This window comes from Pseudomonas sp. PDM30, from assembly GCF_019218985.1.
GTDB classification, from domain to species: domain Bacteria; phylum Pseudomonadota; class Gammaproteobacteria; order Pseudomonadales; family Pseudomonadaceae; genus Aquipseudomonas; species Aquipseudomonas jessenii.
In genome coordinates this window covers 683,896-741,566 of record NZ_JAHUWM010000002.1, presented here as the reverse complement: position 1 = coordinate 741,566, position 57,671 = coordinate 683,896, and the positions used below count along the sequence as shown (strand labels likewise).

At 60.0% G+C, this 57,671-nt stretch carries 47 protein-coding genes and 1 tRNA gene (2 of these 48 only partly in view); 28 read left to right on the top strand and 20 right to left on the bottom strand.

All coding sequences use genetic code 11. The features are described from left to right. Positions 1–1,012, bottom strand: the 5' portion of a protein-coding gene (trpD, locus tag KW840_RS07340; protein WP_090451730.1) for an anthranilate phosphoribosyltransferase. 38 nt of this gene lie to the left of the window's left edge; the window shows 1,012 of its 1,050 coding nt (coding positions 1–1,012); it begins with the start codon at positions 1,010–1,012; its stop codon lies off the left edge, out of view. A 9-nt stretch (positions 1,013–1,021) separates the two neighbouring features. Beyond that, positions 1,022–1,615, bottom strand: a complete 594-nt coding sequence (locus tag KW840_RS07335) for an aminodeoxychorismate/anthranilate synthase component II (protein WP_007906885.1) — start codon at positions 1,613–1,615, stop codon at positions 1,022–1,024. 408 nt (positions 1,616–2,023) lie between these two features. Here KW840_RS07335 and estP point away from each other — a divergent pair, with 408 nt between their 5' ends. After that, positions 2,024–3,934: an esterase EstP gene (gene estP / locus KW840_RS07330; RefSeq protein ID WP_057713084.1), complete on the top strand. Its 1,911-nt coding sequence runs from the start codon at positions 2,024–2,026 to the stop codon at positions 3,932–3,934. Between the two features lie 169 nt (positions 3,935–4,103). Here estP and trpE read toward each other — a convergent pair whose 3' ends face one another. The 10 genes from trpE to KW840_RS07280 form a co-directional block, all read right to left on the bottom strand. Further along, on the bottom strand, positions 4,104–5,585 hold the full coding sequence (trpE, locus tag KW840_RS07325) for an anthranilate synthase component I (RefSeq protein ID WP_218494784.1): 1,482 nt from the start codon (positions 5,583–5,585) through the stop codon (positions 4,104–4,106). 69 nt (positions 5,586–5,654) lie between these two features. Next, positions 5,655–6,473 carry a phosphoglycolate phosphatase gene (locus KW840_RS07320; RefSeq protein WP_057713082.1) on the bottom strand — a complete coding sequence of 273 codons (819 nt, stop codon included), beginning with the start codon at positions 6,471–6,473 and terminating at the stop codon, positions 5,655–5,657. After that, positions 6,470–7,144, bottom strand: a complete 675-nt coding sequence (rpe, locus tag KW840_RS07315) for a ribulose-phosphate 3-epimerase (RefSeq protein ID WP_007980198.1) — start codon at positions 7,142–7,144, stop codon at positions 6,470–6,472. Before rpe ends, KW840_RS07320 begins: the two co-directional genes overlap by 4 nt. A 115-nt stretch (positions 7,145–7,259) precedes the next feature. Beyond that, on the bottom strand, positions 7,260–8,408 hold the full coding sequence (locus KW840_RS07310) for an iron-containing alcohol dehydrogenase (RefSeq protein ID WP_057713081.1): 1,149 nt from the start codon (positions 8,406–8,408) through the stop codon (positions 7,260–7,262). 238 nt (positions 8,409–8,646) lie between these two features. Beyond that, positions 8,647–9,471 (bottom strand): ABC transporter permease, encoded by an 825-nt coding sequence (locus KW840_RS07305; protein ID WP_007980200.1) that lies wholly within the window; start codon positions 9,469–9,471, stop codon positions 8,647–8,649. A 12-nt stretch (positions 9,472–9,483) separates the two neighbouring features. Next, positions 9,484–10,731 (bottom strand): ABC transporter permease, encoded by a 1,248-nt coding sequence (locus tag KW840_RS07300; RefSeq protein ID WP_007980201.1) that lies wholly within the window; start codon positions 10,729–10,731, stop codon positions 9,484–9,486. Positions 10,732–10,945: 214 nt separating this feature from the next. Next, positions 10,946–11,989: an ABC transporter substrate-binding protein gene (locus KW840_RS07295; protein ID WP_057713080.1), complete on the bottom strand. Its 1,044-nt coding sequence runs from the start codon at positions 11,987–11,989 to the stop codon at positions 10,946–10,948. A 48-nt stretch (positions 11,990–12,037) separates the two neighbouring features. After that, positions 12,038–13,162 (bottom strand): ABC transporter ATP-binding protein, encoded by a 1,125-nt coding sequence (locus KW840_RS07290; protein ID WP_046039490.1) that lies wholly within the window; start codon positions 13,160–13,162, stop codon positions 12,038–12,040. 358 nt (positions 13,163–13,520) lie between these two features. Continuing rightward, the gene (locus KW840_RS07285) at positions 13,521–14,174 is read right to left on the bottom strand and encodes a response regulator transcription factor (protein ID WP_191622237.1); all 654 of its coding nucleotides are present in this window, start codon (positions 14,172–14,174) and stop codon (positions 13,521–13,523) included. Between the two features lie 83 nt (positions 14,175–14,257). Further along, positions 14,258–16,654, bottom strand: a complete 2,397-nt coding sequence (locus tag KW840_RS07280) for a PAS domain S-box protein (protein ID WP_150813988.1) — start codon at positions 16,652–16,654, stop codon at positions 14,258–14,260. Between the two features lie 73 nt (positions 16,655–16,727). Here KW840_RS07280 and KW840_RS07275 point away from each other — a divergent pair, with 73 nt between their 5' ends. Further along, positions 16,728–17,717 (top strand): alpha/beta hydrolase family protein, encoded by a 990-nt coding sequence (locus tag KW840_RS07275; protein WP_218494780.1) that lies wholly within the window; start codon positions 16,728–16,730, stop codon positions 17,715–17,717. A gap of 137 nt (positions 17,718–17,854) precedes the next feature. On the opposite strand, the gene KW840_RS07270 is transcribed toward KW840_RS07275, so the two are convergent. From KW840_RS07270 to KW840_RS07260, 3 genes are read right to left on the bottom strand one after another with little or no spacing between them, the layout of a single operon-like run. Beyond that, positions 17,855–18,622, bottom strand: a complete 768-nt coding sequence (locus tag KW840_RS07270) for a TerB family tellurite resistance protein (protein ID WP_218494779.1) — start codon at positions 18,620–18,622, stop codon at positions 17,855–17,857. Position 18,623: 1 nt separating this feature from the next. After that, the gene (murU, locus tag KW840_RS07265) at positions 18,624–19,295 is read right to left on the bottom strand and encodes an N-acetylmuramate alpha-1-phosphate uridylyltransferase MurU (RefSeq protein ID WP_057713076.1); all 672 of its coding nucleotides are present in this window, start codon (positions 19,293–19,295) and stop codon (positions 18,624–18,626) included. Beyond that, the gene (locus tag KW840_RS07260; protein ID WP_090451739.1) at positions 19,292–20,311 is read right to left on the bottom strand and encodes an aminoglycoside phosphotransferase family protein; all 1,020 of its coding nucleotides are present in this window, start codon (positions 20,309–20,311) and stop codon (positions 19,292–19,294) included. Before KW840_RS07260 ends, murU begins: the two co-directional genes overlap by 4 nt. 130 nt (positions 20,312–20,441) lie before the next feature. Between KW840_RS07260 and KW840_RS07255 the strand changes: the two genes are divergently transcribed. The 11 genes from KW840_RS07255 to KW840_RS07205 all read left to right on the top strand — a co-directional run bounded on the left by KW840_RS07255 (position 20,442) and on the right by KW840_RS07205 (position 34,617). Continuing rightward, on the top strand, positions 20,442–23,240 hold the full coding sequence (locus tag KW840_RS07255) for an LPS-assembly protein LptD (protein ID WP_218494777.1): 2,799 nt from the start codon (positions 20,442–20,444) through the stop codon (positions 23,238–23,240). Further along, positions 23,221–24,537: a peptidylprolyl isomerase SurA gene (surA, locus tag KW840_RS07250; protein ID WP_139212578.1), complete on the top strand. Its 1,317-nt coding sequence runs from the start codon at positions 23,221–23,223 to the stop codon at positions 24,535–24,537. The genes KW840_RS07255 and surA overlap by 20 nt, the downstream gene beginning before the upstream one ends. Next, positions 24,534–25,523, top strand: a complete 990-nt coding sequence (gene pdxA / locus KW840_RS07245; RefSeq protein WP_218494776.1) for a 4-hydroxythreonine-4-phosphate dehydrogenase PdxA — start codon at positions 24,534–24,536, stop codon at positions 25,521–25,523. The genes surA and pdxA overlap by 4 nt, the downstream gene beginning before the upstream one ends. Beyond that, positions 25,520–26,329: a 16S rRNA (adenine(1518)-N(6)/adenine(1519)-N(6))-dimethyltransferase RsmA gene (gene rsmA, locus KW840_RS07240; RefSeq protein ID WP_218494774.1), complete on the top strand. Its 810-nt coding sequence runs from the start codon at positions 25,520–25,522 to the stop codon at positions 26,327–26,329. The genes pdxA and rsmA overlap by 4 nt, the downstream gene beginning before the upstream one ends. A gap of 115 nt (positions 26,330–26,444) precedes the next feature. Next, positions 26,445–26,825 carry a Co2+/Mg2+ efflux protein ApaG gene (apaG, locus tag KW840_RS07235; protein ID WP_095944860.1) on the top strand — a complete coding sequence of 127 codons (381 nt, stop codon included), beginning with the start codon at positions 26,445–26,447 and terminating at the stop codon, positions 26,823–26,825. After that, positions 26,825–27,706, top strand: coding sequence for a symmetrical bis(5'-nucleosyl)-tetraphosphatase (locus KW840_RS07230; RefSeq protein WP_218494773.1), 882 nt, complete (start codon positions 26,825–26,827; stop codon positions 27,704–27,706). The genes apaG and KW840_RS07230 overlap by 1 nt, the downstream gene beginning before the upstream one ends. Before the next feature lie 33 nt (positions 27,707–27,739). Then, entirely contained in the window at positions 27,740–28,069 is a 330-nt protein-coding gene (gene glpE, locus KW840_RS07225; RefSeq protein WP_008051614.1) for a thiosulfate sulfurtransferase GlpE, read from the top strand. 297 nt (positions 28,070–28,366) lie between these two features. After that, positions 28,367–30,289, top strand: coding sequence for a PrkA family serine protein kinase (locus KW840_RS07220; RefSeq protein WP_057713069.1), 1,923 nt, complete (start codon positions 28,367–28,369; stop codon positions 30,287–30,289). Positions 30,290–30,493: 204 nt separating this feature from the next. Then, positions 30,494–31,765 carry a YeaH/YhbH family protein gene (locus tag KW840_RS07215; RefSeq protein WP_057713068.1) on the top strand — a complete coding sequence of 424 codons (1,272 nt, stop codon included), beginning with the start codon at positions 30,494–30,496 and terminating at the stop codon, positions 31,763–31,765. Beyond that, entirely contained in the window at positions 31,762–33,324 is a 1,563-nt protein-coding gene (locus tag KW840_RS07210; protein ID WP_057713067.1) for a SpoVR family protein, read from the top strand. The genes KW840_RS07215 and KW840_RS07210 overlap by 4 nt, the downstream gene beginning before the upstream one ends. A 63-nt stretch (positions 33,325–33,387) precedes the next feature. Beyond that, the gene (locus KW840_RS07205) at positions 33,388–34,617 is read left to right on the top strand and encodes a multifunctional CCA addition/repair protein (RefSeq protein WP_218494771.1); all 1,230 of its coding nucleotides are present in this window, start codon (positions 33,388–33,390) and stop codon (positions 34,615–34,617) included. Positions 34,618–34,699: 82 nt separating this feature from the next. Here KW840_RS07205 and folK read toward each other — a convergent pair whose 3' ends face one another. Together folK and folB are read right to left on the bottom strand one after the other, a co-directional pair. Next, the gene (gene folK / locus KW840_RS07200; protein WP_102670870.1) at positions 34,700–35,218 is read right to left on the bottom strand and encodes a 2-amino-4-hydroxy-6-hydroxymethyldihydropteridine diphosphokinase; all 519 of its coding nucleotides are present in this window, start codon (positions 35,216–35,218) and stop codon (positions 34,700–34,702) included. After that, positions 35,209–35,565, bottom strand: coding sequence for a dihydroneopterin aldolase (gene folB / locus KW840_RS07195; protein WP_008051601.1), 357 nt, complete (start codon positions 35,563–35,565; stop codon positions 35,209–35,211). The genes folK and folB overlap by 10 nt, the downstream gene beginning before the upstream one ends. A 74-nt stretch (positions 35,566–35,639) precedes the next feature. On the opposite strand from folB, the gene plsY reads away from it, so the two are divergent. Next, positions 35,640–36,209 carry a glycerol-3-phosphate 1-O-acyltransferase PlsY gene (gene plsY, locus KW840_RS07190; RefSeq protein WP_218494770.1) on the top strand — a complete coding sequence of 190 codons (570 nt, stop codon included), beginning with the start codon at positions 35,640–35,642 and terminating at the stop codon, positions 36,207–36,209. A 23-nt stretch (positions 36,210–36,232) separates the two neighbouring features. Here plsY and tsaD read toward each other — a convergent pair whose 3' ends face one another. Continuing rightward, positions 36,233–37,258: a tRNA (adenosine(37)-N6)-threonylcarbamoyltransferase complex transferase subunit TsaD gene (tsaD, locus tag KW840_RS07185; RefSeq protein WP_057713063.1), complete on the bottom strand. Its 1,026-nt coding sequence runs from the start codon at positions 37,256–37,258 to the stop codon at positions 36,233–36,235. Between the two features lie 199 nt (positions 37,259–37,457). Between tsaD and rpsU the strand changes: the two genes are divergently transcribed. The 8 genes from rpsU to KW840_RS07145 all read left to right on the top strand — a co-directional run bounded on the left by rpsU (position 37,458) and on the right by KW840_RS07145 (position 47,804). Next, positions 37,458–37,673 (top strand): 30S ribosomal protein S21, encoded by a 216-nt coding sequence (gene rpsU, locus KW840_RS07180; RefSeq protein ID WP_002551877.1) that lies wholly within the window; start codon positions 37,458–37,460, stop codon positions 37,671–37,673. A gap of 481 nt (positions 37,674–38,154) precedes the next feature. Then, positions 38,155–40,122, top strand: a complete 1,968-nt coding sequence (gene dnaG / locus KW840_RS07175) for a DNA primase (RefSeq protein ID WP_008051597.1) — start codon at positions 38,155–38,157, stop codon at positions 40,120–40,122. Positions 40,123–40,189: 67 nt separating this feature from the next. Further along, positions 40,190–42,037 (top strand): RNA polymerase sigma factor RpoD, encoded by a 1,848-nt coding sequence (gene rpoD / locus KW840_RS07170; RefSeq protein ID WP_057713062.1) that lies wholly within the window; start codon positions 40,190–40,192, stop codon positions 42,035–42,037. A gap of 122 nt (positions 42,038–42,159) precedes the next feature. After that, entirely contained in the window at positions 42,160–45,906 is a 3,747-nt protein-coding gene (locus KW840_RS07165; protein WP_150814000.1) for a bifunctional diguanylate cyclase/phosphodiesterase, read from the top strand. Positions 45,907–45,921: 15 nt separating this feature from the next. Further along, positions 45,922–45,998 (top strand) — tRNA-Ile (locus tag KW840_RS07160). A gap of 396 nt (positions 45,999–46,394) precedes the next feature. After that, entirely contained in the window at positions 46,395–46,715 is a 321-nt protein-coding gene (locus KW840_RS07155; RefSeq protein ID WP_218494769.1) for a DUF3077 domain-containing protein, read from the top strand. Between the two features lie 68 nt (positions 46,716–46,783). Continuing rightward, on the top strand, positions 46,784–47,386 hold the full coding sequence (locus tag KW840_RS07150; RefSeq protein WP_218494768.1) for a nucleotidyltransferase domain-containing protein: 603 nt from the start codon (positions 46,784–46,786) through the stop codon (positions 47,384–47,386). Continuing rightward, complete coding sequence (locus KW840_RS07145; protein WP_057713048.1) at positions 47,376–47,804, top strand: hypothetical protein; 429 nt, start codon at positions 47,376–47,378, stop codon at positions 47,802–47,804. The genes KW840_RS07150 and KW840_RS07145 overlap by 11 nt, the downstream gene beginning before the upstream one ends. A 15-nt stretch (positions 47,805–47,819) precedes the next feature. On the opposite strand, the gene KW840_RS07140 is transcribed toward KW840_RS07145, so the two are convergent. After that, positions 47,820–48,500: a peptidase M41 gene (locus KW840_RS07140; protein WP_218494819.1), complete on the bottom strand. Its 681-nt coding sequence runs from the start codon at positions 48,498–48,500 to the stop codon at positions 47,820–47,822. 181 nt (positions 48,501–48,681) lie between these two features. After that, entirely contained in the window at positions 48,682–51,036 is a 2,355-nt protein-coding gene (locus KW840_RS07135) for a glucose/quinate/shikimate family membrane-bound PQQ-dependent dehydrogenase (protein WP_218494767.1), read from the bottom strand. A gap of 185 nt (positions 51,037–51,221) precedes the next feature. Between KW840_RS07135 and KW840_RS07130 the strand changes: the two genes are divergently transcribed. The 6 genes from KW840_RS07130 to pqqB all read left to right on the top strand — a co-directional run. Beyond that, positions 51,222–51,683, top strand: a complete 462-nt coding sequence (locus KW840_RS07130; protein WP_046039454.1) for an Lrp/AsnC family transcriptional regulator — start codon at positions 51,222–51,224, stop codon at positions 51,681–51,683. Positions 51,684–51,905: 222 nt separating this feature from the next. Next, on the top strand, positions 51,906–53,588 hold the full coding sequence (locus KW840_RS07125; protein ID WP_218494766.1) for an NAD(P)/FAD-dependent oxidoreductase: 1,683 nt from the start codon (positions 51,906–51,908) through the stop codon (positions 53,586–53,588). A gap of 12 nt (positions 53,589–53,600) precedes the next feature. Continuing rightward, entirely contained in the window at positions 53,601–54,395 is a 795-nt protein-coding gene (locus KW840_RS07120; RefSeq protein WP_218494765.1) for a carbon-nitrogen hydrolase family protein, read from the top strand. Positions 54,396–54,433: 38 nt separating this feature from the next. Further along, a complete protein-coding gene (pqqF, locus tag KW840_RS07115; RefSeq protein ID WP_218494762.1) occupies positions 54,434–56,863 on the top strand; it encodes a pyrroloquinoline quinone biosynthesis protein PqqF in 2,430 nt (809 codons plus the stop codon). 158 nt (positions 56,864–57,021) lie between these two features. Then, positions 57,022–57,096, top strand: a complete 75-nt coding sequence (gene pqqA / locus KW840_RS07110) for a pyrroloquinoline quinone precursor peptide PqqA (protein ID WP_003444522.1) — start codon at positions 57,022–57,024, stop codon at positions 57,094–57,096. A gap of 81 nt (positions 57,097–57,177) precedes the next feature. Then, on the top strand, positions 57,178–57,671 hold the 5' portion of the coding sequence (pqqB, locus tag KW840_RS07105) for a pyrroloquinoline quinone biosynthesis protein PqqB (RefSeq protein WP_090451766.1). 418 nt of this gene lie beyond the right edge of the window; the window shows 494 of its 912 coding nt (coding positions 1–494); the start codon lies at positions 57,178–57,180; its stop codon lies beyond the right edge, outside the window.

The following is a 57,671-nucleotide window of genomic DNA, read 5'->3' as shown; positions in this document are numbered from 1 at the left end:
CACCCAGTTCCTCAAGCTTTTCTCGAGCGAGGCCGGTGTGCAGCGCATCGTGCGCCAAGGCAACGCCTTCTTTCAGGCTGCTGGCAAGGTCGGCCGCGTACAGTGCGGCACCGGCATTGAGCACGATCATCTCGGCCGCTTTCTGACCGTTCTCGGTCTTGCGCTTGCCCAAGGCATCGCGAATCAGTTCCAGGGAAGCCGCCGGGCTTTCCACGGCCAGGCCATGCAGGCTCTGACTCTTCATGCCCAGATCTTCCGGCTCGACCCAATACTCGGTGACCTGGCCGTCCTTCAGTTCAGCGACAAAGGTCGGTGCTGCCAGGCTGAATTCATCCAGGCCATCCTTCGAATGCACCACCAGCACATGCTTGCTGCCCAGGCGCTGCAACACTTCCGCCAGCGGCCGGCACAAGGCCTGGGTAAATACGCCGACCACCTGATGCTTCACACCGGCCGGATTCGTAAGCGGGCCGAGCATGTTGAACAGCGTGCGCAGGCCAAGATCGCGGCGCGGACCGGCGGCGTACTTCATGGCCTTGTGGTGGGTCTGGGCAAACATGAAACCGATGCCAACGTTGTCGATGCAGCGCGCCACTTGCACCGGGGTCAGGTTCAGATAGATACCGGCGGCTTCCAGCAGATCGGCACTGCCGCTCTTGCCCGATACCGCACGGTTGCCGTGCTTGGCCACGGTGCAACCGGCCGCCGCGACGACAAAGGAAGAAGCCGTGGACACGTTGAAGATGTTCGCACCGTCACCGCCGGTGCCCACCACATCGACCACACCGTCGAGGGTCTTGAGTTCGACCTTGTCCGCCAGTTCGCGCATCACCGACACGGCACCGACGATTTCGTCGATGCTTTCGCTCTTCATGCGCATGGCCATCATGAACGCGCCAATCTGCGCATCCGAGCATTGCCCGGTCATGATCTCGCGCATGACATCGCGCATTTCATCGGTGCTGAGGTCGAGGTGATCGACGATACGGCTCAGGGCTGTCTTGATGTTCATGAAAAGTCCTTAGCGCGTGCCGCCGGTTTGTTTGAGGAAGTTGGCGAACAGTTCGTGGCCCTGTTCGGTGAGGATCGACTCAGGGTGGAACTGCACGCCTTCGATGTTCAGAGTTTTGTGACGCAGGCCCATGATCTCGTCGACCGAGCCGTCTTCGAGCTGGGTCCAGGCCGTGAGCTCCAGGCAATCGGGCAGGGTTTCGCGCTTGACGATCAACGAATGATAGCGGGTCACCGTCAGCGGACGATTCAGGCCTTCGAATACACCCTTGTCCTCATGAAATACCGGGCTAGTCTTACCATGCATCACTTGGCGGGCGCGCACCACATCACCGCCAAAAGCCTGGCCGATGGATTGGTGGCCGAGGCAGACGCCAAGAATCGGTAACTTGCCGGCGAAATGCTTGATCGCTTCAATCGAGATGCCGGCTTCGGTCGGGGTGCAAGGACCGGGGGACACAACGATGCGTTCAGGGTTGAGGGCTTCGATTTCAGCGATGGTCAGTTCATCGTTGCGCACGACTTTAACCTGGGAACCGAGCTCGCCCAGGTACTGCACAACGTTGTAGGTAAAGGAGTCGTAGTTATCGATCATCAGCAACATGGCGTTAAGAACCTCTTGAATTCACTGACTTTAAAGATGGCCTTCGAATGATTTACCCGCAGAGCGCTGCACTTTGTCAGGTGCCGGTGTAGCGCCAGCAAAGCGGCATTTCAAACAGGTAAAGAAGGCAAAGCGGTACAAGTCCGGCGAAGCCGGCAAAAGAATTCAGGCGCGCCAACGCCAGCGGGCGTGTGCCTTGATGACTTGATCCAGGAGTTTACTGATGATCAACACGGGGAAGGTCTCGTTCGTACGTCCCGGCACAGTAACTTAGCTGGGCAGAGCGCGCAATATCGCCGGGGGTGCTGCCCGCGAAACTATCAAAGGCTTCGCGACAGATGGCAAAAGGCCGGAAGTTTTTGGTACTGTCGTTTCGTTCACTAAAACAATAAATAAACGGACTTGCTCATGATCAAACAGACGTTGTTTGTACCGCTCGCAGGATGCTTGCTCGCGATCGCATGCGCCCAGGCGAACGCCGCACCTAATCCTTATACAAATTTCGTTGTCTTCGGGGACAGCCTCAACGATGCAGGGACCTTTGCCGACACGGGCGGGCCTGCCGGGGCGACGCAGCGCTTCACCAACCGGACCGGGCCGGTGTACCTGGATGGCAGCGGCGAAGTCCGCTCGCTCAACTCCACACAGATTCTGGGCGGAAAACTGGGGTTCTCGGCGGACCAGACCGCTTCATCATCTTCGGCGGTACGCGCCAACAACGGCCAGCCCGATGGTAACAACTGGGCTGTAGGCGGCTACCGTACCGACCAGATTCTTGATTCGATTACCAGCACCTCCGCCACCGGCGAACGCACCCGGGCCGGCTATCTTCCATCCAATAACTTCCGTGCCGACCCGAACGCACTGTATTACCTGTCAGGTGGCGGTAACGACTTCCTGCAAGGACGCGTCACCAGCCTGCCACAGGCCAGTGCCGCCGCCGACCGCCTGGCCGACAGCGTGCAGACGCTGCAAACCGCCGGCGCCAGATACGTCATGGTCTGGTTGCTACCCGATATCGGCTTTACCCCCGCATTCAACGGCACCCCGCTGCAAGCGTTCACGTCCCAGCTCAGCGCCCAGTTCAACACTGAACTGGTAAGCCGACTGCAAAACATCAATGCAGAAGTCATCCCGCTGAACATTCCGGTATTGCTCAAAGAGACGTTCGCCAACCCGGCACAGTTTGGCCTGGCCACCGACCAGAACCTCATCACCACCTGCTTCAGCGGCAGCGGTTGCACCGAGAACGCCCGCTACGGCATCAACAGCGCCACGCCGGACCCGACCAAGCTGATCTACAACGACTCGGTGCACCCCACCGAAGCCGGGCAGCGCCTGATCGCCGATTACGCGTACTCCCTGCTGGCGGCGCCGTGGGAGCTGACCCTGTTGCCGGAAATGGCCCAGGGCACCGTGCGCGCGCATCAGGATGAATTGCGCAACCAGTGGCTGGCCGATTGGGAAAACTGGCAAGGTGTCGGCCAATGGCGAGCCATTGTTTCCGGCGGCGGACAGCATCAGGACTTTGACGGTCAGGACAGCGTGGCAAGCGCCGACGGCAACGGCGCCAACCTGAACATCGGCGGCAGCTATCGTCTCGACGATGCCTGGCGTGTTGGTCTGGTCGCCGGTTTCTATAACCAGGAACTCGAAGCCGGCAACAACGACTCCGACTACAAGCTCAACACTTACCTGGGCACGGCATTCGCCCAGTACCAGCAAAACCGTGTGTGGGCTGACGCGGCGTTGACGGCCGGGCATCTGGATTACGACAGCCTCAAGCGTAAATTCCAGCTGGGCGTCAACGAACGCGGCGAAAAAGGCGATACCAGCGGCTACGTCGAAGCCTTCAGCGCACGCGTGGGTTACGACATTGCGCAACAAGCCAGCAGCCCCTGGCACCTGTCGCCGTTTGTCAGCGCCGACTTCTCCAAGGTACAAGTCGATGGTTACTCGGAGGACGGCAACAATTCCACGGCGCTGACCTTTGCCGATCAGGAGCGTATTTCCCGGCGCCTGGGCGCTGGCCTGCAGGGCAAATACCAGATCACCCCGCAAACCCAGGTGTTCGGCGAAGCGGCAATCGAGCGTGAGTACAACGACGACACCCAGGACGTGGACATCAACCTCAACAGCCTGCCGAACAACCAGTTCACGCTGGAAGGCTACACCCCGCAAAGTCACTTGCAGCGTGTGAACCTGGGGGTGAGCCACAACCTCACCAAGGACCTGGCACTGCGCGCCAGCTATAACATTCGCAAGGACGACGACTTCACCCAACAAGGCATCAACGTAGGTGTTGCGCTGGACTTCTGATGTGCAGGCAATAAAAAACGCGGCGCCCTCACAGGCGCCGCGTTTTTTATGGTGGTGAAGTCATTGTGGGAGCGAGCTTGCTCGCGATGAGGGCTTCACAGGCAACATTGATGTTGCCTGACCCACCGTTATCGCGAGCAAGCTCGCTCCCACAGGATTTGTAGTCAGTTCAGCTTTCCGGGGTTTGTTCGGCCAGGGCAACGGCACGGAACATCGCGCGGCGCTTGTTCAGGGTCTCTTCCCATTCCAGCGCCGGCACCGAGTCGGCGACGATGCCGCCACCGGCCTGTACATGCAGCTCGCCGTTCTTGATCACCGCCGTGCGGATCGCAATGGCGGTGTCCATGTTGCCGTTCCAGGCAAAGTAACCGACCGCACCGCCGTAGACGCCACGCTTGACCGGCTCCAGTTCGTCGATGATTTCCATCGCGCGAATCTTCGGCGCACCGGACAAGGTGCCTGCCGGCAGAATCGCCCGCAGTGCATCCATCGCCGTCAGCCCGGACTTCAATTGCCCGGTGACGTTGGACACAATGTGCATCACGTTGGAATAACGTTCGATGACCATTTTCTCGGTGAGTTTCACCGAGCCGATTTCCGATACGCGACCGGTGTCGTTACGACCGAGGTCGATCAGCATCAAGTGTTCGGCGATTTCCTTGTCGTCCGACAGCAGGTCTTCTTCCAGCGCCAAGTCTGCCTCTTCATTGGCTCCCCGCGGACGGGTGCCGGCAATCGGGCGCACGGTGATCAGGTTGTCTTCGACCCGCACCAATACTTCCGGTGAACTGCCGACGACGTGGAAGTCGCCGAAGTTGAAGAAGTACATGTAAGGCGTCGGGTTGAAGCAGCGTAGTGCGCGATACAGATCGATTGGCGCCGCCTTGAAATCGATCGACATGCGCTGGGACGGAACGACCTGCATGCAGTCACCGGCCAGGATGTATTCCTTGATAGTGTCGACGGCTTTTTCGTAATCGTCCTGGGTGAAACTGGAGCGGAACACCGGGTCAGCCGATTGTTGCTTGCTGAAGTCCAGGCCACGGCGTGGGGTGATTGGTTGACGGAGTCTTTCCAGCAACTCTTCCAGGCGTGCCTGACCTTGCTCGAAGGCGTCTTCCTGCGCCGGGTCGGCCAGGACGATGGCGTGCATCTTGCCGGCCAGGTTATCGAACACCACCACGGCGTCGGACACCATCAACAGAATGTCCGGTACGCCCAGCGGGTCCGGGTTCGGGCATTTGCCCAAGCGCTTTTCCACATAACGCACGCAGTCATAGCCGAAGTAACCCACCAGGCCGCCGTTGAAGCGCGGCAGGCCGGCAATGGTCGGCACGTTGTAGCGAGCCTTGAAGGTTTCGACGAAGGCCAGCGGGTCTTCCACATCGTGGCTTTCGGTCTCGACGCCATCGACGGTCACGCTGACGTGATGATCGTGAACCCGCAGCACGGTACGGCACGGCAGGCCGATGATCGAGTAACGGCCCCACTTCTCGCCGCCCTGTACGGACTCCAGCAAGTAGGAATTGGGCTCGTCGGCCAGCTTCAGGTAGATCGACAGCGGCGTGTCGAAGTCGGCCAGGGTTTCGCAGGCAAGCGGGATGCGGTTGTAGCCGGCAGCGGCCAAACGCAGGAATTCTTCGCGGATCATGAGGTGCCTCGTGGCTTGAGGATCGAACAGTCAGGTATGCAAACGCGCCGGAAACCGGCCAGGATCAAGTCAGGCGCGCCAACGCCAGCGGGCCAGGGCCTTGATGACTTTCATCCAGAGTTTGCGAGTGACCACCACGATGGCGTTTCCAGAAGGGGGTTTGACAGCGTCGGCCAACGTTATCTCAGCGGCCGGATCCAGGCAACCGGGAATTAGTTTGCGCAGGTCGTCGATCACCAGCGCCGGCGATTCTTCCGCGATCGGTCGGCCGTGGTTATAGCCGTAGCTCAGGGCTACGCACTTGACTCCCGCCGCTTTCGCCGCCAGCACATCGCTGCGCGAATCGCCAACGAACAACGACTGAGAAGCCGGAATATTGGCCATTTTCATCACGAAGAACAGCGCGGCCGGATCGGGTTTCTTCTGTGGCAGGGTGTCACCGCCGATGATCCAGCGGAAATAACGACCGATTTTCATCTGATCCAGCAGCGGCGCGACGAAACGCTCCGGCTTGTTGGTGATCAGCGCCATCTCGACGCCCTGCTTCTGCAGCCATTTGAGGGTGTCGCGAACGCCGGGGTAAACCACGGTCAACTCATGGCTCTCGCCATAAGCCTGCATGAAATACTCCAGCGCCCGTTCGGCCTCGTCGTTATCGACCGCAGCATGATCAAGACCGCCAGCCAGCGCCCGACGCACCAGCACCGGCGCGCCATTGCCGACCCATTCGCGCACCGCTTCCAGACCGGCGGATTGGCGACCGAGTTTGAGCAGCATCTTGTCCACAGCCACTGCCAGGTCCGGGACCGAGTCGATCAACGTACCGTCCAGATCGAACATCACCAGCCGCGGCAGTTGCCCCGGGAACAGCTGCTCAAAACCACTCATGGGCGAGCCAGCGCCAGTTCGGAACGCATCTTGTCGATGACTTCCTGATAGTTCGGCGCATTGAAGATGGCCGAGCCGGCGACGAAGGTGTCAGCGCCAGCCGCAGCGATTTCGCGAATGTTGTTCACGTTCACGCCGCCGTCGATTTCCAGGCGAATGTCACGGCCCGAAGCATCGATCAGCGCCCGCGCTTCGCGCAATTTGTCGAGGGTGCCAGGGATGAACTTCTGCCCGCCGAAGCCCGGGTTGACGCTCATCAGCAGGATCATGTCGACCTTGTCCATCACGTACTTGAGCACGTCCAGCGGGGTTGCCGGGTTGAACACCAGGCCCGACTTGCAGCCGCCTTCGCGGATCAGTTGCAGGGAACGGTCGACGTGTTGGGTGGCTTCCGGGTGGAAGGTGATGTAAGTCGCGCCGGCTTCGATGAAGTCACCCACGATGCGGTCCACCGGGCTGACCATCAGGTGCGCGTCGATCGGCGCGGTCACGCCGTACTTGCGCAGTGCCGAGCAAACCATCGGGCCGATGGTCAGGTTTGGCACGTAGTGATTGTCCATGACATCGAAGTGCACGAAATCGGCGCCGGCGGCCAGGACGTTGTCCACTTCTTCACCCAGGCGGGCGAAGTCGGCGGAGAGAATCGACGGAGCAATTACGAAGGGCTGCATGACGCACCTTTACTGAGCAGAATCACGATGGCGCGCATTGTATACCTCATGCTTTGACGCGCGCACCGTGAGCGCGATGATTGGACCTTGCCATCATCCATCAGCGGCAATGGCTCTAGTACGCCGCGCGATAGATCTTTTCGATATCGACGGCACTCAATTTGCGTGGATTGTTGCGCATCAAGCGCTCGATCCCCGCTGCTTCCACGGCCATGGACGGGATGGCGTCCTCGGGCACACCGAAACTGCGCAGGCCCTGGGGAATTTCCACGGCGGCACACAGTTCGGTCATGGCTTGCACGGCTTTGTCGGCCGCTTCGTTGAGACTCAAATGAGCGGTCTTCACGCCCATGGCCTCGGCGATATCCTGCATGCGTTCGATGCAAGCCATCTTGTTCCAGGTCATGACATAGGGCAGTAGCAAGGCATTGCTGACCCCATGGGCAATGTTGAAGCGCCCACCCAGCGGATACGCCAGCGCATGCACCGCGCCAACGCCGGCGTTGCCGAACGCCATGCCGGCCATCAGGCTGGCAGTGGCCATGTCTTCCCGGGCTTGCAGGTTCGACGGGTTGGCGTAGGCCTTGGGCAAAGCCTTGGCGATCAGCTTGATGGCGCCGATAGCCAGGGAATCGGTAATCGGCGAGGCGTTGACCGACAGATAAGACTCGATAGCGTGCACCAGTGCATCGACACCGCTGGCCGCCGTGACGCTGCGTGGACAGGTCAGGGTCATTTGCGGACTGACCAGCGCCACGTCCGGCAACAGGTAGTCGCTGACAATGCCCTTCTTCAGTTGCGCGACCTTGTCGGAAAGAATGGCGACGTTGGTCACTTCCGAGCCGGTGCCGGCCGTGGTCGGGATGGCGATCAGCGGCGGGCCTTTACGCGGGACCTGATCGATACCGAACAGGTCCTCCAGCGCACCGTGGTACCCGGCGTAGGCTGCCACGCTCTTGGCAATGTCGATGGCACTCCCGCCGCCCAGGCCGATCAGTCCATCATGCCCGCCGTCGCGGTAAACCTGCATGCAATCTTCGACGATGGCGATTTCCGGGTCCGGCAGCACACGGTCGAAGATTTCGTAGGAGCGGCCACCCAACTGCGCCAGTGCCAGTTCTACCGTGCCGGACTTGACCAGGGCGACGTCGGTGACGATCAGCGGATTGTCGATGTCCAGGCGTGTCAGCTCAGCGGCCAGCTGCTCGATGGCACCTGCGCCGGTGATCAGTTTGTGAGCGATTTTGAAAGAGGAAAGACTCATGTGCGCAGCCTCTTATAGATAGGGGAGCTGGGCACAATAGTAGCTGGGGATTTGGAGTTGGCTGGTATTCAGGTCATGAATGACCGGAGAGTCCCGAAACCACACAAAACACCTGTAGGAGCGAGCCTGCTCGCGATGAACCTGAGAGCGACGCGGGCATTCAGAAGGCCCGCGTTATCGTTGGCGACCATCGCGAGCAAGCTCGCTCCTACAAGTTGCAGTGGATCGATGTGTGGCTTCAGACCTGGGCAGTACGCAGTTTCTCGCTACGCCCACGCAACCATTCCAGGGTCAGCAACAGGATCACCGAGAAGGCAATCAGCAGCGTCGCGGCCGCGGCGATGGTCGGGCTGAGGTTTTCGCGGATGCCGCTGAACATCTGCCGTGGCAGGGTCGCTTGCTCTGGGCCGGCGAGGAACAGCGTCACCACCACTTCATCGAACGAAGTCGCAAAGGCAAACAGCGCCCCGGAGATCACGCCCGGCGCAATCAGTGGCAAGGTCACCCGGCGGAACGTGGTCAGCGGCGAAGCGCCCAGGCTCGCAGCAGCTCGTACCAGGTTGTGGTTGAACCCCTGCAAGGTCGCCGACACGGTAATGATCACGAACGGCACACCCAACACCGCATGCACCACGATCAGCGAGAAGAAGCTGTTACCCAATCCCAACGGAGCAAAGAACAGATAACTGGCCACACCGATGATCACCACCGGCACCACCATCGGTGAAATCACCAGCGCCATCACCAGCGCCTTGCCGGGAAAGTCGCCACGGGTCAGGCCGATGGCCGCCAGCGTACCGAAGACCATGGCCAGCACCGTAGCCGCCGGGGCGACGATGATGCTGTTCTTCAGGGCGCGCATCCATTCCGCCGAGGCGAAGAAATCGTGATACCACTGCAATGAGAAGCCTTGCAGCGGGTACACCAGGAAACTGCCGGAGTTGAACGACAGCGGAATGATCACCAGCACCGGCAGGATCAGGAACAACAGAATCAAGCCGCAGAGAATCCGCAAGCTGTAGAACCACACCCGTTCGATGGGCGACATATAAGGACTCAGCATTTCGTTCTCCCCTTAGCTCAGGCGCAGGCGGCTTGCGCCTACCAGCCAGCTGTAAATCAGATAAAGCACGACCGTCGCGAGCAACAGCAGCCCACCAAGTGCGGTCGCCATGCCCCAGTTGATGCTGGTGTTGGTGTAGAAGGCGACGAAGTAGCTGACCATCTGATCGTTCGGGCTGCCCAGCAATGCCGGGGTGATGTAGTAGCCGATGGCGAGGATGAACACCAACAGGCAACCGGCGCCGACACCGGCATAGGTCTGCGGGAAGTACACCCGCCAGAAGCTGGCGAACGGATGGCAGCCGAGGGAAATCGCGGCACGCATGTAGGTCGGCGAGATGCCTTTCATCACGCTGTAGATCGGCAGGATCATGAACGGCAGCAGGATGTGCACCATCGAGATGTAGACACCGACGCGGTTGAACACCAACTCGATCGGCTTATCGATGATGCCCATGGCCATCAGGCCGCTGTTGATCAGGCCACCCGATTGCAGCAACACGATCCACGCCGCGACTCGTACCAGGATCGAGGTCCAGAACGGCAACAGCACCAGAATCATCAGCAGGTTGCTCTGGCGCGATGGCAGGTTCGCCAGCAGGTAAGCCAGAGGATACGCCAGCACCAGGCAGATCACGGTGATGATCAGGCCCATCCAGAAGGTGCGGGCGAAGATGTCGAGGTAGATCGCCTGGTCCGGGGTGGCCGGGGCGATTTCGCCGAGGTCGTCGATGCGGTGATCGACAGCCGCCAGCAGGTAATACGGGGTGATGCTGCTGGTGTTGCGGCGCACCGCTTGCCAGTAGGCCGGGTCGCCCCAACGCTCATCGAGGCCTTCCAGCGCTTCTTTATAGGAGGCCGGTTCAGTGGCAAGCGGCAAGGCGCGGGCCGTTTTGGTCAGCAGGCTGCGATAGCCGGCCAGTTCCATGTTCAGGCGCTTGGACAGATCGCCCAGGGTCTGATTCTTGCGAGCCTCGGCGAGGTCTTCGGCCGCTGCTTTGTAAACCGGTTCAGCGGGCAGGCCTCGGCCATCCCAACTGGCGATGGCAGTCACGGTGCGCGGCATGCCGCCGACCACTTCCGGGTTGCCAACGCTTTTGTAGAGCAGCGCCACGATCGGCACCAGGAACACCAGCAACAGAAACAGCACCAGCGGCGCGATCAACGCCTGGGCCTTCCAGCGGTTGACCCGCTCGGCGTGCTTGAGCCGCTGCTTCAAGGTGGGGCTGGTGCCCTCGTTCAGGGGAACGGCGATAGCCATGACGTACTCCGCAAATCTTTGATCAATCGGTAATGTGGGAGCGAACTTGTGGCGATGGGGCTTGCCCCCGTTGGGTCGCGTAGCGACCCCGAAACCTGCATTCCCGATGCATCAGATGCACCGCATGCAATGGTTTTACGACTGCTACGCAGCCGAACGGGGGCAAGCCCCCTCGCCACAAAAGCTCGCCCTCACAGGAGGGCGAGCCCTCTGCTTATTTCGCAGCCCAGGAATTGAAGCGCTGCTCCAGTTGCTCGCCGTTGTCAGCCCAGAAGCTGACGTCGATCTGCACCTGGTTGGCGATGTTTTCCGGGGTGGTCGGCATGTCTTTCAGGACATCCTTGGCCAGCAGCGGCACGGCTTGGGTGTTGGCCGGGCCGTAGGCGATGTTTTCCGAGTAGGTCTTCTGCTGCTGTGGCTGTACCGAGAAGGCGATGAATTTCTTCGCCGCTTCGGCGCGCTTGGCATCCAGACCTTTTGGAATGGCCCATGCGTCAAAGTCGTAGATGCCGCCGTTCCACACGACTTTCAGGTTGCTTTCTTTCTGCACGGCAGCGATACGACCGTTGTAGGCCGAACTCATGACCACGTCACCGGAAGCGAGGTATTGCGGCGGTTGTGCGCCAGCTTCCCACCACTGGATGTTCGGCTTGAGCTCATCGAGCTTCTTGAACGCGCGGTCCTGACCGTCCTTGCCAGCCAGCACTTTGTAGACGTCTTTCGGCGCAACGCCGTCGGCCATCAGTGCGAATTCCAGGGTGTACTTGGCGCCCTTACGCAGGCCACGCTTGCCCGGGAACTGCTTGGTGTCCCAGAAGTCCACCCAGCTGGTCGGTGCGGATTTCAGTTTGTCGGCGTTGTAGGCCAGCACGGTCGACCACACGAAGAAACCCACGCCGCAAGGCTGGATGGCGCCCTTGACGTAGTCTTCGGTCTTGCCGAACAGCGCCGGATCCAGTTGCTCGAACATGTCTTCGTCGCAACCACGGGACAGTTCCGGCGATTCAACCTCTACCAGATCCCAGGACACGCTCTTGGTGTCGACCATGGCCTTGACCTTGGCCATTTCGCCGTTGTACTCGCCGGCCACGATCTTGCCGTTGCCTGCCGCTTCCCAAGGTGCGTAGAAGGCTTTGACCTGAGCCGCCTTGTTCGCACCGCCAAAGGACACCACGGTCAGATCCGGGCCGGCCGCCATTGCGTGTGCCGCGCCCATCATGCCCAGTGCCAAAGCGGTGAATTTCAGGGATCTCAACATTTATTGTTCTCTCCACGTGCAGGGTTGGTGTTGGTGTTGCCGGGGCGATCAATGCGCCTCTAAAAGTGGATCGAGCGCGCGAACGTGCTCGACCTGCCAGCCAAGCGGTACCACATCGCCGACGGCGAGCGAGGGATCAAGCTCGGCAATTGGCTGTTTCACGAAGAAGTCGGTCTTGCCGCAGACTTCCATGCGAACCCGGACGTGGTCGCCCAGATAGATGAATTCCTCGACTCGCCCGGAGAAGCGGTTGACGCATTGGTCGCTGGAGCCGTTGAGGCTCACTCGCTCCGGACGAATGGACAGGGTCACCGGCTCGCCGGTCTGACCAACGTTGACCGCCAAGGCTTCCACCTTCTCACCGCGCCCGAGTTCCACAATGCAACGGTCGCCGGTTTGGCTGTGCAGGCGGCCATTGAGGCGGTTGTTCTCGCCGATGAAGTTGGCGACGAAGGTGTTTTTCGGCTCTTCGTAGAGGGTGCGCGGCGGAGCGATCTGCTGGATTTCGCCCTGATGGAACACCGCCACGCGGTCGGACATGGTCAAGGCTTCGCCCTGATCGTGGGTCACGTAGACCACAGTCACGCCCAGGCGCTGGTGCAGGTGCTTGATCTCCATCTGCATGTGTTCACGTAGCTGCTTGTCGAGTGCGCCGAGGGGTTCGTCCATCAGCACCAGTTGCGGCTCGAACACCAGCGCGCGGGCCAATGCCACACGCTGTTGCTGACCACCGGAGAGCTGCGCCGGGTAGCGCTGGGCGAAGGCATCGAGCTGGACCATGCTCAGCACGCGCTTGACCCGCGCACTGACGTCGCTCTTGTTCATGCCACGCACGGTCAGCGGGAACGCCAGGTTCTCGGCCACCGTCATGTGCGGGAACAACGCGTAGTTCTGGAACACCATGCCGATGTCGCGCTTGTGCGGCGGCACGTTGTTGATGGCGCGCCCGGCCAACAGGATTTCGCCCGCGGTCGGCGTTTCGAAGCCGGCGAGCATCATCAGGCTGGTGGTCTTGCCGGAGCCGGACGGCCCGAGCAATGTGAGGAATTCGCCCTTGCGAATATCCAGGTTGAGGTCCTTGACGATCAGGTTCTCGCCGTCGTAGCTCTTCTGCACTCCACGAAAGCTGACCAGAACATCATTGGCCCCTGCGCTTGAATCGACCTGGCTCATACCCACACCTTTGTTATTGATGACTGCTGTGGGGTTAAGCCTAGTGGACGCTGGGGACCGCGCAAATCGGGGCGCAAGAGAGATTCGCCTCAGCCGGATGGAAGGTTGGGGGTAGGGATTTCCCTACAAGGATGGCGGGGATGGATAGGGCAGCAGCACGCTTCAAGCTGCAAGCCGCAAGAATCGGCAAAGCCGCTGCAAAAACATGTCGCTTTTGGATATGCCGGAAATCGGATACTTGATGGAGATCCCTGTGGGAGCGAGCTTGCTCGCGATGGCAGCATCACATTCAACATCGATGCTGAATGACCCGCCGCTATCGCGAGCAAGCTCGCTCCCACAGGTATAGCGATGTGCTTTAGAGGAGCTTGTGTTCCATCGCGTACTTCACCAGTTCCGCCAGCGAGGTGATGTTGAGCTTCTGCATCAGCCGCGCCTTGTGGGTGCTGATGGTCTTGCTGCTCAGCGCCAGTTGCTGGGCGATGTCGTTTACGTTGGCGCCCTGGGCCAAGCGTTCGAACACGGAAAATTCGCGCTCGGAGAGCAACGAGTGCAATGGACGCGAGTCGGTAAGACCGACCTCGAAAACCATGCGGTCGGCCAGTTCCGGGTCGATGTAACGCCCGCCTGACGCCACTTTGCGAATGGCCGTCAGCAACAGTGCCGGGTCGCTGTCCTTGGTCGCATAACCGGCAGCCCCGACCTTCAGCGCCCGGGCGGCCATTTGCGCTTCATCGTGCATCGACAGCACCAGGATCGCCGGCGGATTGTTCAGGGCGCGAATCCGCGGAATCGCTTCCAGGCCGTTGACGCCCGGCATGGAGATGTCCAGCAACACCACTTCGCAAGGCACATTACGCAAGGTGTCGAGCAACTGCTCGCCATTGCTCGCCTCCCCCACCACCAGCAAGTCCTTGGCCAGGCCGATCAGCTGCTTGATGCCTTCGCGGACAATGGTGTGGTCTTCGGCTACCAGTACACGGATCACGTTCTTCTCCAGGTTCAAGATCATTCGCGAGCAGGCTCCCACATTTGGAGTACGTCCCCCTGTGGGAGCCTGCTCGCGAAGGCGTCAGCACAGACACCACAAATTCTTCAGGCTTCGTCCAGAGGTACTCGCACTTCTAACGTCGTACCCTCACCCGGCTCACTCTCCAGCGACAACTCACCGCCCAGGATCAACACCCGCTCACGCATACCGACGATCCCAAAGGACGTTGGCCTGCCAGGCGCGGCGACAAATCCTACGCCATCATCGCTGACCGTCAGACACAATTCGTCGCCTTCAAGGGTCAGTGTCAGTTCAACAGTATGCGCCTGGGCGTGCCGCATGACATTGGTCAGCGCCTCCTGAAGAATTCGAAACAGGCCGATTGCCTTCGCATCGCTGAGCACTGGCAAATTGTCCGGCACCTGCACCAGACACGGGATCTGCGTGCGTGCCTCGAACCGGCGGGCCTGCCATTCAATGGCCGAGGCAATACCTGCGTCGAGAATCGGCGGCCGCAATGCCGTGGCCACATCACGGACCAGCTGAAACAATTGAGCGATCAAGCGCTTCATGCTGTTCAAGCGCTCGTTAAGACCAGGGTCGAGCTGGGCGTACGCCAGTTCGCACATGGACGTTTCCAGCTTCAACACGGTGAGCATCTGCCCCAATTCGTCGTGAACTTCCCGGGCAATGCGCGCTTTTTCTTCTTCGCGCACGCTTTCCAGGTGCGCGGACAACTCCCGCAGTTGTTCCCGGGAGCTGGCCAGTTCAATTTCGATGCGTTTGCTCTCGCTGATGTCCCAGACGATCCCGTCCCAAACATAGGCGCCGTCTTCCAGCCGGCGGGTGATGGCCTTGATTTCCGCCCAACGCTGCTCGCCCTGACGCGTGAGGATTCGCCCCTGCCACGACCAGTCGCTGTCGGTATCCAGCGCATGATCCTGGGTCTGGTGATAGCTGACCTTGTCATCCGGATGCACGAGGCTGCGCAGGCCTTTATCGCGATGCGCCAGCGTGGCCGGCGAGTAACCCACCAGACTTTCGCTGCCTTCGCTGATGTAGGCAAAGTCGATCTGACCGGTTACTGGCGCCCGCTCCAGCCGGAAAACCAGTCCCGGAACGTTGGCGGCGATGCCTTGCAGCCGCGCCTCGCTTTCCTGCAAGGCCGCCAGGGCGCGGCGCCGCTCGGTGACATCGTTGAGGTAAACCACCAGGTATTCGCCATCGCGAAAGCGCAGGAAACTCAACGAGACATCGGCCGGCAGGATGCTGCCATCAGCCCGCACGCAATTGGATTCGAAACTTTGCGGGCCCTCCTCACTGGCCCGGGCGCGCTTCCACAGGTTCAGCCAACGGTCCATGTGCAGGCCGGGCTCGAAATCGATCAGGGGCCGATCGATGATCCCTCCGGCCGGATAGCCCAGCATGCTTTCCGCCGCGCGGTTGGCGTAGCGCACATGGCTGTCCCAGTTGACCCAGAGGATGCCGACCGTGCTCTGGTCGATGGAAAACTGGGTGAGCCGCAAGGCCTCTTCGCTGGCGGCGCGCAAGGCAATGTCTTCCTGCGCGGCCAACAGGCGCTGCTCCAGGTTGTGCTGCTGGCGACGCTGCCAGACCACGATGGCCATGCAACTCATCGCCAGAACGGCCAGCAGCAGGCAGAGGTTCTGCCAAAACCCCGGCGACTCGGTAAGCCGCGGATACTTGGGCTGCAGCCATTGATTGTGCAGTTGCTCCAGATCCTTGGCCGGGATCGCCCGCAATGCACTTTCGACAATGCCCGCCAGTTCCGGTTTGTCACGGAGCGTGGCCACCCGCAGCAACTGCGGCAGACCGACATCCCCCACCACGACCAATCCGGCGAACTCCGGTTCGACCGACAAGCGTCCCAGCTGCGCTTCATCGACCACCGCATAAGCCGCCTGCTGGCCCGCCAATAATTGCAATGCCTGGCGTTCCATCGGCACGCCTTGCAGATTCAGGTGCGGGTAGTTGCTGCGCAGGTAATCGGCGATGGCACTGGGCATGCGTACGGCGACGCGGGTCTGGCTGTCGAGTTTTTCCAGCTCGACCGCGCCAGCGCTTTTCTGATCGCTGACCACCAATTGCGGCACCCGCATGTAGGGGTCGGAAAACTGCCAGAGGCGCAGCCCGCCAGGGGTCTGGGTCACCCCCGGAGCGATGTCGATTTCGCCCTCGCGGGCCGCGGCTTCCAATTGCTCAAGATCGGGAAAATTGCGCCAGCTCAATTCGACATTGAGGTTTTTTGCGAGCCACTTCATCAATTCGACGTTCACCCCGGACAGGCGCTGCAAGCGGCGATCGTATTGCGCATAGGGCGCCTGCAACACCACGCCGACCCGCAACTCGCCCTGCTGCGCCAGCCAGTGCCGTTGTTCCGGGGACAGTTGGGCAGCGGGCGCCGGGGGCGCGGCGGCAGCCCAGCCCATCAAGGGAAACCACAAACAGCCGATAACCCACAGGCAGCGAAAAAGCATCATTGAACTCTCACACACTGACAAATACTGACCAACCCATTAGGCTGCCGGAACAACTTCTGGCCTGGAATACCCGATGCCCTCTGTCTACCGCCTGGCACTGCCAGCATTGTGCCTGTCGCTGATCCTGCCTTGCGCTTTTTCCGTCAAGGCGGCCGACCCGGCACCCGCCGCGGAGGAAAAAACCGCCGAAGAAAAACCACTCGAACGTCAGCCGCTGCCTGAGCGTAGTCAGGAAGAAGCGACTGCACTTGAGCGAAAAATCCCGGCTCAGGAACAGCAACAACTGCAAGCAGGCTCCGACACCTTTCTGGCCTTGTGGAAACCGGCCAATACCGCCGAACCTAAAGGTGCGGTGATTATCATCCCGGGCGCCGGTGAAACCGTTGACTGGCCGCAAGCGATCGGCCCTTTGCGGCGCAAATTGCCGGATGCCGAGTGGAGCAGCCTGAGTATCACCTTGCCGGACCTGCAAAGCGACGCCATTGCGCCACGAATCGTGGAAGCAGCGCCGGCTCCCAAGCCCGCCGAAACCGGCAGTAAAGACTCGACGACCGCAGCCCCTATCGAACAGGTGGCCGGAGGCGAGGCCGATGTGGCCGACAAGGCCGTCACCGAAACCACCGAAGAACAGTCCAAGGCAGATGCCGAGCGCATCTTCGCCCGGATCGACGCCGCGATTGCATTCGCCGAACAGCAAAGAGCCCGCAGTATCGTGGTGTTGGGGCATGGCACCGGCGCTTATTGGGCGGCGCGCTATTTAAGCGAGAAGCCGCCTTCGCAAGTCGAGCGCTTCCTCATGGTCGCAGCGCAGACACCTGCTCAAGCGAAACCCGAGCTGGATGAGCTGGCGCCGAATCTGAAACTGCCGACCGCCGACATCTTCTACATGGACAAGCCGCTGGATCGCAATGCGGCGCTAGCCCGTCTGCAGGCCAACAAACGGGTGAAAACGTCGGCATTCAGCCAGGTCGCGCTCAAGGCGTTGCCGGATACCAAAGCCGAACAGGAGCAATTGTTCCGTCGGGTGCGGGGTTGGTTGAATCCGCAGAACCCGTCGGGCTGACAGACCGAGGCGCCGTCATCGCGGGCAAGCCACGCTCCCACAGTTTTTATGCCGATCACAAAATTGCGGACGACATGAACCTGTGGGAGCGAGCTTGCTCGCGATAGCGGTATCACTGGCGAAGCAAGTTTTCCAGGCTAGCGAAAATCCCGCCGCTCCCGAATCAGCGTATAGGCATTATGCAGTTCACGCGTTCGCTCGGTGGCCTCACGCACCTGCATCGCCGTCGCGCCACTGCCGGCAATCTTGTCCGGATGATGACGACTGAGCAGGCGCCGGTATGCACGCTTGATCTGCGCCGGTTCAGTGGTGGCCGACACCCCCAAAAGCCTCAACGCGTCCTGATAACTTGGCACACTGTTTCCCAATGGCCGTTTCTGCGGCTCATAGTCGTGGGCCAACACCTGCACCTGATGGGGCGTCCAGCCCAGCCATTTGCCCCATTGGCCGATCAATTGACGTTCACTGCTGCCGGCACGACCATCGGCCCAGACCATTCGCCAGCAGGCGCGCAACACACCTTCCGCCGCATGGGGCTGGGCACTCAGGCGACGCAGATAACCGCGCAGGCGGTCATTACCCGATTTTCCACGATTGAACGCGGCAATCGCCCGACGCTGGGCCGGTTCGGACATTTCCAGCGAGCGCATTTCCGCCCGGGCCTGCTGGATGTGGCCATCCACCACCCGCCCGTCGCACTTCGCCAGACGTCCCAGTAGCACGAAGAGCAACTCATCGTTGCGCAGCACCGGACGACCGCCAAGTTTTTCCAGCAAATGCCCCCAACTCTGCAGGTGCAAGCGCCGGTCCAGCGCCTGCCCCAACAACGCGCCGAGAATGGCCCCCGGAATGCTGGCTATGGCAAAGCCTGCTCCGGCTCCGATCAGAGTCCCTGGCCACAGCATCTCAGCGGCTCGCTTCTATTAATGTTTCAACTTCGGCCAGACGCTCGTGAGTGCCGACATCGACCCAGTGCCCCCTCAATTGCTCGCCGGTCACCTGCCCGTCAGCCATGGCCTTGCGCAACAGTGGAGCGAGCTTGAAGGCCCCCTCGGTGCAACCGTCGAACAACTGCGGATGCAACACGGCGATACCGCTGTAGGTCAAGGTGCCAGCCCCTGGTTGACCGTCGAGCACCCGCGTTTCTACCAGGCCAAAGTCCCCGGCCGGATGATGGGGCGGGTTGCTGACCAGCACCAGGTGCGCCAGGCCGTTGATGGGCTGATGCAGCACGCTGAAGTCGTAATCGGTCCAGATGTCGCCGTTGACCACGACAAACGCTTCATCCCCCAACAATGGCAACGCGCGGAAAATTCCGCCGCCGGTTTCCAGGGGTTCACCTTCGGCCGAGTACTGAATGCTCACGCCATAACGCGAACCATCGCCCAGATAGTCTTCGATCTGCTGACCGAGCCAGGCGTGATTGATCACAATGTCGGTGAAGCCGGCGGCGGCCAGTGCTCGCAGGTGATACTCGATCAGCGGCACGCCGCCTGCACGAACCAGCGGTTTTGGCGTGGTCAGGGTCAGCGGGCGCATGCGCTCACCTTTGCCCGCGGCCAGAATCATTGCCTTCATGCTTTCACTCCGGCACGCAAACTGGCCAGCAACACATCCAGCTCGGCCAGTTCAGGGCGGCGCGCGATCACCGCGTCTATGTACGCAAAGAAACGTGGCACATCACCCAGGTAACGCGGTTTGCCGTCGCGATGGCAGATGCGCGCGAAAATGCCGATGACTTTCAGGTGACGTTGCACGCCCATCAAGTCGCTGGCACGCAGGAAGTCCTCGAAGTCGGGCTGAACCGGAATCCCGAGGGCACCCGCTTGCTGCCAGTAGCTTTCGAGCCAGCCGTGCACGCGCTCCTCGGGCCAGCTGAGGAATGCGTCCTTGAACAGGCAGGTCACGTCGTAGGTCACCGGGCCATACACCGCATCCTGGAAGTCCAGCACACCGGGATTGGGTTCGCTGAGCATCAGGTTGCGCGGCATGTAGTCGCGATGCACCAGGACTTTTGGCTGTGCCAGGGCGCTGTCGATCAACAGTTCGCTGACCTGCTGCCAGAGCACTTGCTGCGCCGCGTCCAGTTCGATGCCCAATTCGCGCTTCACGTACCACTCGGGGAACAGCTCCAGCTCGCGACGAAGCAAGGCCACGTCATAGCTCGGCAGAGGCGCAACCATCGGCAGCTGCTGGAAAGCCAGCAACGCTTGCAGGGCATCCTTGAACAAATCGTCGGCGTTTTCGCTTTCGATGACGTCCAGATAGGTCTTGTTGCCCAGGTCATTGAGCAAAAGAAAGCCGCGTTCGAGGTCTTCGGCATAAATTTTCGGCACATTTATTCCGGATTTCGCCAGCAAAAAGGCGATATCCACGAAGGGTTTGCAGTTTTCCTGGGGCGGCGGCGCGTCCATCACGATGAAACTTTTGTCACCGCCTTCCCAGCGGAAATACCGCCGAAAACTCGCGTCGCTGCTGGCCGCAGTCAACGTGGCCGGGGGTACGACGCCCCAGCCCTGCTCGGCAAAAAGGGTCGCCAATTGTTCATCGAGCCAAACTTTCAGGTGTTGCAAGCGTACATCTTGATCAGGCATTGCAAGGGTCTCCGACGGCGCTAGCCGTCAAGCGGGTCATGCTTTATTATCCAGCATCTTTTTCAGACCATCGAGAGGCGTGCGGCCCACACCGCGGGCAGATGGCACGCAGGAAGCCCGGACTAATAAGATGGCATTGAAATCCCCCGCGTTTCGTAAAAAATTTCCGTTGTTGGTTACCGGCAGTTTGCTGGCGCTGCAACCCCTTGCCACTTCCTACGTGGTCGCCGCGGAACAGTTTGACTGCTCAGTCTCTGCTTCGGGTTCCTGGGACTGTGCGCCAAAGACGCCGGCGGCTGCATTGCCACCGCGTCCCGTCCATGACGGCAGCGCAGTTTCCGCCACCGGCGAAGCCCCGGCCGAAAACGGTTCCAGCGAAGACGCCGGCGCCAAGCCGGTGCTGGTCACCGAATCCAAAGGCCGTGGACTGAAGTCGCGTAGCGCAGACTACAGTCACCTCGACTGGGTTCCCCGCGAGCAGCTTACCGCCGCACAATTGGCCGAAACCGGTCCTTATTGCTCCGGTTCCTATATCGAACCGATTCGTCCTGGCATGGATGACAAGACGGATAAAAGTGACGCTCCAACCTTTATCGGCGCAAAAGCCTCCCGCTATAAGCAGGATGAGCAAGTTGCGACCCTGGCCGGCGACGTTGTCATGCGTCAGGGCAGCATGCAGGTCGAAGCCGACGAAGCCAACCTGTATCAGGCCGAAAGCCGTGGCGAACTGAACGGCAACGTGCGCATTCGCGACAACGGTGCCCTGATCGTCGGCGACCACGCCGACGTGCAGCTCGACACCGGTGAAGCCAAGGTCGACAACGCCGAATACGTGATGCACAAATCCCGCATCCGCGGTAATGCGCTGTACGCCAAACGTGCCGAGAACGCGATCATCCGCCTCAAGGATGGTACGTACACCACGTGCGAACCGAACAGCAACGCCTGGCAGCTCAAGGGCAACAACATCACCCTGAACCCGGCCACCGGTTTCGGTACGGCGACCAACGTGACGCTGCGAGTCAAGGACATTCCGGTCCTGTACACGCCGTACATCTACTTCCCGATCGACGACCGTCGCCAGTCGGGCTTCCTGCCGCCGACCATCGGCACCGGCAGCGATACCGGCTTCATGCTGGTCACCCCGTACTACTTCAACCTGGCGCCGAACTACGATGCCACGTTGTACCCACGCTACATGGAAAAGCACGGCTTGTTGATGGAAGGCGAATTCCGCTACCTGACCAAGTCCAGCGAAGGCCAGTTCGGCGCGGCGTACCTCAACGACGAAAGCGACGAACGCGACAAGCAGAGCGACGCCGAAAAAACCCGCTACATGTACAACTGGCAGCACAAGGGTGGTCTCGACTCGCGAGTACTCACGCAAGTCGACTACACCAAGATCAGCGATCCGTATTACTTCCAGGATCTGCAGACCGACCAGATTGGCATCAAAAACAACGACTACGTGAACCAGCAAGGTTCCGTCACCTATCGTGGCGACAGCTATTCCGCTCGCGTGAACGCCCAGGCATACGAACTGGCGAGCGTGTCGAACATTACGCCGTACGATCGCCTGCCGCAGCTCACCCTCGACGGCATGCTGCCTTATCATCCGGAAGGCCTGGACTTCACGTACAACACCGAGCTCGTGCGGTTTGACCGGGATTTGCAGAGCGGAACATATTTTGACGAAGACGGTGTCGGCTCTCCCCGTCTTGATAACAACGTTCAAGGTCTGGCCCGCGCCAATGGCGACCGCCTGAATCTCGCGCCCGCCATCAGCCTGCCGATGAACACGACCTACGGCTTCCTGACACCGAAGCTCAAGTACCAGTACACCCAGTATCAACTGGACCTGGACAGCACCGGCAAAGGTCAGATTGCGAATCAGACCGCAGAACAGGACAGGCTCCTGGGAACATTCGACAGCAACCAGAACCGCGGTGTACCGATCGCCAGCATCGACAGCGGCCTGTACTTCGATCGCAATACCCAGTATTTCGGCAAGAACTACCGCCAGACCCTCGAGCCGCGCCTGTTCTACCTGTACGTGCCTGAGGTCGACCAGGAAGACATCCCGATATTCGATACCAGCGAATACACCTTCAACTATGCGTCGCTGTTCCGTGACAACCGCTTCTCCGGCTCCGACCGTGTCGGTGACGAGAACAAACTGTCCCTGGGTGTGACCAGCCGCTGGATCGAAGACAATGGCTTCGAACGTCAACGCCTCAGCGTCGGCCAGGCCTTGTACTTCAAGGACCGCGAAGTTCAGTTGCCGGGTATCGATGCAAAAACCCGCAAGGATACGCAAGCCAACGTTTCGCCTTACGCCCTGGAATACGAATATCGCTGGAACCGCGACTGGCGCACCACGGCCGATTACAACTGGGACCCGGACAGCCGCAGCCCTCGCTCGGGTAGCGCGATGTTCCATTACCAGCCTGAAGACAACCCGAACAAGGTCATCAACGCCGGCTATCGCTATCGCAATGACCAGGTCCGTTACGACCAGAACACCGGTCAATGGAGCGTTGGTGGCGGTGACTACGGCACCCCTGGCCAGCCTGGCTACGTGAAGGATTACTACAAGATCAAACAGCACGACTTCTCGGTGATCTGGCCGATCGTGCCGCAATGGAACGCCATCAGCCGTTGGCAGTATGACTACAACCGCAACCGTACCCTGGAAGCCTTCGGTGGCTTCGAGTACGACAACTGCTGCTGGAAACTACGCCTGATCAACCGTTACTGGGTTGCCTATGACGAGTTCAGTCAGGAAGCACCGCAAAACGAAAAAGGCGACCATGGCGTCTTCCTCCAAATTGTTCTGAAGGGACTCGGCGGCCTGACTGGCGCCAAGGTAGAGAGCTTCCTCGACAAAGGCATTCAAGGTTATCGTGAACGTGAAGACCAAGCTTTCTGATTGTCTGCGCCCGCTGATGCTGGGCGCGCTGTTCCTGAGTACGGCGGCTAGCGCCGCCGTACAGTCCATCGATAAGGTGGTGGCCATCGTCGACAACGACGTGGTCATGCAGAGCCAACTGGACCAACGGGTTCATGAAGTTCAGCAAACCATTGCCAAGCGTGGCTCTGCCGTGCCGCCGGCCAGCGTGCTGGAGCAGCAGGTACTTGAGCGCCTGATCGTCGAAAACCTGCAATTGCAGATCGGCGAGCGTTCCGGCATCCGCATTACCGATGAAGAGTTGAACCAGGCTGTCGGCACCATTGCCCAGCGCAACAACATGTCGGTCGAGCAGTTCCGCGCCGCCCTGACTCGCGACGGCCTGTCCTACGACGACGCACGTGAGCAGATTCGCCGCGAAATGGTCATCAGCCGTGTACGCCAGCGTCGGGTTGCCGAACGCATTCAGGTCTCCGAGCAGGAAGTGAAGAACTTCCTGGCGTCGGACCTGGGCAAAATGCAGCTGTCTGAAGAGTTCCACCTGGCCAACATCCTGATTCCTACGCCGGAAAGCGCCAACTCCGACGCGATTCAGAGTGCAGCCAAGCAGGCCGATGCGATTTACCAGCAGCTCAAGCAAGGCGCTGACTTCAGTCAGTTGGCGATCGCCAAGTCCGCCAGCGAAACCGCACTGGAAGGTGGTGACATGGGCTGGCGTAAAGCCGCTCAATTGCCGCCGCCGTTCGATCGCCTGCTGAGCACCATGCCGGTGGGCGATGTCACCCAGCCAATGCGCACCCCGGGCGGCTTCATCATCCTGAAGATCCTCGAAAAGCGTGGCGGCCAGACCCAGATGCGCGATGAAGTGCATGTGCGCCACATCCTGGTCAAACCGAGCCCGATCCGCGACGAAGCAAAAACCAAGGCCCTGGCTGACTCGCTCTACAGCCGTATCGAGGCTGGCGAAGACTTCGGCGAGCTGGCAAAAAGCTACTCGGAAGACCCGGGTTCCGCCCTCAACGGCGGCGATCTGAACTGGATCGACCCGAACGCACTGGTGCCCGAGTTCCGCGAAGTGATGGCCAGTACCCCGCAAGGTCAGCTGTCCAAGCCGTTCCAGACTCAATACGGCTGGCATGTCCTGGAAGTCCTTGGCCGTCGCGCCACCGACAGCACCACACAGGCTCGCGAGCAGCAAGCAATGACCGTTTTGCGTAACCGCAAATACGACGAAGAGCTGCAAACCTGGCTGCGTCAGATCCGTGACGAAGCGTACGTGGAAATCAAACTCCCTGGCGCCGACCAGGCAGCGCAGTGAAACCCCAACGTTTCGCGCTGACACCCGGCGAACCGGCCGGCATAGGTCCCGACCTGTGCCTGCTGCTCGCCTCGCAAGCCCAGCCTCACCCCCTGATTGCCATTACCAGCCGCGACCTGCTCATTGAACGGGCCGCGCAACTGGGCGTGGCTGTCGATTTGCTGCCGGTCACACCGGACAGCTGGCCGGATGTACCCGCGCCAGCCAACAGCCTGTATGTCTGGGATACACCGCTCAACGCCAAGGTCGTCGCCGGGCAACTGGACAAGGCCAACGCTGCCTTCGTACTGGAAACCCTGACCCGCGCCGGCCAAGGCTGCCTGAGCGGAGATTTCGCCGGCATGATTACCGCGCCGGTGCACAAAGGCGTGATCAACGAATCCGGCATCGCCTTTTCCGGGCATACGGAATTCCTCGCCGACCTGACCCACACCGCGCAAGTGGTGATGATGCTGGCCACGCGCGGCTTGCGCGTAGCCCTGGTGACCACTCACCTGCCCCTTCGCGAGATTGCCGATGCAATCACGCCGGAGCGTCTGGAGCGCGTCACGCGAATCCTGCACGCCGACCTGCAAAACAAGTTCGGCATCGCCCGGCCACGCATCCTGGTTTGTGGGCTCAACCCCCATGCCGGCGAAGGCGGACACCTGGGCCATGAAGAAATCGATATCATCGAACCCACATTAGAGCGCCTGCGCGGCGAGGGCATGGACCTTCGAGGCCCCCTGCCCGCCGACACTCTGTTTACCCCCAAATATCTGGAGCACTGCGATGCGGTGCTGGCGATGTACCACGACCAGGGCCTGCCGGTGCTGAAGTACAAAGGCTTCGGCGCGGCAGTCAACGTGACCCTCGGCTTGCCGATCATCCGCACATCGGTCGACCACGGCACCGCCCTGGACCTGGCCGGCAGTGGCAAGATCGACACCGGCAGCCTGCAAGTCGCCCTGGAAACCGCCTACCAGATGGCCGAGACCCGTTTATGACCGAGCAATACCAACACAAGGCGCGCAAACGCTTTGGCCAGAACTTCCTGCACGATGCCGGCGTTATCGACCGCATCCTGCGCTCCATTCATGCCAAGGTAGAAGACCGCCTGCTGGAAATTGGCCCAGGCCAGGGCGCACTGACCCAAGGCCTGCTCAGCAGCGGCGCGCAACTCGACGTGGTGGAGCTGGACAAGGACCTGATCCCGATTCTCAACCAGCAGTTTGCCGGCAAGAGCAACTTCAACCTGCATCAGGGCGATGCGCTGAAGTTCGACTTCAATAGCCTGAATGCCGCGCCTGGCAGCCTGCGCGTGGTCGGTAACCTGCCGTACAACATCTCCACGCCGCTGATTTTTCACCTGCTGCACAACTCGCACCTGATTCGCGACATGCACTTCATGCTGCAAAAGGAAGTGGTCGAGCGCCTGGCTGCCGGCCCTGGTGGTGGCGACTGGGGTCGCTTGTCGATCATGGTTCAGTACCATTGCCGGGTCGAGCACCTGTTCAATGTCGGCCCGGGCGCGTTCAACCCGCCGCCGAAAGTCGATTCGGCCATCGTGCGCCTGGTACCCCACGCGGTACTGCCACACCCGGCCAAGGATCACCGCCTGCTGGAACGCGTCGTGCGCGAAGCTTTCAACCAGCGCCGCAAAACCCTGCGCAACACTCTCAAGCTGCTGCTGAGCAATGCCGAAATCGAAGCAGCCGGCGTCGATGGCAGCCTGCGTCCCGAGCAACTCGACCTGGCCGCGTTCGTGCGCCTGGCCGACAAGCTCAGCGAACAAAAGCCTGCCGCTGACTGACAGGCGATGAGCGCTATCGGGTAGGACGCCACTCTGGTCTACTACCCGATACTTGGCCTAGACTGAACCCCAACAGCTACGCCCCGCGTCCCGCTTCGTTTTTAAGGCCCTTTGCATGTCCGATCCTCGCTATCAGGTCGACGTCAGCGTCGTCACCCGCTATCTGGCAGAACAATCGCAACCCGAGCACGACCGCTTTGCCTTCGCCTACACCATCACCGTACAAAACAACGGTGAAATGCCCGCCAAACTGCTTTCACGGCACTGGGTCATCACCGATGGTGACGGGCATGTCGAAGAAGTGCGCGGTGCAGGCGTGGTCGGCCAGCAACCGTTGATCGAGCCCGGCAAGAGCCACACCTACAGCAGCGGCACGGTCATGACCACCAAGGTCGGCACCATGCAAGGCACCTATCAGATGCTGTCCGACGACGGTAAACATTTCGATGCCATCATCGCGCCCTTCCGCCTGGCGGTGCCCGGAGCCCTGCACTGATGGCAACGTACGCTGTCGGTGACCTGCAAGGCTGTCTTCAGGCGCTGCAATGCCTGCTCAAACAAGTGGCGTTCGACCCGAAACGCGATCGTCTGTGGCTGGTGGGCGACCTGGTCAACCGCGGCCCGCAGTCGCTGGAAACCTTGCGCTTCCTCTACAGCATTCGCGAATCGCTGGTGTGCGTGCTCGGCAACCATGACCTGCACTTGCTGGCGGCCGGACGCAATATCGAACGCCTGAAGAAGGCCGACACCCTGCGCGAGATCATTGAAGCGCCCGATAGCGCTGAACTGCTCGAATGGCTGCGCCAGCAAAAACTCATGCACTACGACGAACAGCGCAACCTTGTACTGGTCCATGCCGGCATTCCACCCCAGTGGTCGCTGCGCAAGGCCTTGAAATGTGCCGCCGAAGTCGAGGCTGCCTTGCGTGACGACAACCTGTTGCCGCCCTACCTCGATGGCATGTACGGCAACGATCCGGCGAAATGGGACAACGACCTCAAAGGCGTGACGCGCCTGCGGGTGATCACCAACTATTTCACCCGCATGCGTTTCTGCACCGCCGAAGGCAAACTCGACCTAAAGAGCAAGGAAGGCCTGGATACCGCACCACCTGGCTACAAACCCTGGTTCCAGCACAAGGAACGCAAGACCAAGAATCTGAAAATCATTTTCGGTCACTGGGCAGCGCTGGAAGGCAACGTCGAAGAGCCGGGTGTTTCGGCGCTCGATACAGGCTGTGTCTGGGGCGGCGCCCTGACCCTGATGAACGTCGACAGCTTTGAGCGCCTGTCCTGCAAATGCGATGAACACGGTCATGCCGTACCGCCAGTCGCCTCATCCATTCCCCAAACATCGCCAGCCAGCGCCCCGCGCTAGACTGCCCATTCAGCCGAGCCACAGGAGCCCGCCATGAGCGAATTCAAACGTATCCCCCCGGAACAGGCCCAGGCCCTGCGCGAACAAGGCGCAGTGGTGGTCGACGTCCGCGACCCGGCCACTTTTGCCGCCCTGCACATCGCAGGCTCCAAGCATCTGGACAACCATTCCCTGCACGCTTTCATCCAGGGTGCCGACCTCGATGCACCGACCGTGGTGGTCTGCTATCACGGCAATTCCAGCCAGGGCGCGGCCGCTTACCTGATCAGCCAGGGCTTCTCCGACGTCTACAGCATGGATGGCGGATTCGAGTTGTGGCGTACGACGTATCCTGCGGAAACGGCGCAAGGCACCACTGAATAATTTTTTTGTAACGTTGCAGGCCCCGGCTCCCGCGGGCTAGCGCGGTGGCAGACGAACGGTCTGCCACAACTAATTACGTATCTCGCCTTTACCTCCCGAATTCCCAACTATCCTTAAGCCCAGGCCATCCAAAACAGGGGAGAGCCGGTACACCGGCGCACGGGTCATCGGGAGTAGCTTTCGGAGTAGTCAGCTCCGGGAGAGTTCTGGGGGGTAAACAGCAATCGCCTGTTCGGTTGCTGCCAGCATCGACTGAGTGATCCGGCGTCGGCTCCACGTATCGAGCGAGGTGACGTCATGAGTATCTTTAGCCACTTCCAACAACGCTTCGAGTCCACACGCCAGGAAGAACTCTCTCTGCAAGAGTATCTTGAGCTGTGCAAACAGGACCGCAGCGCCTACGCCTCCGCCGCCGAGCGTCTATTGCTGGCCATCGGTGAACCGGAACTGCTCGACACCTCGACCAACTCGAGACTGTCGCGCATCTTCTCCAACAAGGTCATCCGCCGCTATCCGGCCTTTGAAGACTTCCACGGGATGGAAGAATGCATCGACCAGATCGTGTCGTATTTCCGCCATGCCGCTCAGGGCCTGGAAGAGAAGAAACAGATCCTGTACCTGCTCGGCCCTGTCGGTGGCGGTAAATCGTCCCTGGCCGAGAAGCTCAAGCAACTGATAGAAAAAGTGCCCTTCTATGCAATCAAGGGCTCGCCGGTTTTCGAGTCGCCCCTGGGTCTTTTCAACGCCACCGAAGATGGCGCGATCCTCGAGGAAGACTTTGGCATTCCACGGCGCTACCTCAACACCATCATGTCGCCATGGGCGACCAAACGCCTGGCCGAATTCGGTGGCGACATCAGTCAGTTCCGCGTGGTCAAACTCTACCCGTCGATCCTCAACCAGGTCGCTGTGGCCAAGACCGAACCTGGCGACGAAAACAACCAGGACATCTCGGCGCTGGTGGGCAAGGTCGATATCCGCAAACTGGAGGAATTCCCGCAAAACGACGCCGACGCCTACAGCTACTCGGGCGCCCTGTGCCGGGCCAACCAGGGCCTGATGGAATTCGTCGAAATGTTCAAGGCACCGATCAAGGTGCTGCACCCACTGCTGACCGCCACCCAGGAAGGCAACTACAACAGTACCGAAGGCCTCGGCGCAATTCCGTTCACCGGGATCCTGCTGGCGCACTCCAACGAATCGGAGTGGCACACCTTCCGCAACAACAAGAACAACGAAGCCTTCATCGACCGGATCTACATCGTCAAAGTCCCGTACTGCCTGCGGGTCAGCGACGAAGTGAAGATCTACGACAAGCTCTTGTTCAACAGCTCGCTGGCCAAAGCCCATTGCGCACCCGACACCCTGAAGATGCTGGCCCAGTTCACCGTGCTCTCGCGCCTCAAGGAGCCGGAAAACTCCAACATCTACTCGAAGATGCGCGTGTACGACGGCGAGAACCTCAAGGACACCGATCCGAAAGCCAAGTCGATCCAGGAGTACCGCGACAATGCGGGCGTCGACGAAGGCATGAACGGTCTGTCGACCCGCTTCGCGTTCAAGATCCTGTCGAAGGTGTTCAACTTCGACCCGCACGAAATTGCCGCCAACCCGGTGCACCTGCTCTACGTGCTTGAACAACAGATCGAGCAGGAACAGTTCCAGGCCGAGACCCGCGAACGCTATCTGCGCTTCCTCAAGGAGTACCTGGCACCGCGCTACATCGAATTCATCGGCAAGGAGATCCAGACCGCCTACCTCGAGTCCTACAGCGAGTACGGCCAGAACATCTTCGATCGTTATGTGCTGTACGCCGACTTCTGGATCCAGGACCAGGAATACCGCGACCCGGAAACCGGCGAGATCCTCAACCGAGTAGCGTTGAACGAAGAACTGGAGAAAATCGAAAAACCGGCCGGTATCAGCAATCCGAAGGATTTCCGCAACGAAATCGTCAACTTCGTACTGCGCGCCCGGGCCAACAACAACGGCAAGAACCCGACCTGGCTCAGCTACGAAAAACTGCGGGTGGTCATCGAGAAGAAAATGTTCTCCAACACCGAGGACCTGCTGCCGGTCATCAGCTTCAATGCCAAGGCCAGCAAAGAGGACCAACAGAAACACAACGACTTCGTCACACGGATGGTCGAGCGGGGCTACACCGACAAACAGGTACGACTGCTGTCCGAGTGGTACCTGCGGGTCAGAAAATCACAGTAACCCGCTGCCGGTCAGACCGGTTGTCGTCAGCCAGAGGCCTGTGTACGCGTTTTCTGTTACACAGACCTCTGGAAGGTGTTCGAAAGTCGGTAGCGAGGTACAGGCAGCATCCAAAAGCGCTTGGGGGAGCGTGAACATCCCTTGGCACCGGTCCGATGCTGCATAACCGCTCGCCCCTTTCAGGACAGCTTCTAAGGAGCAGTCATGAGCTATGTGATCGACCGACGTCTCAATGGCAAGAACAAGAGCACGGTGAACCGCCAGCGTTTTCTGCGGCGCTACCGTGATCACATCAAGAAGGCTGTCGAAGAGGCGGTCAGCCGGCGCTCCATTACCGATATGGAACACGGCGAACAAATCAGCATTCCCGGCCGCGACATCGACGAGCCGGTGCTTCATCACGGTCGCGGTGGCAAGCAGACGGTCGTGCACCCGGGCAACAAGGAATTCACCAGCGGCGAACATATCGCCCGGCCACCGGGAGGCGGTGGCGGCCGAGGCCCCGGCAAGGCGGGCAATTCCGGCGAGGGGATGGACGAATTCGTCTTCCAGATTACCCAGGAAGAGTTCCTTGAGTTCATGTTCGAGGACCTCGAACTGCCCAACCTGGTCAAACGCAACCTGACCGGCACCGACACCTTCAAGACCGTGCGCGCCGGGATCAGCAACGAGGGCAACCCGTCGCGGATCAACATCATCCGCACCCTGCGCTCAGCCCACGCCCGGCGAATCGCCCTGTCCGGCAGCAGCCGCGCAAAACTGCGTGAAGCCAAGGAAGAACTTCTGCGACTCAAGCAAGAAGAACCGGACAACTTCGGCGATATCCAGGAAATCGAAGCAGAAATCGAAAAACTTAGCGCGCGCATTCACCGTATACCGTTTCTCGACACCTTCGACCTCAAGTACAACCTGCTCATCAAACAGCCCAACCCCAGTTCCAAGGCCGTGATGTTCTGCCTGATGGACGTGTCCGGCTCGATGACCCAGGCGACCAAGGACATCGCCAAGCGCTTCTTCATCCTGCTGTACCTGTTTCTCAAACGTAACTACGACAAGATCGATGTCGTGTTCATCCGCCACCACACCAGCGCCCGCGAAGTGGATGAAGAGGAGTTTTTCTACTCCCGGGAAACCGGCGGCACCATCGTCTCCAGCGCCTTGAAACTGATGCAGGAGATCATGGCCGAGCGTTATCCGAGCAACGAGTGGAACATCTACGCCGCCCAGGCCTCAGACGGTGACAACTGGAACGACGACTCTCCGATCTGCCGCGACATCCTGATCAACCAGATCATGCCATTCGTGCAGTACTACACTTACGTTGAGATCACCCCGCGCGAACACCAGGCCCTGTGGTTCGAGTACGAGCGCATCGCCGAAGCCTTTTCCGATACATTTGCCCAGCAACAACTGGTCTCGGCCGGGGATATCTATCCGGTCTTCCGTGAACTCTTCCAGCGCAGGTTAGTGACATGACCGCCAAAGAGCAGAAACGCCAACCCATTTCCACCGGCTCCGAATGGACGTTCGAGCTGATCCAGGCCTACGACCGCGAAATCAGTCGTATTGCGGCCGGTTACGCACTCGATACGTATCCCAACCAGATCGAAGTGATCACCGCCGAACAGATGATGGACGCCTACGCCTCGGTCGGTATGCCGCTGGGTTATCACCACTGGTCCTATGGCAAGCACTTCCTCAGCACCGAAAAGTCCTACACCCGCGGCCAGATGGGGCTGGCGTACGAGATCGTGATCAACTCCGACCCATGCATCGCCTACCTGATGGAAGAAAACACCATCTGCATGCAGGCGCTGGTGGTGGCCCATGCCTGCTACGGGCACAACAGCTTTTTCAAAGGCAATTACCTGTTCCGCACCTGGACCGACGCCAGTTCGATCATCGATTACCTGGTGTTTGCCAAGCAGTACATCATGCAGTGCGAAGAACGCCACGGTATCGACGCGGTCGAGGATCTGCTCGACTCCTGCCATGCGCTGATGAACTATGGTGTCGACCGTTACAAACGCCCTTATCCGATCTCCGCGGAAGAAGAACGTCGCCGGCAAAAGGACCGGGAAGAACATTTACAGAAACAGATCAACGATCTGTGGCGCACCATTCCCAAGGGCGCGGACAAGTACAGCGACAAGGACAACGCACGCTTCCCCGCCGAACCCCAGGAAAACATCCTGTACTTCATCGAAAAACATGCACCGCTGCTGGAGCCATGGCAGCGGGAAATCGTGCGTATCGTGCGCAAGATCGCCCAGTATTTTTATCCACAGCGTCAGACCCAGGTCATGAACGAGGGTTGGGCCACGTTCTGGCACTACACACTGATGAACGACCTGTACGACGAAGGCCTGGTCACCGACGGCTTCATGATGGAGTTCCTGACGTCCCACACCAGCGTGGTGTTCCAGCCTGGCTTCGATAGCCCCTACTACAGTGGCATCAACCCCTACGCCCTGGGGTTTGCCATGTACCGCGACATCCGCCGCATGTGCGAAGAGCCTACGGAAGAAGATCGCCGCTGGTTCCCTGACATTGCCGGTACCGACTGGCTGGCAGCCATCAAGTTCGCCATGAGCAGTTTCAAGGATGAGAGCTTCATCCTGCAGTACCTGTCGCCCAAGGTGATCCGCGACCTGAAGCTGTTCAGCATTCTCGATGACGACCAGAAGGACGACCTGCTGGTGCCCGCCATTCACGACGAAGGTGGCTACCGCATCATCAGGGAAACCCTCGCGGCACAGTACAACCTGGGCAATCGCGAGCCTAACGTGCAGATCTACAGCATCGACCGTCGCGGTGACCGCTCCCTGACCCTGCGTCACCAGCAGCACGACCGCAAACCGTTGGGGGACTCGACCGAAGAAGTGCTCAAACACCTGCACCGCCTCTGGGGCTTCGACATTCACCTGGAAACCCTGCAAGGCGATCAGGTCATGAAAACCCACCATGTGCCGCCCAGAAGCGAGCACAGCGAAGGTGATTACGGCCGCCTGGACTTGGCCGTCATCCATCTTTGATCCGGTTTGTGCCTCCGAAAGCTCGATGCAACGGTTATCCTGTCGAGCTAACGGAGGTTTTTTATGCGTATTTATAAAGTCGGCGGTGCGGTACGTGATCGCCTGCTGGGTAAACCGGTTACCGATATCGACTGGGTTGTGGTCGGCGCTACCACCGAAGAAATGCTCGCCAAGGGCTTTCGCCCGGTGGGCGCGGACTTCCCGGTGTTCCTTCATCCCAAAAGCGGTGAGGAATACGCCCTCGCCCGCACCGAGCGCAAAAGCGGACGCGGTTATGGCGGGTTCACTTTTCACGCCAGCACTGAAGTCACCCTCGAAGAAGACCTGATCCGCCGCGACCTGACCATCAATGCCATGGCCGAGGACGATCAGCAGAACCTGACCGACCCGTACCACGGCCAGCGTGATCTTGAAGCGCGCCTGCTTCGCCATGTTTCCCCGGCATTTGCCGAAGATCCACTCCGGGTCCTGCGTGTTGCCCGCTTCGCGGCGCGCTACGCGACGCTGGGTTTTACCGTTGCCCCGGAAACCCTGGCGCTGATGCACCAACTCAGCGAGTCAGGTGAACTTGAAGCGCTGACCCCTGAGCGCAGCTGGAAGGAAATTTCCCGCGCCCTGATGGAAGATCAGCCACAGGTATTTGTTGAGGTTCTGCGCGCATGCGGCGCACTCAAGGTTCTGATGCCCGAGGTCGACGCGCTGTTTGGCGTACCGCAACCACCCGCCCATCACCCGGAAATCGATACAGGTGCACATACCCTGAGCGTGTTGCAGCAAGCCGCACTACACAAACAGCCACTCACCGTGCGCTGGGCGTGCCTGCTGCACGACCTGGGCAAGGGACTGACGCCAGAGGATGAATGGCCGCGACACATTGCCCACGAGTTCAAGGGCCTGAAGCTGATCAAGGCGGTCAATGAACGCTTCAAGGTGCCGAAGGACTGCCAGGAACTGGCGCTGCTGGTGGCCGAGTACCACACCCATGGGCATCGCGCCCTTGAGCTGAAGCCATCGACATTGCTGGAGTTGTTGCAAAGCTTCGACATTTACCGTCGGCCACAGCGGTTCGAGGAGTTCATCGCCGCCTGCGAGATGGATGCGCGTGGGCGCAAAGGGCTGGAAGAAAGAAGTTACCCACAGGCAGATTACTTGCGCGGCGCGGCAACTGCGGCGCGTAGCGTGGCGGTTCAGCCGTTGCTGGAGAAAGGCCTCAAGGGACCGGAGCTGGGGGAGGAGATCAAGCGCGAGCGGCTCAAGGCGCTGAAGGCTTACAAAGAGGCGACGTCTGTCTGAAAAGCTTCGCGAGCAAGCCCGCTCCCACAGGAATTGCATCGTACCTGTGGGAGCGAGCCTGCTCGCGAAGACGTCAGTTAGGTCACAACAAATCTGAAGGTGTGAGCTGTTCACCGCGCCATTCGAACGCTACTGGCGCCAACACCTGATCGATCTGCGCTTCAGCCCACAAGGTCGCAAAACTCTTGCCTGCGCCCGGGTGCACGCGATCCGGCGCTATCAACGACAACGGCCACAGAACGAACGCATTTTTCAGAATTTCTGCCCGCGGTAAGATCAAGCCATCGAAATTGCCCACCAGGTCACCGAACAACAATACGTCGATATCCAGCGGCAAACCTCGGCGATCCGGTGCGTAACGACCGTTATCCGCCTCAATGAACTTCAATCGACGATCAAGTTCCATCAGCGGCAGATCGGTATACGCCGACACCACGAAATTGAAGAACGGCCCGCTCTTGATGCCCACCGGCTGGCTTTCGAACACCGCCGAACAGCGGATATCGACAAGGAATGCCGCCAGAGCATCGAGTCCCGCCCGCAAATGGGTTTCACGCTCGATATTGCTACCGAGCCCGAGGTACACCTGAGTCAGCGACATCCGCGCTCGATCTCCACGCCCACACCGCCGGTGGCAGCCGGGACGGCCCCGGGCTTGGTCAACTTAAGGCGCATCCAGGTGATCTTGAATTCGCTCATCAGCACTTCAACCAGGCGCTCGGCAAAGGTTTCCACCAACTGGAATTGCGCCTGCTCGGCAAACGCCTGGATGCGCGAGGAAACACTGGCGTAGTCGAGCGCCAGGGTCAGGTCATCACCGGCTGCGGCCGGGCGATTATCCCAGGCGAAGCTCAGGTCAAGACGCAAGCACTGTCGGATGCCTCGCTCCCAGTCGTAGGCACCAATCACCGTGTCGACTTCCAGGCCCTCGATAAACACTCTGTCCAAGCACTTCTCTCCGCTACACGACAAGGGCGCAATGCGCCGTTAGAATCAGGGCTTCCTCGCCCGGAATAGTTAGCATGTTTTGGTTATTGGCGATCCTCGCCTACCTGCTCGGCTCTCTGTCCTTTGCCATTTTGCTCAGCCGCATGACCGGTAACCCCGATCCGCGAATGAGTGGCTCGGGCAATGCCGGTGCCACCAACATGTTGCGCCTGGCCGGCAAGAAGCTCGCCATCCTGACCTTGCTCGGGGACCTTTGCAAAGGCCTGCTGCCGGTACTGATTGCGCGCCTTGCGGGTCTTTCGCAGCAGGAACAGGCCTGGATCGGCGTCTATGCCGTCATCGGCCATCTGTTTCCGTTGTACTTTCGCTTTCGCGGCGGCAAGGGCGTCGCCACCGCTGCCGGCATGTTGCTGGGACTGTACCCGCCCGCTGCCCTTCTGGCGGTCTGCACCTGGCTCTTGACGTTCTACCTGACCCGTACCAGCTCCCTGGCCGCCCTCATCGCCACACCGCTGACCTTGCCGTTGCTGGCCTGGCAAGAACCGGCCGCCCTGCTGCCCATGAGCACGCTCACCGGGCTGATCGTCTGGCGACATCGCGGCAATCTACGCGACCTGCTTGCCGGGCGCGAACGGCATTTCTAGCCGCCGGACATGAGCACCGCTCATCACAATGCGGTCAACTGCTCCATCGGCCAACGCGCCTGCACGCTGATCGCCAGGCTTTCCTGCTGACCGGCCTGCAAGCGCTGGCAGCCGGCAAAGGCAATCATCGCGCCGTTATCGGTGCAAAACTGCGCACGGGCATAAAATACATCGCCCTTCATGTCGCCGAGCATTTTCTCCAGGGAAGTGCGCAACGCCTTGTTGGCACTGACGCCCCCGGCAATCACCAGGCGCTTCATGCCAGCGGCCTTCAGGGCACGCTTGCACTTGATGGTCAAAGTCTCCACCACGGCCTGCTGGAATGCCAGCGCGATGTCGCAACGGGCTTGCTCTCCGTCGTCCCCGGCGTTGACGCACTGTTGCCAGGTGTTCAGCGCAAAGGTTTTCAGGCCACTGAAGCTGAAATCCAGGCCCGGACGGTCGCACATCGGCCGCGGGAAGACGAAACGCCCTGCAACGCCTTGCTCTGCAAGGCGAGCGATCTCCGGTCCGCCCGGATAATTGAGCCCCATCATCTTGGCCGTCTTGTCGAAGGCCTCGCCGGCGGCGTCATCCAGGGTCTCGCCCAGAAGCGTGTACTGACCGATTCCGTCGACCTGAACCAGTTGCGTGTGACCACCCGACACCAACAAAGCGACGAACGGAAATTCCGGCGGTTGCGACTCCAGCATCGGCGCCAGCAAATGGCCTTCCATGTGATGCACGCCAAGGGCCGGAATGCCCCAGGCAAAGGCCAGCGCCTGAGCACAGGAAGCCCCTACCAGCAAGGCACCCACCAGGCCAGGACCCGCGGTGTAGGCGATCGCATCGATCTCGGTCGGCACGCAGTCGGCCTCGGCCAACACCTGACGAATCAAGGGCAGCATGCGTTTGACGTGATCGCGTGAAGCCAGCTCCGGCACCACGCCACCATAGGCACGGTGCAGGTCGATCTGACTGAACAACGCGTCGGCCAGCAGGCCGCGTTCACTGTCATACAATGCGACACCAGTTTCGTCGCAGGATGTTTCTAATCCCAGTACTAGCATGGGTTTGCGCCTTGTTTAGGCTGAATTCGAAGGCGCGCATAATAGTCGTCGCGTGATGCCCCTACCAGCGGTTTTCGATCAGAGGCTTTGCATTCCGAGCGTTGAGGGGTTAACATCCGCAACCCTTAAAAACCGACGTCTTCAAGTGCTCTTTTGCCGCGAGGATGTTGACCCCGGTAATGAATGAAGGTAGCTCTGGATGCCAGCCGTCAAAGTAAAAGAGAACGAACCCTTCGACGTAGCTCTGCGTCGTTTCAAGCGCTCCTGCGAAAAAGCCGGTGTACTGGCTGAAGTTCGTAGCCGCGAATTTTACGAGAAGCCAACTTCTGAGCGTAAGCGCAAAGCAGCAGCCGCTGTTAAGCGTCACGCCAAGAAAGTTCAGCGCGAACAGCGCCGCGCCGTTCGTCTGTACTAATACACAGACGATCGTAGCAAGCTTCTGCCAAGCCCGGCCCTCAGCCGGGCTTATGGCATTTGCGTAAAACGCTTGATGCTTCACTGTCAAAGCCGCAGACGCGACCGAGACAAATCTGCTTCACCGCGTCAGACCTGGCTCTTTTGCCAGCGGTGCACGTCTTTTCTGACGAGCCTTTCAAGGCTACTGACGAGCACACCCACTGATTCCTCTCACGACGATCAGCCCAAGGCACCTGCTTGCGTGCCAGATGATGAGCTATCCGGGGCCTATGATTGGCCACAGCGGATTCAGCGCAACACATTCAAACAGTCGAATACTGATTGGCATTAACGTCAGTGGATTTTCGGCAGATACACTTCCCGACAGCGATTACGCAGACGACACTGGTCGAGCCGCACACTTTGCGCGCCTCAAACAATGACCGCGTTCGGTCGCCGTACGTTTCGGGTTCCTTTTCAGCGCAGATGACGAGAACGCCATGGCCGGGCTAATTCCCCAGAGCTTCATTGACGACCTTCTGAACCGCACCGACATCGTCGATGTGGTCAGCTCGCGCCTGCAATTGAAAAAGGCCGGCAAAAATCATACTGCCTGCTGCCCGTTCCACAAGGAAAAGACTCCGTCGTTCAGCGTCAGCCCCGACAAGCAGTTCTATTACTGCTTCGGCTGCGGCGCCGGCGGCAACGCCCTCGGCTTCATCATGGACCACGACAACCTGGATTTCGTCCAGGCTGTCGAAGAACTGGCCAAAGCCGCCGGCATGGAAATCCCCCGCGAAGAAAGCGGCCGGCCGCACAAACCGCGACAGCCGACCGATTCGCCGCTGTATCCGCTACTGAGCGCCGCTGCCGACTTTTATCGCCAGGCCCTCAAAAGCCACCCATCGCGCAAGGCCGCCGTGGAATACCTGAAAGGTCGCGGGCTGACCGGCGAAATCGCCCGGGACTTCGGCCTGGGCTTTGCTCCGCCTGGCTGGGACAACCTGTTCAAGCACTTGAGCAGCGATACCCTGCAACAAAAAGCCATGATCGATGCCGGCCTGCTGATCGAAAACGCCGAAAGCGGTAAACGCTACGACCGCTTCCGCGACCGCGTGATGTTTCCGATCCGCGACAGTCGCGGGCGCGTCATCGCCTTCGGCGGCCGGGTATTGGGCGACGACAAGCCGAAATACCTGAACTCCCCGGAAACCCCGGTTTTCCATAAAGGCCAGGAACTCTACGGCCTGTATGAAGCGCGCAAGACCAACCGCAACCTCGACGAGATCATCGTCGTCGAGGGCTACATGGACGTCATTGCCCTGGCCCAGCAAGGCCTGCGCAATGCCGTCGCGACCCTGGGCACCGCCACCAGCGAGGAACACCTCAAGCGGCTGTTTCGCGTCGTGCCCAGCGTGCTGTTCTGCTTCGACGGCGACCAGGCCGGCCGCAATGCGGCATGGCGGGCGCTGGAGGCGACACTTTCGAGCCTGCAGGACGGTCGTCGCGCACGCTTTTTGTTCCTGCCCGAAGGCGAGGACCCGGACACTCTGGTCCGCTCCGAAGGCACCGACGCCTTTCGCGCACGGATCAACCAGCACGCGCAGCCACTGGCCGATTACTTCTTCCAGCAACTGACGGAAGAAGCCGACCCGCGCTCGCTTGAGGGCAAGGCCCATATGGCCACCCTCGCCGCGCCGTTGATCGACAAAGTCCCGGGCGCCAACCTGCGCACCCTGATGCGTCAGCGCCTGAGCGAAATCACCGGCCTGAGCGGTGAAGCGGTCAGTCAGCTGGCACAAAGCGCCCCGCAAGAAGCACCGCCGGCCTACGACCCGGGCATCGATTACGACGCGATGCCCGATTACAGCGACTATCATCAGCCGCAGGCACAGGAAATGTATGTGCCGCAGCAGGAATGGACGCCGAAGAAACCCGGTGCAGGAGGCAAGAAATGGGACAAGAAACCGTGGGACAAGAATGGCAAACGGGGCGGTGATCGTGATCAACCCCGCGCGCCACGGGTGCCCGCCGCCGTAGAACCGCCAACCCTCGCCGCCTTGCGCACGTTGCTGCATCACCCGCAACTGGCCGAAAAAGTCGAGGATGCCGGGCACTTCGCCGCCGAGGATCACACCAACACGCAATTGCTGGTGGCGCTGCTCGAAGCTGTACAGAAGAATCCCAAGCTAAACTCAATTCAACTGATTGCGCGTTGGCACGGCACAGAACAAGGCCGCTTGCTGAAGGCCTTGGCGGAAAAGGAATGGCTGATTGATGGAGATAACCTTGAACAACAGTTTTTCGACACCATTACTAGCTTGTCAGCCCGCCAACGCGAGCGAAACCTGGAACAACTTCTGCGAAAAGCGCGTCAAAGCGAATTGACCAGCGAAGAGAAAAATCAACTGCGCGACCTCTTGAGTCGCAATGTTTCCGCATCAAACCCGACCTCAACTGGCGCGTGAGGTCATAGCTCAGGTATAATCCTCGGCTTGTTTTTTGCCCGCCAAGACCTTCAGTGGATAGGGTGTTATGTCCGGAAAAGCGCAACAGCAGTCTCGTATCAAAGAGTTGATCACACTTGGTCGTGAGCAGGGCTACCTGACTTACGCGGAGGTCAACGACCACCTGCCGGAGGATATTTCAGATCCGGAACAGGTGGAAGACATCATCCGCATGATCAATGACATGGGGATCAACGTATTCGAGGTTGCGCCAGATAAGGATTCCCTTATGCTGGCCGACGCCGATACCGACGAAGCCGCAGCCGAAGAGGCCGCTGCAGCGTTGGCTGCGGTCGAGACCGACATTGGTCGCACTACCGACCCGGTGCGCATGTACATGCGCGAAATGGGTACGGTGGAGCTCCTCACGCGTGAAGGCGAAATCGAAATCGCCAAGCGTATTGAAGAGGGCATCCGTGAGGTGATGAGCGCAATCGCGCACTTCCCTGGCACGGTTGATCATATTCTCTCCGAGTACACCCGCGTCACCACCGAAGGTGGTCGCCTGTCCGACGTTCTGAGCGGTTATATCGACCCGGACGACGGCATCGCGCCGCCTGCGGCAGAAGTGCCGCCGCCGATTGACGCGAAAGCCGTCAAGGCGGATGACGATTCCGACGACGAAGAGGGTGAAGCCTCCGATGACGAGGAAGAAGCCGAAAGCGGTCCGGATCCGATCATCGCTGCACAGCGTTTTGGCGCTGTGGCCGATCAGATGGAAATCACCCGCAAGGCGCTGAAAAAGCACGGTCGCAACAACAAGGCAGCGATTGCCGAGCTGTTGGCCCTGGCCGAGCTGTTCATGCCGATCAAACTGGTGCCGAAGCAATTCGAAGGCCTGGTCGAGCGCGTTCGCAGTGCCCTGGATCGCCTGCGTCAGCAAGAGCGCGCAATCATGCAGCTCTGCGTTCGTGATGCGCGCATGCCGCGTGCCGACTTCCTGCGCCAGTTCCCGGGCAACGAAGTCGACGAAAGCTGGAGTGATGCCCTGGCCAAAGGCAAAGGCAAATACGCTGAAGCCATTGGTCGTCTGCAGCCGGACATCATCCGTTGCCAGCAGAAGCTGACCGCGCTGGAAACCGAAACCGGTTTGACCATCGCCGAGATCAAGGACATCAACCGTCGCATGTCGATCGGTGAGGCCAAGGCCCGCCGCGCGAAGAAAGAGATGGTTGAAGCCAACTTGCGTCTGGTGATCTCCATCGCCAAGAAGTACACCAACCGTGGCCTGCAATTCCTCGATCTGATCCAGGAAGGCAACATCGGCTTGATGAAAGCGGTAGACAAGTTCGAATACCGTCGCGGCTACAAATTCTCGACTTATGCCACCTGGTGGATCCGTCAGGCGATCACTCGCTCGATCGCCGACCAGGCCCGCACCATCCGTATTCCGGTGCACATGATCGAGACGATCAACAAGCTCAACCGCATTTCCCGCCAGATGTTGCAGGAAATGGGTCGCGAACCGACCCCGGAAGAGCTGGGCGAACGCATGGAAATGCCTGAGGACAAGATCCGCAAGGTATTGAAGATCGCTAAAGAGCCGATCTCCATGGAAACCCCGATCGGTGATGACGAAGACTCCCATCTGGGTGACTTCATCGAAGACTCGACCATGCAGTCGCCAATCGATGTTGCAACCGTTGAGAGCCTTAAAGAAGCGACTCGCGAAGTACTGTCCGGCCTCACTGCCCGTGAAGCCAAGGTATTGCGCATGCGTTTCGGTATCGACATGAATACCGACCACACCCTTGAGGAGGTTGGTAAGCAGTTCGACGTGACCCGTGAGCGGATTCGTCAGATCGAAGCCAAGGCGCTGCGCAAGCTGCGCCACCCGACGAGAAGCGAGCATCTGCGCTCTTTCCTCGACGAGTGATAACAGAACCCCCGGCCCAGGCCGGGGGTTTTGCTTTGTACAGATTAAATCCCCCTGCTTCCCCCCTCCGCCCTGTAGCCGTCTACACTCGAAACATTCCCCCGAGCCATAACGAGACCGTTATGCCCAGACTGCCGACCGTGCTTTTTTTGCTGTCGCTGATGACCTGGACCGCAACGGCTGGCGCGCTGACTCTCACTGACGAAGAACGTAGCTGGCTGGCGGCTCACCCGGAATTGCGCCTGGGTGTCGATGCGTCATGGCCGCCCTTCGAGTTTCGTGACGATGAGGGCCGCTACCAGGGCCTTGCCGCGGATTACATTGAGGTCATCCGCAAAAGGCTGGCAACCCGGCTCACGCCCATCGAGCCGGTGAGCTGGACCGCCGTCCTGGAACAGGCCAAGAAGGGCAAGCTGGACCTGCTGCCGGGCATCATGTCGACCCCGGAACGCCAGAATTACCTGTCGTTCACCCGCCCCTATCTGGATTTTCCGATTGTCATCCTGGCCCATGTCGGGGGTCCTCAGCCACATAACCTGAAAGACCTGTACGGCCTGAAAATCGCCGTGGTGGAAAACTACGCCCCCCACGAACTGCTGCGCACCCACCATCCCGACTTGAACCTTGTGGCGATGCCCAACGTCAGTTCGGCGCTGCAGGCGCTGGCCATCGACGAAGTAGACGCAGTGGTAGGCGATCTGGCTTCCAGCGTCTGGAGCCTGCGCCAACTCAAGCTCGATGGGTTGTATGTCAGCGGTGAAACGCCCTATCGCTATCAACTGGCCATGGGTGTACCCCGCAACAACAAGATGCTGGTCGGCATTCTCGATAAAGTCCTGGCGGACATGAGCCCGGCTGAAATCAGCGCCATTCAGGAGCATTGGGTCGGTAACGTCCTCGATCATCGAACTTTCTGGAGTGACTTGCTGGTGTACGGCCTGCCCGGATTGCTGCTGCTGACTACCGTGCTGGCGGTGGTTATCCGCATCAACCGCCGCTTGAGCTCGGAAATCGCCCGCCGGGTCGACCTTGAACAGGAACTGCGCAGCAGCGAATACCACTACCGCGGCCTGGTGGAGAGCCTGTCGGCCATCGCCTGGGAAGCAAAAGTCACGGACTTCACCTACAGCTATGTATCGCCCCACGCCGAAGACCTTCTCGGTTATCCCCTGTCCCATTGGCTGATTCCAGGCTTCTGGCGCAACATCATTCACCCCGCCGACCTGACCCGAGCCCAGACCTTCTGCGATCACGAAGTACTGGCCGGGCGCGATCACCGCCTCGATTACCGGGTGATCACCGCCGACGGCCGCTGCCTGTGGGTGCGAGATATCGTCAGCCTGATCGAGCACGGGCATGAGCCGGTGCTGCGCGGCTTGATGATCGATATCACCGACGCCAAGCGCACTGAAGAAGCACTGCGCCTGTCGGAACAGAAATTTGCCTCCGTATTCCAGCAATGTCCGGACATTCTGGTGATCGCGCGCCTGAGCGACGGTTGCCTGCTGGAGGTCAACGAAGCGTTCGAGGAGCAAATCGGCCTCAAGGCCGAGGACGTCATTGGCCAGACCGCCACCAACCTGAACATCTGGGGGATTCCCGGTGTCGGGCCGGGACTGCTGCAACGCTTGCAGGCCGGCAGCATCCGCAACCTGGAAATGCCCTTTCGCCGCAGCAACGGCCAGGTGTTTACCGGCCTGATCTCCGCCGAACCGTTCGACCTCGACATGACACCGGCGCTGGTGGTTGTGGTGCGGGACATCACCCAACTCAAGGAAACCCAGCAACAGCTGCAAACATCCGAAGAAAAGTTCGCCAAGGCCTTCCACGCCTCCCCCGACGGTTTGCTGCTGTCACGGCAAAGCGATGGCTTGCTGTTGGAGGTCAACGACGGTTTTAGCCGCATCACCGGGTTCAACAGCGCCATGTCTGTGGATCGTTCGGCGCTGGACCTGGGGATCTGGGTCAACCTCAATGAACGCAAGCAAATGCTCGATCTGCTGCGCCGCGATGGTTTTGTCCGCGACTTCAGCTGCCATATCCGCCGCAGCGACGGGCAGATCCGACTCTGTGAAGTATCCAGCCGACCACTGCCGATTGGCGATGACGACTGCATGCTGACCATCGCCCGGGACATCACCGAGCGGCACCTGATGCAGGAAAAACTGCAACAGGCCGCCACCGTGTTCGAAAGCACCGCCGAAGGCGTGTTGATCACCGATACCCAACAGCACATCAGCGCGGTCAACCGTGCTTTCACCGAAATCACCGGTTACAGCGAAAGCGAAGCCCTGGGCCACACGCCACGCCTGCTCGCCTCGGGCCTGCATGACAGCGCGTTCTACGCGGCCATGTGGCATCAATTGACCGCCGAAGGCCACTGGCAAGGCGAGATTTCCAACCGACGCAAGAATGGCGAGCTGTATCCAAGCTGGCTGACCATCAGTGCCGTGCGCAACCGGGAGAACTTCATCACCCACTTTGTCGCGGTGTTCGCCGACATTTCCAGCCTCAAGCACGCCCAGGCCAAACTCGACTACCAGGCACACCACGACCCGCTGACCGGCCTGCCGAACCGCACGCTGTTCGAAAGCCGTCTGCTGACGGCGCTCAACAGCCAGCAGGAAAACGGCGGCCAGGGCGCGGTGCTGTTCCTCGACCTCGACCGCTTCAAACACATCAACGACAGCCTCGGCCACCCGGTCGGCGACCTGCTGCTCAAGGGTATTGCCGTGCGCCTCAAGGAACAGTTGCGTGACATCGACACCGTGGCGCGCCTGGGGGGTGACGAATTCATTATCCTGCTGCCAGGCCTGCAACAATCCAGCGATGCCGACCACATCGCCACCAAACTGCTCAACTGTTTCGCCGCGCCGTTCCAGGCCGGTGAACACGAGTTTTTCATCAGCGCCAGCATCGGCACCAGCCTCTATCCGAAGGATGGCTGCGACGTTGCCACACTGATCAAGAACGCCGACGCCGCGATGTACCGCTCCAAGGCCAAGGGCCGCAACCGTGTCGAAAGCTACACCCGCGACCTCACCGCCCAGGCCAGCGAACGCGTGGCGCTGGAACACGAACTGCGCCGTGCCATCGAGCGCAACGAGTTGCGCCTGTGCTACCAACCGAAAATCAGCCTCGAAGACTACAGCCTGGTCGGCGCCGAAGCCCTGATCCGCTGGCACCATCCGACCTTTGGCGACGTGCCCCGGGAACACTTCATCCCGCTGGCCGAAGAAAACGGCATGATCCTGCAAATCGGCGACTGGGTCCTGGAAACCGCCTGCCGGCAGATGGCCGAATGGCACCGGCTGTACGAAAATCCCGGCCCGCTGTCGGTCAACCTGGCCGGCGCCCAACTGCGCCAACCCAACCTGCTGGGCCGCATCGAACAGTTGCTCAAGGACAACGGTCTCAACCCCGGTTTCCTGCAACTGGAAATCACCGAAAACTTCATCATGAGCCAGGCCGAAGAAGCGCTGGCGGTATTGCATCAACTCAAACAACTGGGCGTGCAACTGGCCATCGATGACTTCGGCACCGGCTACTCGTCCTTGAGTTACCTCAAGCGCCTGCCGCTGGACATCCTCAAGATCGACCAGTCCTTCGTCCGCGGCCTGCCGGACGATCCCCACGACGCGGCGATCGTCCGCGCCATCATCGCCCTCGGACGCAGCATGCAGTTCACCGTGATTGCCGAAGGGGTCGAGACCCACGCGCAACAGCAATTCCTCGCTGCCGAAGGCTGTGAACAAATCCAGGGCTACATCGTCAGCCTGCCCCTCCCCCCCGACGAATTTGCCGCGACGTTTCTTCGTACAGCAGTAAAGGCTTTTTCGGATAGCACTGTCGCAAAACCGTCGCTATAATCCGCGACCTACTGAGGGCCTATAGCTCAGTTGGTTAGAGCAGAGGACTCATAATCCTTTGGTCCACGGTTCAAGTCCGTGTGGGCCCACCAAACAAGAAAGCCGCGCAATGCGCGGCTTTTTCGTGCCTGGCGTTTAGTTTTGTTTACTTAAGCTCTCGCTTTATCGGATGACGCCCGCAGACCTTGTAGGCAATCTCCGAATCTTCTATTTGGGCACTTTGCCGCCTTGTTGCCCTTTTCTTCGACGGGATAGTCTCCGGACGTCGCTGACCATTCAGCGATCGGGCTTGGAAACCCGCCGAACTCTAGCCGCAACAGCGCCCTCATCACGATTGCTTGTATTGTGTGATCCTGAGTTATGACGGCTGTGCGTGGGACGCCTTCGGGCGTGCCGGTTCCTAGGTTCCCGGTTTTCCAACCTGCGTACAGCCGTCACCCATTCGCTTGGAAACGATTGTGGCGGTCCCAGAACCCAGGAGTAAAACCATGACTGAAGCAGATTCACCCGCACCCTCAGACCTGAAAACCACCGGCTTCACACCCTTCCTGTACCTCTCGGATCAACCTCTGTTCCACGTCTGCCGCAACGTCCCCATCGCCGACGCTCTGGCCCAAGCCTCCGACCTGCTGTTCCTCGCCAAGTCCCTCATCGTGGACGCCGCCTACTCCCAAGACTCCGACCGCCACGCCAGGGCCGCGCATTACCTGACGACGATGAGCAAAGCGGTGATTGATGATGTGGTAAAGGTGCTGACGCGCCGGCCTGTTCAAATGAGAAAGGAAGCAGACCCATCGAAAAACACATAATCACGACAAAGTTGATAATTCCCAAAAAGGGACCTATCGTTCCCTTTTTGGGACTTATAGAACCGACCATGCCTGCCATCCCGCTAAGCGATGCTCTCTTTACTGCCACCCAGCAAAAAGTGCTGGGCATGTTGTATGGCAAACCGGATCAGAGCTTCTATGCCAATGAAATATTCCGCTGGGCGCAGGTCGGCAAGGGCAGCCTGATGCGTGAGCTGGAGCGTCTGCATAGCGCAGGCATTCTCACCATGAGTCGACGGGGTAATCAGACGCACTACCAAGCCAACCCTGAGTGCCCCATCTATGCAGAACTGCTTGGGATAGTGCGTAAGACTTTTGGCATTGCAGAGCAGCTGCGTGCGGCCTTGACTCCGCTGAATGATCAGTTGGTATGGGCGTTCATCTATGGCTCCATTGCCAAGGGTAACGAGCACGCAGGCAGTGACATTGACCTGATGCTGATTGGTGAAAATCTCAGTTACAGCGACTTGATGGAACGGGTACTGCCCGTAGAGGAACAGCTTGGCCGCACCATTAACCCAACGCTCTACACACTGGTCGACTGGCAAACCAAGAAGGCGGCCGGCAACAGCTTTGTAGTGCGGGTTGAACAACAGGACAAAATTGATTTGATTGGCCACAATCCAGCAGAGGTAGCCGATGGGCAGTAACGAAAATCTGGAAAACCTGGTGCGTAGCGGCGGCCTCAAAGCCGAACCGCCAGATCGCAAGGAATGTGAAGGGCTGCTGAGATCGGCCACGGACCGCTTGAAGGATGCCCACAGTTCGGCCCTGTCCTTCGCCAGTCGCTTCGACCTCGCCTACAACGCCGCACATGCCCTGGCACTGACGGCCATGCGTCTGCAGGGTTTTCGCTCCGACCGCCGCTATCTGGTATTTCAGTGCCTTGTACATACTCTCGGTCTGAACAAAATCCAGGTACGCCTGTTCGCACTTTGTCACGAGCGCCGCAATCTGGCTGAGTACGAAGGTTATATGGATGTGGACGAAACCCTTCTTGCCGAACTGTTGGCGGCAACTGATGCACTGTTGCCATTGGTGCAAGACGCTATGCTCGCGAGCAAGTAACGCTTCGACCCTTCGTTATTTCCAGTACTGAACGGCATCACTGCAACTGTCAGTCCAAACACGTAACGAAGGGATGGCCTGCACCACCCGCAACCGTTCCAGCATCAGCCCGGTGTACACAACCTCATACGTATCCGCCCCCCGCCCCCATTGCTCAACGAGCACCATGCCGTCGACCAATGTCGCCGCCAATTCGGCAATCGTCCCGGCCTGATCTTCGATAATTCCTTGAGTCCGAATCCAAACCCGATCTGTCATCGCTTTGAGCTCCGCCGCTATCTGCTCAGACGACGCAGGATCGGTATCGGGGCAAGTGATATTGCGCAGCAGATGCTGAAGCTCCCTGATTTTTGCGTAGTCTTGTTCCGCCCCCTGCCCGCCTTTGAGGATGGCTGTGGCTTTCGGCTTATCGACGCGTTTGGCGGCTGAAGTTTTTGAAGGGAGTGTCTGCGCCATTGCGCCAGCCAGGAGCACCATCATCCGGGCTTCCAGATGTTCCTTCATGGCTTCCATCGACGAAATCGGGCGCACCAGCGTAATGCAGGCCCCTCCCTGGTGCCGCAGATCCATAGTCACCGCCAGGGTCACGCCGCCCGTTTCAAACCCCAGGGCGCGGGCCACGACGTAGTGGCCCATTTCGTGATGGGCGATCTGCAGGGCATGATCGCGTACTGCGGGGGGCATCTTCCTCGTCATATCCATTGCCTCGGAACCTTCGTTCTCGCATTCGACTACGAGTGACGGTCGCTGTCCATCCTGATGCCCCGCGCAATGTGGGAGCGAGCCTGCTCGCGATGGACTTGAACGCACCGCGTCCATCCAGACAGCAAGCGTTATCGTTCACGACCTTCGCGAGCAAGCTCGCTCCTACATCACCTTATTTGGGCAAAGCATAGGCAATCACATAATCCCCACGATCGGTCGACTGCCGCGCACCACCCACCGTCAGCAGGATGTACTGCTTGCCGGTTTTCGGCGATACGTAAGTCATCGGCCCGGACTGGCTGCCCACTGGCAAACGCGATTTCCAGATTTCGTTGCCGTTGCCGGTGTCGAAGGCGCGCAGGTAGAAGTCCTGGGTGCCAGCGAAGAACAGCAGGCCCGACTGGGTGGCCAGCGATGCGCCGAGGGTCGGCATGCCGATCGGGATCGGCAGGTGCATGCGAATGCCCAGCGGGCCGGTGTCTTGCACGGTGCCGACCGGGACTTGCCACATCAGCTTGTGGGTCTTGAGGTCGATGGCCGACATGGTGCCGAACGGTGGTTTCTGGCACGGAATGCCGACCGCCGAGAGAAAGCGCTCGCGCATGGCGCCGAACGGCGTGCCTTCCTGCGGTACCACGCCCATTTCGATACCGCTGGCCCCGGCTTTGATCTTGTCGCGCGGAATCATGTAGTTGGCCAGGCCCAGGCGCATGTCGTTGACGAACATGTAGTGGGTGTTCGGATCACCCGAGACGCTGCCCCAGTTCATGCCGCCCAGCGAGCCCGGGAATTGCAGGGCGCGGTCCATGCCCGGCGGGGTGTAGACACCTTCGTGACGCATGCCTTTGAACTGGATGCGGCACATCAACTGGTCAAACGGCGTGGCACCCCACATGTCGGATTCGGTCAGGGTCTTGTTGCCGATTGACGGCATATCCACCGAGAACGGCTGGGTTGGCGAGTAGTGTTCGCCAGGCACATGGCCCTGGGGCACCGGACGCTCTTCAACGCGAGCGATCGGTACGCCGGTTTCACGGTTGAGCAAGAAGATCTCGCCCTGTTTGGTAACTTGCGCCAGCGCTGGTTGGGTGCCGCCCTTGTCATCCGGCACGTCGTAGAGCAACGGTTGCGCCGGCAGGTCGAAGTCCCACAGATCGTTGTGGGTGGTCTGGAAGTGCCAGCGCACCTGTCCGCTCTTCACGTCGATGGCGACGATGGATGAGTTCCACTTGTTGTCCATCTCGGTGCGCTGACCGCCAAAGAAGTCTGGGGTCGCGTTGCCAGTTGGCAGGTAGACCAGACCGAGTTTGGCGTCGTAGGACATGGCCGACCACACGTTCGGCGTGCCACGGGTGTAAGTCTCGCCGGCCGGTGGGCGTTTGGTGGTGTTCGGGTTGCCCGGGTCCCATGCCCATACCAGCTCACCACTGCGCACGTCGTAGGCACGCACCACGCCCGGCGGTTCGCCGGTGGAGTAGTTATCGGCCACGCGACCACCGACGATCACCACGTCCCCAGCGACCAATGGGGTCGAGGTTTGCTGGTAGTAACCGGGCTTTACTTCGCCCATGTCAGTGGTCAGGTCAACGGTGCCTTTGTTGCCGAACTCTTCGCAGGGCTTGCCGGTGTCGGCGTTAATGGCGATCAGACGCGCGTCGCCGGTCGGCAGAAACAGACGTTTCGTACAGGCGGTTGGCTGATTGTCCGAAGACACCGGGGTTTCGGAGTAGCCCAGGCCACGGCAACGCTGCCAGTTGGGCGCGGTGCCTTGCGGGTCGAACTTCCAGCGCTGGGCGCCGGTGTCGGCATCCAGGGCGAAGACTTTGCCGTAGGCGGTGCAGGTGTAGACGGTGTCACCGATTTGCAGTGGAGTGTTCTGGTCTTCGGCGCCGGCACCGGTGCTTTGCGGAATATCGCCGGTGCGGAAGGTCCAGGCGACCTGCAATTTGTCGATGTTGCCCTTGTTGATCTGGTCCAGAGCCGCAAAGCGATTACCGGCGGTAGTGTTGCCCCAGTGCGCCCAGTCTTTCTGTTCGGTGCCCGGAGTGACCGGCGTTACCGCAGGTTCGGTGGTGGCCTTGACCACGTGGGTCGGCACGAACATGTAGGCCATCGTCGCAACGACTGCGACACCCAAAATGCCAGCCAGACCATAAGCGCCACGCCCGCCGGTCGCGCCCGAAGCACGGACCAGGGTCGGATAGATCAGCGCCACAACCAGACCGATCACGGCAAAGGTCAGTATCCGTGAGACCAGCGGCCAGTATTCAAGGCCCGCATCCCAAACGGCCCAAATCGCAGTGAGGACCAACGCCACACCATACAGCCAGGCGCCGAGCGGCTTGCGCCGGGCAATCATCAACCCGGACGCCAGCATCGCCAGCCCCATCAGCAGGAAATACCAACTGCCACCCAGCGCGATCAGATAGCCACCGCCACCGGCCAGGCCGAGCCCGATCAGTGCAATCAGCACACCCAGCCCCGCCAGCAACCATTTACTGCCGGCGGCAGCCCCAGAATTGTTCATGTCGGAATTTTTCCCCAGTTGTGACAAGGGCGGAATAATGTACTACCTAGTTACTTATGGCAATTTGTCGCAGGCAAAAATGTCATGAACGGTATTGAGGCTAGATCAAATCTCCGTCGCGAGCGTCCTGCAGAAACTGCCTGTAACATGCTTGCGCACTGATCCATGCCGCTGGAGATAACCCTTTGCCTGACACTCGCACGCCTGTTCTCGATGAAATCGACCGCCAACTGATTGCCGCCCTGCAGATCAACGCCCGCGAGAGCGTGGCCATGCTCGCCCGGCAATTGGGCATTGCCCGCACCACTGTGACTTCGCGCCTGGCGCGGCTGGAAAAGGCCAAGGTGATCACCGGCTACGGCGTGCGCCTCGGGCAGCGGGTGGTGGATGGCGGGTTGCAGGCGTATGTGGGGATCACCGTGCAACCACGCTCCGGCAAGGAGGTGCTGCGGCGCCTGAGCGCGATGGCGCAGGTGCAGCAGTTGTGTGCGGTGAGTGGCGAATTTGATTATGTGGCGTGGTTGCGCACCGATTCGCCGGAGCAGCTGGATCAGTTGCTGGACCAGATTGGCAGTGTGGATGGGGTGGAGAAGACCACGACTTCGATCATCTTGAGCAGCAAGATTGATCGGGGGCAGCCAGTTTGAGTTTCTGCCTGTAGTTTTTTGGGTGCCAGAGCTGGCCTCTTCGCGGGCAAGCCCGCTCCCACAGTGGTCAGTGTGTATTGATAGATCGTCATACTGATCAAACTAATAGCAAAATGACGACACTTTGCGTCTTATTAACGTGTTCCGTGCTCTCTAGAATGGCTGGCATCTTTTCCTATACTCAGATGCGCATTGCGCGTCGGGTCGCCAGCAAGGTCAGCCATGAACAAGAACAATCGCCATCCTGCAGACGGTAAGAAACCAGTCACCATTTTCGGCCCGGACTTTCCTTTCGCCTTCGACGACTGGATCGAACACCCGGCCGGGCTGGGCAGTATTCCCGAGCACAATCACGGTGCCGAAGTGGCGATTGTCGGCGGCGGGATCGCCGGCCTGGTGGCGGCGTATGAGTTGATGAAGCTGGGCCTGAAACCGGTCGTCTACGAAGCTTCGAAAATGGGTGGCCGCCTGCGCTCCCAGGCATTCAATGGCGCCGAAGGCATCGTTGCCGAACTGGGCGGGATGCGCTTCCCGGTGTCGTCAACCGCGTTCTATCACTACGTCGACAAACTGGGTCTGGAAACCAAACCTTTCCCCAACCCGCTAACGCCCGCGTCGGGCAGCACAGTGATCGACCTCGAAGGTCAGACCCATTACGCACAGAAGCTGTCGGACCTTCCTGCACTGTTCCAGGAAGTGGCTGACGCCTGGGCCGATGCCCTGGAAGCCGGCTCGCAGTTCTCCGATATCCAGCAAGCCATTCGCGACCGCGACGTACCGCGCCTCAAGGAACTGTGGAACACCCTGGTGCCGCTGTGGGACGACCGCACCTTCTACGACTTCGTCGCCACGTCCAAGGCGTTCGCCAAGCTCTCGTTCCATCACCGTGAAGTGTTCGGCCAAGTCGGTTTCGGCACCGGCGGCTGGGATTCGGACTTCCCGAACTCGATGCTGGAAATCTTCCGCGTGGTGATGACCAATTGCGACGATCACCAGCACCTGGTGGTCGGCGGCGTGGAACAGGTGCCACAAGGCATCTGGCGCCATGTGCCGGAGCGTTGCGCGTATTGGCCGGCCGGCACCAGCCTCAGCTCGCTGCACAACGGCGCACCGCGTACCGGCGTGAAGAAGATTGCCCACGCGCCGGGCGGCCGTTTCGCCGTCACCGACAACTGGGGGGACACCCGCGAGTACGCCGCGGTGCTGACCACCTGCCAGAGCTGGCTGCTGACCACCCAGATCGAATGCGACGAAACCCTGTTCTCGCAAAAAATGTGGATGGCCTTGGACCGCACCCGCTACATGCAGTCGTCGAAGACTTTCGTGATGGTCGACCGCCCGTTCTGGAAGGACAAGGATCCGGAAACCGGCCGCGACCTGATGAGCATGACCCTCACCGATCGCTTGACCCGTGGCACTTATCTGTTCGACAACGGCGACGACAAGCCGGGGGTGATCTGCCTGTCGTACTCGTGGATGAGCGACGCGCTGAAAATGCTGCCCCAACCGGTGGAAAAACGCGTGAAACTGGCGCTGGATGCACTGAAAAAGATCTACCCGAAAGTCGACATCGCCGCGCGGATCATCGGCGACCCAATCACCGTTTCGTGGGAAGCCGACCCGCATTTCCTCGGCGCGTTCAAAGGCGCCCTGCCCGGCCACTACCGCTACAACCAACGCATGTACGCCCACTTCATGCAGGACGACATGCCAGCCGAACAGCGCGGCATCTTCATCGCCGGCGACGACGTTTCGTGGACCCCGGCCTGGGTTGAGGGCGCGGTACAGACCTCGCTCAACGCGGTGTGGGGCATCATGAAACACTTCGGCGGTGCAACTCACGCCGAGAATCCGGGTCCAGGAGATGTGTTCAACGAGATCGGACCGATCGCCCTGCCCGAGTAAGAGGAATCTGAAATGCGCGTAGCCCTTTACCAATGTCCGCCGCTGCCCCTGGATGTCGCCGGCAACCTGCAACGCTTGCAGCAGCTTGCGCTGGAGGCAAAAGGCGCCGATCTGCTGGTGCTGCCGGAGATGTTCCTGACTGGCTACAACATCGGCGTCGATGCCGTCAGCGTGCTGGCGGAGGTGTACAACGGTGAGTCGGCGCAGCAGGTTGCGCGCATTGCCAAGGCTGCCGGGATCGCCATTTTGTATGGCTATCCCGAGCGCACCGAGGACGGACAAATCTACAACGCCGTGCAGTTGATCGACTCTGACGGCGAGCGCGTCTGCAACTACCGCAAAACCCATCTGTTCGGCGATCTGGATCACTCGATGTTCAGCGCAGGTTCCGACGAGTTTCCCATCGTTGAGCTCAACGGCTGGAAGCTCGGTTTCCTGATCTGCTACGACCTGGAATTTCCGGAGAACGCCCGACGCCTGGCCCTGGCCGGTGCCGAGCTGATCCTGGTGCCGACTGCGAACATGATTCCGTTCGATTTCGTCGCCGATGTCACCGTGCGCGCCCGCGCCTTCGAAAACCAGTGCTACGTGGCTTATGCCAATTACTGTGGGCACGAAGGCGACATCCACTACTGCGGCCAGAGCAGCATCGCTGCGCCGGATGGCAGTCGCATCGCTCAGGCGGGACTGGATGAATCGCTGATTGTCGGTGAGCTGGATCGACAGTTGATGGTCGATTCCCGCGCCACCAATCGCTACCTCCTCGATCGCCGCCCCGAGCTTTACGGCGAGCTGAACAAGTCCTAATCCGCTAGCATTGGCACTTCACTGTTCTGGAAGTGCCCATGCCCGCGCTGAATCACCCTCGCCCCCACACTGAAACCCTGGCCAATGGTCTACGGGTGACGCTGCGTCATGCCCCGGATTTAAAGCGTTGCGCAGCAGCGTTGCGGGTCGCCGCGGGCAGCCATGATGTGCCGCTGGCGTGGCCCGGCCTGGCGCACTTTCTTGAGCATCTGCTGTTTCTGGGCACTGAGCGTTTTCCCGCCGGGCAAGGGTTGATGGCCTACGTCCAGAGTCATGGCGGCCAGGTAAACGCGCGGACCGGCGAACGCACCACGGACTACTTTTTCGAACTGCCACCCCAGGCGTTTGCCGGTGGGCTGGAGCGTCTGTCAGACATGCTCGCCCATCCACGTATGAATCCGGACGACCAGCAGCGGGAACGGGAAGTGCTGCAGGCAGAGTTTGTCGCCTGGTCGCAGGATGCCAAGGCGCAGCAGCAATTTGCGCTGTTCAATGGCCTGGCCGAGGCTCATCCACTACGGGGTTTTCATGCCGGCAATCGCGACAGTCTGCCGCTGCAACAACCCGAGTTTCAGCAGGCGCTGCAGGATTTTTATCAGCGGTTTTACCAGACCGGGCAAATGACCTTGAGCCTGGCCGGACCACAGAGCCTCCTTGAGTTGAAGGCAATGGCCGAAGCCTTTGGCAGTGTCATTGCCAAAGGCCAGACAGCCACTCAACTGCCCCCAGTACCGCTGATGGAGGCCTCAACCAACAGTTATCAACAGACTGGCGAGCGACGCCTGGATCTGCTGTTTGCCCTTGAAGTGCTACCCGATTTCTCTGCCGATGCGTTGGCGTTCCTGTGCCACTGGCTGAACCTGGCAAAACCCGGCGGCTTAATGGCGGACCTGCGCGAGCGCGGGCTGGCCGATCACCTCAAAGCCCAGCCGCTGTACCAGTTCGCCGGGCAAGCCTTGCTGCATATCGAATTCACCCTGCCCACCGCAGACCCGGCTTCAGGCATCCACGAACGCTTGATGGACTGGCTCGGTTTCTTTGCCGCGCAAGACTGGAGCCGATTGCGCGAAGAGTACGCCACCCTGCTCCAGCGCCAGCAGCAAGTCAGCGGCGCCTTGCAACTGGCCCGACTGGACAGCGAACAACGCAAAGTCGGGTTATCCGAGCCAGGTGTTACAGCCCTCAAGCAAATCCTTCAACAAATCGGCGCTGTGGATAACTTCAGCGGCCCATGGCAATTACCAGCACCCAACCCGTTCTTGCGCGCCGAAGCACCGGCAGCCAACGCCGGATTGATTCGCGGCCAGACCAGCGCCCACCGAGGCCTGCGCACTTTTGCCCAGGACCGTTCGCGCAGCCGTCGTGAACGTTCGCCGATGCAATTCAGCCAGGCATGGCCGGACAACGGTGCTGAAGGCGCGATTTATCTGCGCTGGCGCCTGGACTCGGCTCCCGGCAGCCACCTTCAATCACGGCTGGAAAACTACCTGCAACCGTTGCGCGAAGACGCGCACCAGGCCGGTGTGGAATTTTCCTTCAGTGCATCGGGCAACGAATGGCTGCTCAAACTGAACGGGCTGCAGGAACCGATGCCCAGCGTCCTGGAGCATGTGCTGAAAGAACTGACAAAACCTGACGCCGCTGTCTCACAAGCCGAATCGACGAGCGTTGCGCCAATACCGATTCGACAACTGCTCAAGGCATTACCCGAACACTGCCTCGGGCAGTCCGCGAACTCGGATGACGTGCAGCCACTCTGGTCGAGTGCGCGATGGGATGGGCTGGCCATCGGGTTATCGGCTCAGACTCAAGCGGCTATGGGCTTGGCCTTGAGCCGCATACCCGGCACGCCGGACAATCAACTGACGCCGCCCTCTTCGATCCTTGCACGGCATCTGTGGAGCACTGTCGATACCGCCTCCAGCGAGCACGCGTTGCTGCTGTTCTGTCCTGCAGCCACCCAGGAAATGGCCGACGAAGCCGCGTGGCGTTTGCTCGCGCATGTCTGCCAGACACCGTTCTACCAACGCCTGCGGGTGGAGTTGCAACTCGGCTATGCGGTGTTCAGCGCCCTGCGGCAGATTCACGGGCAAACCGGGGTGCTGTTCGGCGTGCAATCGCCAAGCGTTGCGCCTGTGGAGCTGCTGCAACACATCGAGCAATTCCTGAATCGATTGCCGGACCTGATCAACGCACTCGACGACACCACCTTCAACGCTCAACGCCAGGCCCTGGCGGATCAGTTTTGCAGCGCTGCGCTCACCACGGCTCAAGCGGCCGAATTGCTCTGGCAAGGCAAACTGGCCGGCCGCTCGTCGGATTATCTGACGTACTTGCCCGAGGCCATTGTGCACATTGACCGGACCGTTCTACTGGCTGCGGCCCAACGCCTGAATCAGGCCGAAGGCGGCTGGCTGTGCCTTGCCAACAGCGTCACCCCGGGTGCGCCATGGCAAGCGGCAAAATGATCATTACCGGGGCTGCAAGGAGCTTTCTCAAAGTTTCACGGGCAATTTCTTTGAAATTTTGAGTAACATAGCAACCTAACTATCTGGAACCTCTCTGATTTGAGGTGGACTATACCTATAGATAGCGCTGTCCTACCCTACCTGAAGGAGTTCAATTTATGGCCTGGACCAAACCGGCTTACACCGACCTGCGTATTGGCTTTGAAGTCACCATGTACTTCGCAAGCCGCTAATCTCAGCTTTGGCAGAGATGCAGCACAACGCCTCGGTTATCCGAGGCGTTTTATTTTCAGCGTTGAAATGATGGAGCGTCCATGTTTGTCCAGATTCTAGGTTCCGCTGCCGGCGGCGGCTTCCCCCAGTGGAACTGCAACTGCGTGAACTGCGCGGGCTTTCGCGACGGCAGCCTGCGGGCCAAGGCGCGGACGCAATCGTCCATCGCGATTTCCGATGACGGCGTGAACTGGGTGCTGTGCAACACCTCCCCGGACATCCGCGCCCAACTCCAGGGCTTCGCCCCGATGCAGCCGGGCCGCGCCCTGCGCGATACCGGGATCGGCGCGATCATCCTGATGGACAGCCAGATCGACCACACCACCGGCCTGCTCATGTTGCGCGAAGGGTGCCCGCATCAGGTCTGGTGCACCGACATGGTCCATGAAGACCTGAGCACCGGATTTCCGCTGTTCACCATGCTCAACCACTGGAATGGCGGGCTGACCTGGAATCGCATCGAACTCGACCAGAGCTTCAGCGTACCGGCATGCCCGAACCTGCGCTTCACCCCGCTGCCGTTGCGCAGTGCCGC

Excerpts from the sequence above, each read along its gene's own strand:
- KW840_RS07335 (WP_007906885.1), bottom strand. The coding sequence starts at position 1,615 with ATGTTGCTGATGATCGATAACTACGACTCCTTTACCTACAACGTTGTG.
- estP (WP_057713084.1), top strand. The coding sequence starts at position 2,024 with ATGATCAAACAGACGTTGTTTGTACCGCTCGCAGGATGCTTGCTCGCG.
- trpE (WP_218494784.1), bottom strand. The coding sequence starts at position 5,585 with ATGATCCGCGAAGAATTCCTGCGTTTGGCCGCTGCCGGCTACAACCGC.
- KW840_RS07320 (WP_057713082.1), bottom strand. The coding sequence starts at position 6,473 with ATGAGTGGTTTTGAGCAGCTGTTCCCGGGGCAACTGCCGCGGCTGGTG.
- rpe (WP_007980198.1), bottom strand. The coding sequence starts at position 7,144 with ATGCAGCCCTTCGTAATTGCTCCGTCGATTCTCTCCGCCGACTTCGCC.
- KW840_RS07310 (WP_057713081.1), bottom strand. The coding sequence starts at position 8,408 with ATGAGTCTTTCCTCTTTCAAAATCGCTCACAAACTGATCACCGGCGCA.
- KW840_RS07305 (WP_007980200.1), bottom strand. The coding sequence starts at position 9,471 with ATGCTGAGTCCTTATATGTCGCCCATCGAACGGGTGTGGTTCTACAGC.
- KW840_RS07300 (WP_007980201.1), bottom strand. The coding sequence starts at position 10,731 with ATGGCTATCGCCGTTCCCCTGAACGAGGGCACCAGCCCCACCTTGAAG.
- KW840_RS07295 (WP_057713080.1), bottom strand. The coding sequence starts at position 11,989 with ATGTTGAGATCCCTGAAATTCACCGCTTTGGCACTGGGCATGATGGGC.
- KW840_RS07290 (WP_046039490.1), bottom strand. The coding sequence starts at position 13,162 with ATGAGCCAGGTCGATTCAAGCGCAGGGGCCAATGATGTTCTGGTCAGC.
- KW840_RS07285 (WP_191622237.1), bottom strand. The coding sequence starts at position 14,174 with ATGATCTTGAACCTGGAGAAGAACGTGATCCGTGTACTGGTAGCCGAA.
- KW840_RS07280 (WP_150813988.1), bottom strand. The coding sequence starts at position 16,654 with ATGATGCTTTTTCGCTGCCTGTGGGTTATCGGCTGTTTGTGGTTTCCC.
- KW840_RS07275 (WP_218494780.1), top strand. The coding sequence starts at position 16,728 with ATGCCCTCTGTCTACCGCCTGGCACTGCCAGCATTGTGCCTGTCGCTG.
- KW840_RS07270 (WP_218494779.1), bottom strand. The coding sequence starts at position 18,622 with ATGCTGTGGCCAGGGACTCTGATCGGAGCCGGAGCAGGCTTTGCCATA.
- murU (WP_057713076.1), bottom strand. The coding sequence starts at position 19,295 with ATGAAGGCAATGATTCTGGCCGCGGGCAAAGGTGAGCGCATGCGCCCG.
- KW840_RS07260 (WP_090451739.1), bottom strand. The coding sequence starts at position 20,311 with ATGCCTGATCAAGATGTACGCTTGCAACACCTGAAAGTTTGGCTCGAT.
- KW840_RS07255 (WP_218494777.1), top strand. The coding sequence starts at position 20,442 with ATGGCATTGAAATCCCCCGCGTTTCGTAAAAAATTTCCGTTGTTGGTT.
- rsmA (WP_218494774.1), top strand. The coding sequence starts at position 25,520 with ATGACCGAGCAATACCAACACAAGGCGCGCAAACGCTTTGGCCAGAAC.
- apaG (WP_095944860.1), top strand. The coding sequence starts at position 26,445 with ATGTCCGATCCTCGCTATCAGGTCGACGTCAGCGTCGTCACCCGCTAT.
- KW840_RS07230 (WP_218494773.1), top strand. The coding sequence starts at position 26,825 with ATGGCAACGTACGCTGTCGGTGACCTGCAAGGCTGTCTTCAGGCGCTG.
- glpE (WP_008051614.1), top strand. The coding sequence starts at position 27,740 with ATGAGCGAATTCAAACGTATCCCCCCGGAACAGGCCCAGGCCCTGCGC.
- KW840_RS07220 (WP_057713069.1), top strand. The coding sequence starts at position 28,367 with ATGAGTATCTTTAGCCACTTCCAACAACGCTTCGAGTCCACACGCCAG.
- KW840_RS07215 (WP_057713068.1), top strand. The coding sequence starts at position 30,494 with ATGAGCTATGTGATCGACCGACGTCTCAATGGCAAGAACAAGAGCACG.
- KW840_RS07210 (WP_057713067.1), top strand. The coding sequence starts at position 31,762 with ATGACCGCCAAAGAGCAGAAACGCCAACCCATTTCCACCGGCTCCGAA.
- KW840_RS07205 (WP_218494771.1), top strand. The coding sequence starts at position 33,388 with ATGCGTATTTATAAAGTCGGCGGTGCGGTACGTGATCGCCTGCTGGGT.
- folK (WP_102670870.1), bottom strand. The coding sequence starts at position 35,218 with ATGTCGCTGACTCAGGTGTACCTCGGGCTCGGTAGCAATATCGAGCGT.
- plsY (WP_218494770.1), top strand. The coding sequence starts at position 35,640 with ATGTTTTGGTTATTGGCGATCCTCGCCTACCTGCTCGGCTCTCTGTCC.
- tsaD (WP_057713063.1), bottom strand. The coding sequence starts at position 37,258 with ATGCTAGTACTGGGATTAGAAACATCCTGCGACGAAACTGGTGTCGCA.
- rpsU (WP_002551877.1), top strand. The coding sequence starts at position 37,458 with ATGCCAGCCGTCAAAGTAAAAGAGAACGAACCCTTCGACGTAGCTCTG.
- dnaG (WP_008051597.1), top strand. The coding sequence starts at position 38,155 with ATGGCCGGGCTAATTCCCCAGAGCTTCATTGACGACCTTCTGAACCGC.
- rpoD (WP_057713062.1), top strand. The coding sequence starts at position 40,190 with ATGTCCGGAAAAGCGCAACAGCAGTCTCGTATCAAAGAGTTGATCACA.
- KW840_RS07165 (WP_150814000.1), top strand. The coding sequence starts at position 42,160 with ATGCCCAGACTGCCGACCGTGCTTTTTTTGCTGTCGCTGATGACCTGG.
- KW840_RS07155 (WP_218494769.1), top strand. The coding sequence starts at position 46,395 with ATGACTGAAGCAGATTCACCCGCACCCTCAGACCTGAAAACCACCGGC.
- KW840_RS07150 (WP_218494768.1), top strand. The coding sequence starts at position 46,784 with ATGCCTGCCATCCCGCTAAGCGATGCTCTCTTTACTGCCACCCAGCAA.
- KW840_RS07145 (WP_057713048.1), top strand. The coding sequence starts at position 47,376 with ATGGGCAGTAACGAAAATCTGGAAAACCTGGTGCGTAGCGGCGGCCTC.
- KW840_RS07140 (WP_218494819.1), bottom strand. The coding sequence starts at position 48,500 with ATGACGAGGAAGATGCCCCCCGCAGTACGCGATCATGCCCTGCAGATC.
- KW840_RS07135 (WP_218494767.1), bottom strand. The coding sequence starts at position 51,036 with ATGAACAATTCTGGGGCTGCCGCCGGCAGTAAATGGTTGCTGGCGGGG.
- KW840_RS07125 (WP_218494766.1), top strand. The coding sequence starts at position 51,906 with ATGAACAAGAACAATCGCCATCCTGCAGACGGTAAGAAACCAGTCACC.
- KW840_RS07120 (WP_218494765.1), top strand. The coding sequence starts at position 53,601 with ATGCGCGTAGCCCTTTACCAATGTCCGCCGCTGCCCCTGGATGTCGCC.
- pqqF (WP_218494762.1), top strand. The coding sequence starts at position 54,434 with ATGCCCGCGCTGAATCACCCTCGCCCCCACACTGAAACCCTGGCCAAT.